Here is a 57671-nt window from a genome sequence, read left to right on the forward strand (position 1 = left end):
AATTATGATGCAGAGCTTATAAAGCGAGGAGTAAAACAAGAAAATATTCACCACTACGGATTTGCGTTTAGAGGTAAAGAGGTGCTGATAGACGGACGATAGATATTTTTAGATAAAACTTATAAATATTGAAGGATATTAAGGGGGATGTCATTATGGCATCCCTTTTAATATCCTTCTTAACATTATATAACTAAACAAGGCAGTTATGACCTCGGCAATCCAAAAAGCGTGCCATACTCCGTAAACACCAAAAATTCTGCTGAGTATGAATGCGGCAGGGATTATTATTATCGTGTATCTTAAAAGTGATATGATAAGTGATTCTATACCCTTTCCAAGACCTTCTAATGCACCTGATGCCGTGACGGATAATGTTGATACGATAAAACCCGGACATATGATGCGAAGTGCCGTGGCACCTGCCTGTATGGTGGCTGTGTTTATTGAAAAAAGACCGATAAGTCTGTCCGGCAGTATCAGGCATATGACAGTGCCAAATATCATTATAAGACTGTTTAGCATAAGTGATGTGCGGTATATCTTACTTACCCTTTCTTTCTCTCCGGCACCATAGTTATAACCTATTATAGGACGCATACCCTGTATAAGTCCGTTGGCAGGCAGGTAGAGAAATGTCTGTAATTTATAGTAGATTCCAAGTATGACAACATACATACCTGAAAATGTACTGAGTATTGCATTTAGTGCAGAGGTGAGCAATGATGGCAGAGCCAGATTCAGGGTTGCAGGGATGCCTATTGCATATAATTTTTTTATTACAGATTTGTCAATATGCGTTTCTTTTATGTTAAATTTTATGCCGATATCGTATCTGGCATAAATAAATATATAGATAAGAAGTGTTGCAAGCTGTCCGGATATGGTAGCAATGGCGGCACCTGATATGCCGAGTGGTCTTATAGGACCGAGTCCGAAAATGAAAATCGGATCAAGTATTATATTGACGATGCAACCTGACATAAGGCTTATCATGGTAAATGTCATTTTTCCGACTGCCTGAAATACTTTTTCAAATGTCAGGCTTATACATAGTATTGTTGAGAAAGCGAACACTATGCGTGAATATTTGAGACCGAGATTTATAATGTTTGTATCAGATGTAAACATTCTTAAAAATGCCGGCATTATAAAAATGCATATACAGGTCATTATGATTCCGTGTATTATTGCAAGGAGCATACCGAGTGAAGCACTGTTGCAGGCTTTTTCTCTGCTTTTTGCTCCGAGGAAAAATGAAATGGCAGCATTGATGCCGACACCAAAACCTATGGCGATCGAATTTACAAAATTTTGTATTGGGAATACAAGGGAAAGTGCTGTCATAGCATCCTCGCTTATTTTTGCCACAAAAAAGCTGTCAACAATGTTGTAAAGTGAATTGACAAGCATTGAAATGACCATAGGAAGTGACATAGACAAAATAAGCGGTAAAATTGGTGTTGTTTTCATAAAATCATTGTTGTTCATTTGTATCTCCTTTAAAATCAGATAATATTTATATTGTTATTGTCATAGTGTAGTGAATCGATGACATTCGGTTAAATGAGTTGTTTAAATTTTTATCTGCGTTATTTAGCTGAAAATCAATGATGCAATACACTGTGAAGTGGAACATTTTGGCAATAAAAAAACGCACTCAAAAAAGCGCGTGGTGAAAAGATGATAAATTCAGGAAAAATCCACAAAAAATTTTCAGTAAATATAAGCGGACATATGTAATCAGGTGCAATAAAGATATGAAGTGCAGCGGTTATGCCTGTTTATATCAAAGCCGTATATGTTTAAATGTGAAAATACAGCAACGGAAATAATATTACTGGAAATTTGATGTGAAGTCAAGAATATAATTAAATTAACTTCTTGCAACAATGAATTATTCTCTTAAAAGGATGCTTTACATTCTAATACCTCAATGCTAAAATATATCTACAGATTTACGGAGGAATGCGTATAGATTGAACAGGAGGGTGTATATGGCAAGAGTCGTAGGTATTGGCAAACAAAGTTTTGAGGATATAAGGAAAAAAGATTGTTTTTATATAGACAAGACAGATTTTATAAAAGATTGGTGGGAATCTGCTGATGATGTGACACTTATCACCCGTCCGCGCCGTTTTGGAAAAACATTAAATATGGATATGTTAAAATGTTTTTTCTCAAATCAATATGAGGGCAGAAAAGAGCTGTTTGAGGAACTTGATATTTGGAAAGACGAGGAGTATAGGGAGTTACAGGGGACATATCCAGTGATATTTTTGAGTTTTGCGGATATTAAGGCGGATAATTTTAAAGATACAAAAAACGATTTGGTATCAGTGATAAACGATGCCTATAAACAACATTCATATCTGCTTAAAAGTGATAAATTAACAGAAGCAGAAAAAAATATGTATGAGCAACTGGACAATTATGCAAACAATGCAGACATAAATAAAAAAATATCAAATGAAATTGTTTGTAGAGCAATAAAAACTTTGGCTGGAATGTTGTATAAATATTATGGAAAAAAAGTGATAATAATTCTTGATGAATACGACACACCAATGCAGGAAGCATATATGAATGGATATTGGGATGAACTTGTAGCACTTACGAGAAGTCTTTTTAATTCGACATTTAAGACAAATCCTTATCTTGAACGTGGGATAATGACAGGAATAACCCGTGTATCAAAAGAAAGCATTTTTTCTGATTTAAATAATCTTAAAGTGGTAACAACTACAAGTAGGGAATACGCAACAAGTTTTGGATTTACGGAAAAAGAAGTTTTTGATGCTCTTGATGAAGTAAATATGTCAAATGAAAAGGCAGCGGTGAAGGAATGGTATGATGGCTTTACATATGGAGATGTCAAAGATATATATAATCCGTGGTCTATAATTAATTATTTACAGACAGGAAAAATAGATTCATACTGGACAGATTCGAGTTCAAATGGAATTGTAAACAAACTGATAAAAACAGGGACACCGGATGTTAAAGAAGCAATGGCAGTTCTTATTTCGGGTGGTGTAATAGAAAAAAAGATTGATGAACAAATTGTATTTGATCAATTAGATAAAAATGAGGATGTAATATGGAGCCTTTTGCTTGCAAGTGGGTATTTATGTATAGAGTCATATAAGGAAGTCGGCAGGCTGAAAAGAAAAATATATGGTTTGAAATTAACCAACCTTGAAGTAGAGAGAATGTTTGAGGTAATGATAGAACAATGGTTTGGGGAAGAAAAGTTTAATTACAATAATTTTGTAAAATCACTTCTCAATGGTGACATTGAAAGTATGAACGAATACATGAACAGAGTTACAAGAGGAGTAATAAGTTATTTTGATACAGGAAAAACCCCGTCTGATGAAGAACCGGAAAGGTTAGCCTCATGCTACGACTGTAGGGGAGTAGCTAATGGCTCAAGTTTGAACTGTTGTTCAAACTTGTATGCGATGACTGAAAAGTCATCGCATTTTTACCATGGTTTAGTATTAGGACTGATGGTCGACCAGGTAGACAATTACATTCTAAGTTCAAACAGGGAGAGTGGTTTCGGAAGATATGATATAATGCTCGAACCAATAGATAAAAATAATGAAAAACTACCTGGCATTGTGATAGAGTTTAAGGTATTTAACCAAAAGAAGGAAGATACATTAGAGGAAACGGTAGAAAATGCATTAAGACAGATAAAAGAAAAAGATTATGATGCAGAGCTTATCAAAAGAGGTGTGAAAGAGGAAAACATATATCATTATGGTTTTGCGTTTAAAGGTAAGGAAGTATTAATAGATGGTAGGTAGAGATATTTACAGAGTTTAATTTGCAAGATATAAACAGGAGGGTGCATATGGCAAAAAAAGTTGTAGCAATAGGGAAACAGGCATTTGATTCGGTTATAGAAAATGATTGTTTTTATATAGATAAGACATCTTTTATAAAAGAGTGGTGGGAAAATAAGGATGATGTTACCCTTATAACCCGCCCACGCCGATTTGAAAAACATTAAATATGAGTATGCTTGAATGTTTTTTCTCAAATAAATATAAGGATAGAGGGGATTTATTCGAGGGGCTTGATATATGGAAAGATGAAAAATATCGCAAATTGCAGGGGACATATCCGTTGATATTTCTTAGTTTTGCAAAAATAAAACAGAATACTTATGAGGGTGCTGTAAAACAGATAAAAAATGAACTTATAAATTTATATAATGAAAAGTGATTTGTATAATGAAAATGAAAAATTACAATACAAATCAATTCGTGTAGGCATGGATGATGAAACAGCTCAAGAGGCCTTAAATAATCTTTCAAACTATCTCAGCCGTTATTATGGCAAAAAAGTAATTATTCTTCTTGATGAATACGACACACCTATGCAGGAAGCATATGTAAATGGATACTGGGAGAAACTTGTAGGATTCACAAGAAGCCTTTTTAATGCAACCTTTAAAACAAATCCATATCTTGAAAGAGCGATAATGACTGGTATTACAACAGCTGAATATTCAGCTGTTAGGAAGTTTGCTATGCAAACTTCTAATGGCTCGGCTAAAGCCGAGACTATGTCTAAGGAAAGTATTTTCTCAGATTTAAATAATCTTGAAATAGTCACGACATTGTCCACAAAATATGAGACTTCATTTGGTTTTACAGAAGAAGTATTTAATGCACTTGATGAACAGGGATTACCGGATGAAAAGTCGGATGTGAAAAAATGGTACGATGGTTTTATTTTTGGAAAACAAAAAGATATTTATAATCCGTGGTCGATAATCAACTTTTTAGATAAAAAAGAATATAACACTTACTGGGCAGACTCAAGTTCAAATGGACTTATAAATAATCTCGTTAAAAAAGGAAGTCCCTGTATAAAGATGATGATGGAAACTCTTCTTAAAGAAGAAACAATAGATGTACAAATAAATGAGCAGATAGTATTTTCAGAGCTTGATTATTCAGAAGATGCAGTGTGGAGTCTTATGCTTGCAAGCGGTTATCTTAAGGTAGTAGCGGCAGAACCACTTGTTGGAAACCGCAGAAAAGCACGCAAATACACGCTTGCACTAACAAACTTGGAAATACGATTTATGTTTGAGGATATGATACTCAGATGGTTCAGTCACGCAAAAATGGAAACAAATGAGTTTATAAGAGCACTTATAAACGGGGATATAGAGAGTATGAATGCTTACATGAATAAAGTGACTTTGAAAACAATTAGCTACTTTGATACCGGAAATATTCCATCTGATGAAGAACCAGAAAGATTTTTCCACGGCTTCGTACTTGGACTTATGGTAGACCAGACAGAAAACTATATTATAAACTCAAACCGTGAAAGCGGTTTCGGAAGGTATGACATAATGCTTGAACCTATAGAAAAAACAAATGACAAATATCCGGGAATAGTGATAGAATTTAAAGTAATAAATCCCAGAAAAGAAAACTCACTTGAAGAAACAGTTGAAGCGGCATTAAAGCAGATAGATGAAAAAAACTATGATGCAGAGCTTATCAAAAGAGGTGTGAAAGAGGAAAATATACAACACTATGGATTTGCGTTCAGAGGTAAGGAAGTGTTGATAGATGGACGATAGAGTATTAAATTAAAAAATGCTTGCAGACCCTGTTTCCACATCGGAAATTCAGAGGATGAAACAGGGATATGAATTGCTGCATACGCGGCTTGCTACGTTTGCACACAGTTCGGTAACGATAAATGAAAGTGACACTTTGTCTTTATCAAAGGCGAGGACAGACGGGATTTCGGAGGGTATATCAAAAGGAATCTCACTTACACAGAGTAAGACGAACTCAAAGGGCAGATATTTTGGCGGAAGTGCAAGTGCAGGTGTAAGTTTTGTTGTTTCCGCAAATGTGGGATTTAATGCAGGAGTAAACAGCAGCACTGCAAATACAACGGGAAAGACAAACACGACAACAGAGACAAATCAGAGAAGCAGGTCAGTTACCGATACGGTTTCATCTTCAAAAACAGCGGGAAAGAGTTTGCAATTAACATATGAAAACCGCTCTGTTAAGGCACTTTTGGATAAAATCGATATTCCGGCTGAGTCAAAGGCTGCATTTATCAGATATACAAAAGCCGTGACAAAGGATGAAGTTCAAAAATTGAGAGGTCAGGTAGTGTATAGCCTGTTCAATTATGAAATAGCATTCGGACTTGCAAAAGGAAAAGAAAACAATATAAGCAGTTGGTATGATTGCATAAAGGAGATGCTTGAACCTGATATTATGCTTCTTAGTGAAAATGACCAGCAGAAAATAATTGCTTTATTGACAAAAGAACAGGCACGGATTGATGGCACAGCCGAGATAGTGGATTTATTTGAACGGCTGATGGATCACATATAAAGGAGTGTGGTTGTATGGATTTTTTTTGTGGATTAAGTGAGATTTCAGAAACTAAAGGTATGAAATCAGGTGAGATTAGCAAAAAGGCAAGCGAAAAGTTTGACAGGCTTATGGGTGATGATAATTTAAGTGAAGTATCTGCGGAGCAGCAGGAGGATATAATACCCGAAGAACCCGATTATTCTGAAAAGAGAGAACAAACTCTGTTTATGAGTTTAATGGAAATACATATGAGACTGACGAAAACGGTCAGACATATAAGAAAAACGGCGAAATTCTTCCCGATATTGAATATACGGCAAATGGAAATGTATATAAAACGGATGGCAACGGAAATAAAATATCGTGTGACTCAAATCCTGAATATACGGAGGAGGGTTCTAGGAATATGAAAGAGCAAAAAGAGTCGGGCGGTGAAGAACGCAGAGAGGACGATGACGGCGGACACATTATTGCGAGAATTCTCAGCGGTTCAGAGGGTGAAGAAAATCTTGTGCCGATGCGGAGAACGATTAACCGTGGCGATTACAAGAGAATGGAAAATGAGATTGCTAAGGCATTACAGGAGGGCAAAGGGGTCAGCGTACACATAAAAATTGAATACAACGGTGAGTCAGGCAGACCGACAAAAATCAGGGAAGAATATATTGTTGATGGCAAAAAGACGGTATGTGAGTTTGATAATGTTGAGGGTTCTACGGATTTATCAGAGCCGTTGTCAGATAAGATAAGTGACGAGGATTATGACAGATTAAAACAAACTTTAATGGATGTCAGTGAATATCGTATTCAAAAAGAGTGGAAAAAGAAACATATAGACGGATGAGAATACAGGAATCTATAAATATCACCCTGCAAAGGATGCCATTATGGCATCCTTTTAAACATCCTCAAAACCATAATATAACTAAACGATGCAGTTATCACCTCTGCAATCCAAAACGAGTTCAATACACCGTAAACACCGGTGTACTTGAACTTTGCAGGGTTCACGATCCAAGAGTTGTAAGACTTGTTGCCGTATATGCGGCCGTGCTCAGCTTTGTTCCTAAATTTGCCGCCATAATAAGCACTATGCCCGTTGCTATCGTCGGCGGTGTAAGTTTTATTTTTTATAGTTTGTCTGTAGTGGACAAACACTTTTTGACATTTATGTTTACTATGGACATACAGATAAATCTAAAATAATGGTATTATAAAGCTGTGCAAAACAAAAAGTTGTCCTTGCAGATTTATATTATGAAGTTGTAGTGTAAAGATGATATTTATTTCATTTGTTTTGTAAGTGACAATCAGTAACAGTGATGTTTTTAAAGACATAGTTGATTTAAAGTATTTTGTTTAAGCAGATAAAAAGAAATGAGGGATGCATATGAATCATTTTGTTGTTGCAATAGGAAGAGAGTTTGGAGCTCAGGGCTGTGATATTGCTGAAAAGCTTGCCGAAAAACTTGGAGTTAAACTTTATGACAGACAGCTTGTCGAGGAAGCTGCAAAGAAACTTGAGATGGATGAGCATACCGTTCAGAAAGCAGATGAGGTATCTGCAAAAGATATTGAGGGTTTAAAAACTACATACGGCGTCGGCAATTTTTATCTCTCAACCCAGGTGCTTGATGCACAGGCTGATATAATTGAGAGAGTTGCACAGAATGAGTCGTGCATCATAATGGGAAGATGTGCTGATTATATTTTGAAAGACAGGGACGACTGTCTGAAGATATATATCTATGCTCCGTTTGATGTAAGAACTAAGCATATTGCGGAGAAATATGATATGTCGATGTTTTCGGCAAAGAGACTTGTAAGGCAGATGGATGAAAAGCGTGATACATATTATAAATATGTCACGGGAAACAGGAGAGGTGAGCATGACGGAAAAGATGCAATGTTCGACAGCAGTATAATGGGAGTTGACGGAACTGTCGATATGCTTCTTAAAATGATAAATAAAAAGTTCGGATGATTTTAATATTTGATAAAAGATTAATTTGATATAATACTAATACATAGGTAATAAAAGATTAATTTGATATAATACATAAGTAATAGTGTTATAAACAGACAGCAGATTACTAATTTCTGACTGACTAAAAATAAATATAGTATATAGCGTGTCAAAGGCGACAAAACATAAAATATGTTTGCCGCTTATTTTTTTGCAGGATTTGTGTCTGGGCACACTTGGCACAAAACTTATGTGCGAAAGGCAAAACCTTTTGCACTATGCACAAAAAAATGTGTGCAGAAACGGGGGCTAATATGATAAAACGATGGAAAAAATTAAATCTTACAGTACAGATAATGATAGGGCTTGCAATTGGTGTGATACTTGGATTTATAATTCCTAAAAGCTGGACAGGAGTTATCAAGGCATCGCAGACTATAGGAACGATTTATATGAATGCTTTGAAAATGATGATATATCCTTTGGTATTCTGTTCTCTTGTATGTGGAATAAGGAGCATGGGAAGCGTGTCAGCAACGGGCAGGATAGCAGGCAGAGCGATGGTATTCTTCTTATCGACAACCTGTCTTGCCTGTGTCTTTGGTATATTTGTTCCGCAGATGCTCGGTATCGGAAAAAATGCAAAGCTGCAGCTTGCAAGTGCGGATGTAGATGTGAATAATGTGTCAAACATACTAGATACAATAACTAACCTTATTCCGTCTAATCCGTTTGCCTCGTTTGTAAACGGTGATATGCTGTCAATCCTGGTGTTTGCGGTTATCATAGGTTTTGCGATACTTGCATTACAGGAAAAAGCCCAGCCTTTGATGGATCTTATAACATCTGTCAATGAAGTTTCAATGAAAATATTGTTTGAGGTTATGAAATTTACTCCGCTTGGTGTTCTTTGTACGATAATGCCGGTTCTTGCTACTACCGGTGCAGATACGGTTGTTTCAATAGGAACGGCACTTCTTACGACATATGCGATAATAATAATATACGCCGTGGTGGTCTATGGCATCATAGTGGGAGTTATAGCAAAAATGCCTTTAAAGACATTTGTAAAATCGGTAAGTCCTGCTGCACTTAATGCATTTGGTACCTGTTCAAGCTCTGCGACTATTCCGATAAGCATGAGATGTGCAGAGGAGGGAATGGGTGTATCAAAGGAGATAACAAGTATAGTGCTCCCCCTTGGTGCAACTGTAAATATGGATGCAATATCAATACTTATGTCGGTTATGATAACATTTTTCGCAAATGCCTGTGGGGTTCACCTTACTTTACTTAATATGGTCGTGATAGTATTGGCAAATGTGCTTTTGTCAATAGGTACACCGGGTATTCCAAACGGTCAGGTTGCATCATTTGCAGCACTTATCCAGATAGCAGGCATCCCGGCAGGTGTTATGGGAATATTCATAAGTATAAGCACACTTTCAGATATGATAGTCACTATGGTAGATGTGTTAGGTGATATGGCATGCTGTGCTACTCTTAAAAGATTTCTCGGAAGTGAAAGTGCAAATCGTGATGTATCTTCTCTAAATACTGCTATGATGGAGCATGGAGTGGTTAATGTAAAAGAGGGATTATACAGGGAATAAGCAGGTATATTTGTATATTTACAAAAATTTTAACAGTTCATTGTGAAGCTGTTTTGCCCTCGCATACCATGTGTGTTCACGATTTGCAAAGTTAAATGCGTTTTTCTGAATTCTCTCCAGTTTATCAGTATCATTTAATGCATTTTCAAATATCTCAGGCAGTTTATCAAGCTGCTTGAGGTCATAAAATATAATATTTTCATCAGGTGTGAGTATCTCATCAAGGTATTTGCTGTGGTCTGTTATGCAGACTGCTCCGTTGCACATAGAGTTAAATATCCTGTCGTGGGCACCATCTTTAAACCATGGCATGACATTTAATGAAAGTCTGCTGTCGGCGAGTGCTTCAAGACATCCAAAGGAAAGCTCATCAGGATTCATGTCGAGATTTTCGGGATGTTTACACCTGAGGTTATCGTAACCTTTGCCGACACAGTGTATCTTAAAGCCGGCATCGGCAAGAGTTTTAATCACTTCACCTCTGAAATAACATCTGACATATGTATCGATGAAAATCATGTTTGGAATAGCTGTTTTTACTTCCTCATGTGTGATTCCGGGAATAGCTTTTTTTAAGTGTTCTTCCATTGTCAGATCATCCGGTTTGTCGGGATTGGTGATAAGATCATGTATTATCTCAAGATAAAACATTGCATATTCGTCACCGAGTCTGTTTATTGCATCGTCAAAGACTTCCGGTGGTGTGTAATTACCGGTAAAACATATGTCATATTTTCTGTCAGCCATCTTCTTGTAATCTCCGTTTGGGGAGAGTGAGGTGCCGCCTAGTGGAAGAAAAGTTCCACTCATAAGTTCCGGATAAAATCTTTTCATATATCTGTCATGGTATCTGTCGATGGATACTTCATAAAAAATATCTGGATGTATATCGAAAAGTTCGGGATAAAAATATGGATGGTCAACGGCTATGTTGACGCATGGGATTTTGCGTTCATCCCAGATAGAGACTCCATTCATGTTAAAAAGTGAAGTCTCATAATGAATACCGTCAAAGTTAAAAGTGACAAGTATCGTGTCATAAGCTGTTGCAAAATCGTAAAGTTTTTCTGCACTTTCTTCTTCTGTTGTCTGGTCGAAAAGAAAAGTCTTGTATCCTAAGGCTTCAAAGCCTTTTTTTAATTGCAATGAAAAAAATTCAAGGGTTTCGGTTCCGCCTGTCATAAGCACTATTTTATGTCTCATTTCATTCTCCATTCCTGCATAAATATATAAAATTATAGCATACATTTTGTGGATTGTATATCATAAAGAAAAAATTCAATAATAATGGGTAACAGTTCAGCTTTCCGTTTATTACATTCATAAACCTGCCATGATAACAGTTATAGATTATGTACTGATAAGTAAATTTTATAAGATTGCAGCCTGTTTCATGCCGATGGGTGAATAGTAACTTTTACTTGCCCTAAAAGGTGCTATATATTATAATTAGTTCACATTAAGAAAAACCGGGTTACAAAATATTGCCGCTCCCGCTTATGGTGTGAACGGTTATCGCAAAGGCTGATTTCATGTCTGCGGTGTGAATGGCAGTTTGCAAAGTATGTACTCTGTGAGTTCTTCGTTCAGAAGATTTCGTGAGTACATAAGTACGGAAAGGAGAAAGAATCTATGATTAGAAAGAACAGAAAGAGTATTTGTTATGTAATGACGCTGGCTTTGTGTGTGACATTGGGAAGCAGTTATGTACGGGCTGAGGATACAGAGGCACAGGGGATAAATGTGGCATATCATACACAGGATGAGATAAGAGCATTTTGTGCAGAAAATGCTGCGGGCTTAAATGATGCACTTACATTTGCAGAAAATCCTGTTGTCAGTGGAGATTATTCTGCCGGAAAGCTATCTGACAAGACATTAAACAGTGCTATCAATATGTTTAATCAGGTGAGATATATAGCGGGGATTTCATACGATGTGCAATTAGACGATACATACAACAGCCTTACACAGACGGCAGCACTTGTAAATTATGTAAATGGTGAACTCAGCCACTATCCGTCAAAACCTGCTGATATGGACGAAGATTTATATAATCTTGGAGCAAAGGGAGCAGGAGAGAGTAATATTGCATGGGCTTCATGGAAAAATGCCGGTATGAACCAGAGTTTGGTAAACGGCTGGCTTGATGATGGAGATGATTACAATATCGACAGATTAGGGCACAGAAGATGGGTGTTAAATCCAAATATGAAATATACCGGTTTTGGAGCAGTGACTGGAACTAATGGAACATACAGTGCGATGTATTCTTTTGATATGAAAAATACAAAAGCGGGTGAGTACGGAGTTGCATGGCCGGCACAGAATATGCCTGTAGAATATTTTGGTACGGATTTTCCGTGGTCTGTATCTATGGGAAAAAATGTAGATATTACTTCTGTTAAGGTAAAACTTACAAGGGAAAGTGACGGCAAGGTATGGAACTTTTCAAGTGAAGAAGCAGACGGTTATTTCAATGTAAATAATGCAGGTTACGGTCAGAAAGGATGCATTATATTCAGACCTGATACCAGTATAAAATATACAGCAGGTGATGTGTTTGATGTAGACATAACAGGTCTTGGCAGTGATGTAAGTTACACGGTTAATTTCTTTAGTCTTGAAGACGGTCAGGCTGTGACAGCAAAACCTACGGTAAAGCCTACAGAGACACCGACGGTAAAGCCTACAGTAAAGCCTACAGAAACATCAACGGCAGTACCGACAAAAGAGCCTGAAATCACAGAGAAACCTGAGGAGACAGAGGAACCAGAAATTACGGACGAACCTGAGGAGACGGAAGAACCGGAAGAGGAGCCTGAGGAGACAGAAGCTCCAACTGCAAGACCAACAGTGACACCGACAGCAAAGCCGGTGACAAAGCCTGCAAAAGTTAAGATAAAAAAGTGGAAGATAAATAAAAATAAGGTCACTGTTTACTTTGGAAAAGTAAAAAATGCATCGGGTTATCAGGTGAGATATTCGACGAGCGTAAAATATAATAAAGACTTAAGCAGCAAAGCCGTATCTTGCAAATCAACGAAAACTATGGTTAGATTGAAGAAGTCAAGGAAAAAACATTTTATACAGATGAGGGCATATACTAAGAAAAACGGAAAGAAAGTATATGGCAGTTGGGGGAATACGATTAAAATATATAAAAATATAAAATAATGCAAGGGTCAAAAGCATATGAAATAAGGCATATGCAAAATGGCACATGGAAATGGAGGGAATTATGAATTTTACAAAAATGCATGGTTGTGGCAATGATTATGTCTATGTTGACTGCACAAAGGGGATGATAGAAAATCCGGGTGAGGTTTCAAAAAAAGTCAGTCACAGACATTTTGGGATAGGTTCTGACGGTCTGATACTTATATGTTCATCTGATGTTGCAGATTTTAGAATGGCTATGTATAATGCTGACGGTTCAGAGGGGGCAATGTGTGGCAACGGTATCAGATGTGTTGCGAAATATGTTTATGATAAAGGACTTACCGACAAGAAAAATCTTTCTATCGAAACAAAAAGCGGAATAAAAAGACTTGAGCTTACAGTGGAGGATGGAAAGGTTTCACTCGTAAAAGTAAATATGGGAGCACCTATCCTTGAGTCAAAAGATATTCCCGTTGCGGTTGATACGGATAAATGTATAGATGCGGATATAAATGTTGACGGAAAAGTCTATAAGATAACCTGCGTCTCAATGGGAAATCCTCATGCAGTTACTTTTATAGATGAGGATGTAAATAAATTCCCACTTGATAAGATAGGTCCTAAGTTTGAAAATCATCCTATGTTCCCTGATAGGGTGAATACGGAGTTTGTCCAGGTGTTAAACAGACATGAAGTAAATATGCGTGTCTGGGAGCGTGGCTCAGGTGAGACACTTGCCTGTGGTACGGGAACTTGTGCGACAGTCGTTGCCTGCGTTTTAAATAGTCTTACCGAAGATGAGATAACGGTTCATCTGCTCGGTGGTGATATATTGGTAAAATATGACAGAGATAACGATACAGTCTGGATGACCGGACCTGCGGCTATTGCATTTGAGGGAACGATAGAGATATAACAAAGATTAAACTTATGGCACTGCTTTGTAACAGCGTCTTAAAAAATTTATTATATTTGTTTTGATAAAAAACGGAATGGAGAACATAAATGAAACTTTTAGAACTGATAAAAGATTTAGATTTTGAGTGTGTTCAGGGAAGCACTGACATTGATATTACTACACTTGTATATGATTCACGAAAGGTTGAGGATGGAAGTGTTTTTGTGTGTATAAGTGGTGCGGTAAGGGACGGACACGATTTTGCGAAAGATGTTGTTAAGGCAGGAGCAAAGGCTCTTATCGTTGAAAAGAATGTAGATGTGCCTGACGATGTGACTGTTATTAAAGTTGCTGATACAAGACTCGGTCTTGCTGTTTCATCAGCGGCATATTTTGGAAATCCTGCAAATGAACTTACAACTATCGGAATTACGGGAACAAAGGGGAAAACCACTTCAACTTATATGGTTCGTTCCATATTGGAGGAATCAGGCATCAAAACAGGACTTATCGGAACTATCGAGAGTATTATCGGTGATGAGGTCATTCCATCTGCAAATACCACACCTGAGTCATATGTAGTTCAGCAGTATTTCAGAAAGATGGTTGATGCAGGCTGTAAATGTGTCGTTATGGAAGTTTCTTCACAGGCACTTATGCTAAACAGAGTAGGCGGCTTTGTATTTGATTACGGAATATTTACAAATCTTGAGCCGGACCACATCGGACCAAATGAACATAAGGACCTTGATGATTATATCCACTGTAAGAGCCTGCTTTTCAGACAATGCAAACAGGGTATCTTCAATGCGGATGACAGCCATCTTGAAAAGATACTTGAGGGTCATACCTGTAAAGTTGAGACATACGGTTTTTCTGAAAATGCAGATATAAAGGCATCTGATGTTCATCTTATGGATAAAGGTGGAACGCTCGGAGTTGCATATCATATGAGCGGTCTTATGGATATGGATGTTGAGATAGACATACCGGGCAAGTTCAGTGTTTACAATTCAATGACCGCAATCTCAATATGCAGACACTTCGGTGTAAAGAAAGAAGTTATACTCGACTCGCTTTCAAAAGTCAGAGTTAAAGGCAGGGTTGAGATAATACCTGTATCACCTAAGTTTACGATAATGATAGATTACGCTCACAACGCAATGAGCCTTAACAGTCTGCTCACGACACTTAAAGAGTATTCGCCAAAAAGACTGGTATGTCTGTTTGGATGTGGTGGAAACCGTTCGAGAGAGCGTCGTTTTGAGATGGGTGAGGTTTCTTCAAAACTTGCAGATTTCACGATTGTTACATCTGACAATCCGAGAAATGAAGAACCACAGGCTATCATTGATGATATAGTTACAGGGGTAAAGAAAGCGGATGGTAAATTTATAACCATCATCGACAGGGCAGATGCGATAAGATATGCCATTGAAAACGCAAAAAAGGGTGATGTTATTGTGCTCGCAGGAAAAGGACATGAGGATTATCAGGAGATAAAAGGAAAGAAATATCATATGGACGAGAGAGAACTTGTCGCTGATGTAGTAAAAGATGGTAATTTTATCAGATAACTGAGCCAAAGGAGCAGGACTTCCTAAATGGCAGTTAAAGAAGATACAAAAGGCTGAAGGCGGGAAATTTTTAAAGTTGAAAGTTTATGGGAGTCCTGGACGATAAAAAATTAAAAAGAAAAATTAGGGGAAAGAAATGATATTTGCTGATGTAATAATAGATATATCAGTCAAGAGTCTTGACAGACCATTTCAATATATAGTTCCTGAGGAGATGGAGTTTGATGTTGATATAGGTTCGGTCGTAAAAATCCCGTTCGGCATGGGAAATCGAACTATGACAGGATATGTCGTTGGTCTTTCGGGCGAAGCGAAGTTTGATATATCAAAAACGAAAAGCATACTTGAAATAATAAAGCAGGGAGTGGTCGTGGAATCACACCTGCTTTCCCTTGCTTATTGGATAAAGGAAAATTACGGCTCAACGATGAATGATGCCATAAAGTCTGTTATGCCTGTTAAAAGGGAGATAAAAGAGCAGATAAAGAGAGTTATATATCCTGCTGTCAGCATGGATAAGATGAGGGAAAAAAGAGACGAGTTTGAAAAAAAGCATAATAAGGCAAGAGTAAGACTTCTCGATGAATTTCTTAAGCTGGATAAGACGGCTTATAATGCGGGACTTGATTATTCTTATGCCACAAAGAAACTAAGCCTTACGGCGAGCGTTATAGAGGGACTTAGGAAACTGGATATAATAACGGTCGATGCCATACAGCAATACAGAAATCCTATTGGAAATATTGATGAAAGACCGGAGGTGCGTCCTGTTTTAAACAGAGAGCAGAAACACACGGTAGATTCGATATTAAATGATTATATAAGAGATGTAAGAGGAACATACCTTATTCACGGGATAACAGGAAGCGGCAAGACAGAAGTGTATATGAATATTGTTGAAAAGGTAATCTGCCTCGGAAAGCAGGTTATAGTGCTTATACCGGAAATCTCACTCACATTTCAGATGGTAAACCGTTTTTATAAAAGATTTGGAAACAGAATATCAGTCATGCATTCAAGACTTTCGGCGGGGGAGAGGTTTGACCAGTACACAAGGGCAAAAAACGGCGAGATAGATGTTATGATAGGACCGAGGTCGGCACTTTTCACACCGTTTCAAAATCTCGGACTTATCGTTATCGACGAGGAGCATGATTCAAGCTATCAGAGTGAGATGCCGCCAAAGTACCATGCAAGAGAGGTTGCGATACAGAGGGCTAAAATGGTCGGTGCAAGCGTTGTTTTAGGCTCGGCAACACCATCGGTTGACTCATATTATAAGGCAATGCAGGGAGAATACAGATTATTTGAACTAAACGAGAGAGCAGGCAATGCAGTTTATCCGTCAGTGTATATAGAAGATTTAAGGGAGGAATTAAAAGCAAAAAATTATTCAATATTCAGCAGAAGACTTGATGAACTTATGCGTGACAGACTGGAGAAAAAAGAACAGATAATGCTTTTCTTAAACAGGAGAGGATTTGCGGGGTTCGTTTCGTGCAGGCAATGTGGCGAGGTTCTTGGCTGTCCACACTGTTCGGTCGCATTAAAACCGCATTCTGTAAATGGGAGAGTTTCCTATCTGATGTGTCATTACTGCGGTTACAAAATTCAGATGCCGGATAAATGTCCATCTTGCGGTTCGCTTTACATAAGCAGTTTCGGGATTGGTACGCAACAGGTTGAGCAGATGGTTAAAAAAAGATTTCCACAGGCAGATGTACTTCGTATGGATGCTGATACGACAACGGGAAAAAATGCTCATGAAAATATTTTAAAAGAATATTCAAAAGGTGGTGCGGACATACTTATCGGAACACAGATGATAGTAAAAGGACATGATTTTGCAAATGTTACGCTTGTGGGAATACTTGCAGCAGACCTTTCATTAAATTCGGGTGATTACCGTGCAGCAGAAAAGACTTTTCAGCTTACAACACAGGCGTGTGGTCGTGCAGGCAGGGCAGATAAGCCCGGAGAAGTTGTTATACAGACATATCAGCCTGAGCACTACAGTATCGTCTATGCAGCGAAAAATGACTATAAAAATTTCTATGAACAGGAAATTGTTACAAGACAAATGTTGCAATATCCGCCGATTTCAAATATACTAGGAGTGTTGGTGCTTTCAGAAAATGAAAGAAATTCGGATAATCTGGCACAGATACTCGCCGATAAGATGAAACTCTATCAGGATGTAACAGTGCTTGGACCTGCACCTGCGGCACTTTCAAAGGTGAAAGATGTCTACAGGCGTATGATATATGGAAAGTGTGCAGATTATGGGATATTGTGTTCTATAAAAAACAGTTTCGAGGAATTTATGCATGAAACTGAGTCGTTTAGGGACTGCAGGCTTAATTTTGAATTTAATCTTATATAACACATAATAAAAACGGAGGAAATATTACTATGGCAATAAGAAATATCAGGACGATCGGTGACGAAATACTTACAATGAACGCAAGACCTGTAAAGGAGATGACACCGAGGATAAAGACACTTATCGAGGATATGCTCGATACAATGTATGATGCACAGGGGGTAGGGCTTGCAGCACCTCAGGTCGGTGTGTTAAAGCAGATTGTTGTTATTGATGTGACTGAGGATGGCAGTCAGCCTATTGTACTTATCAATCCACAGATAGTAAAACTGTCAGGTACACAGACAGGACAGGAGGGATGCCTTAGTGTGCCGGGCAAGGCAGGAATAGTTACAAGGGCAAATTATGCTAAGGTAAGAGCCTTGAATGCGGATATGGTAGAGATAGAGGTAGAGGGCGAGGAACTTTTGGCAAGAGCACTCCAGCATGAGATAGACCATTTATCAGGTGTACTTTATGTATCAAAGGTAGAGGGCGAGCTTATGAATGCATCTGCCGGGGAAGAGTAAGTATAAGCCTGTTGCAAAATACAGTTTGTTACAATTCAAAGATAGATATTAAACTAAAATGCAATAATGTACTCTCGAAATTTTTCGTTCAGGAGATTTCGAGAGTACATAATATGCGAGAGGAGGAAAAGTATGAATATAGTTTTTATGGGAACACCGGATTTTGCGGTAGGGACTCTGGAAACACTTATAAACAGTGAGCATGATGTGACTGCTGTAGTAACTCAGCCGGATAAGCCAAAAGGACGCGGTGGGAAAATGATGTTTACTCCCGTGAAGGAGGCAGCAGTCAAAGCCGGTATTGAAGTATATCAGCCGCAGAAAGTAAAAGATGCGGAATTTATCGGAGTATTAAAAAAATTAAATCCTGATGTTATAGTAGTAGTGGCATTCGGACAGATACTACCAAAGGAGATACTTGAACTTCCAAAATACGGCTGCATTAATGTTCATGCGTCATTACTTCCGAAACTCAGAGGTGCAGCACCAATCCAGTGGTCTGTTATAGATGGAGACGAGGAGAGCGGTGTTACTATTATGCAGATGGATGAGGGACTTGACACAGGAGATATGCTTCTTGTAAAAAAATATAAGCTTGACAGGAAAGAGACAGGCGGAAGTCTTTTTGACAAGCTGGCTTCATTTGGAGGACCCATGATACTCGAAGTCTTAAAACAGGCAGAAGAGGGAAAATTAAATCCGGTCAAACAGGATGAGTCAAAACAGACTTATGCAAAAATGTTAAGCAAGGCGACAGGTGAGATTGATTTTTCAAAAACAGCGGTTGAGATAGAGAGACTTATAAGAGGATTAAATCCATGGCCTAGTGCATTTACCCATATTCATGGAAAAATGTTGAAGATATGGGAGGCAGATGTATTAGACGATGAAGAAGTTAAAGCATTTGATATTACAAAGACAGATTGCGGAAATATCGCATATGTGGATAAAAATAGGATGCTTATAAGCACGGGAAAAGGTTATCTTGATGTGAAAGAGCTTCAGCTTGAGGGCAAAAAGCGAATGAATATAGCTGCTTTTCTTCGTGGATATAAAGTTGAAAAAGGGGAAACTCTAAATGGCTGATGAAGTAAATTTGAGAAATCTTGCACTTGATGTTATAGTATCTGTAATGGATAAGGGGGCTTATTCAGACAAAGCTATACACGCTGCACTTGAAAAACATCCGGGACTTGAAAAGAGAGACAGAGCATTTTTTACGAGACTTTGTCAGGGAACCATAGAATATGCGGTTTCCTCAGATTATATTATAAATCTGTTTTCAAAGACAAAAGTAAAAAAAATGAAACCTGTTATCAGAGAAATACTAAGAATGGGAGTTTACCAGATAATGCATATGGATAGTGTTCCTGACAGTGCAGTGTGCAACGAAGCGGTAAAGCTTGCCAATAAAAGAAAATTTACAAATCTCAAAGGTTTTGTAAATGGTGTTTTAAGAAATATTTCAAGAGAAAAAGATAAGATAAAATTTCCTGACAAAAAGGACGGATTTTGTGCTTATGCCTCAGTCAGATACTCAATGCCTGAGTGGATAGTAAATTATTTGTGTGAGGAGTACGGCGAGGATGAGACAGAAAGGATTTTTGAGGGATTTCTTAAAGCAGACAGAGGCGTGAGTGTAAGATGCAATGTCTCAAAAGCAGAACCGCAGGAAGTGTATGATATGTTAAAAAAACAGGGCATCAGTGTTAAAAAGAGTGAACTTTTTGATTACGCTTTCTCGATAGATGATTTTGACAGACTGCAGGATGTTGAGGCACTTAAGAAAGGTTATATACAGGTGCAGGATTTCAGCTCGATACTTGCAGGGCATATCCCTGAGATAAAAGGCGGGGAAAATATTATTGATATATGTGCCGCACCCGGAGGAAAGACGCTTCATATTGCCGACAGATTAAATGACAGGAAACTAAATGGCGGAGGAAAGATAATTTCCTGTGACCTTACTGATGCAAAGACGGCACTTATAAAAGAAAATGTTGAAAGAAACGGTTTTGAAAATGTTTCTGTTGTTAAAAATGATGCACTCGTATTTAAAAAAGAGTGGGAGGATACGGCAGATATTGTAATCGCTGACCTGCCTTGTTCAGGGCTTGGAGTTATCGGAAAAAAATGTGATATAAAATATAAGACCTCGATAGGAGATATAAATGCATTGTCAGAGATACAGAGGGAAATATTAAAAAATGTAAGCCGTTATTTAAAAAAAGGTGGACAGCTTCTTTACAGTACATGTACAATAGCAATGGAAGAGAATGAAGATAATGTCAGGTGGATGCTTGAAAATCTTCCTTTTAAGAAAGTGGATATAAGAAAAAGAGTTCCAAAAAAAATCAGAAATTATATGAAAGACGATGGATATATACAGATATTACCTGATATGACAGAGTCAGACGGTTTTTTTATAGCGGCATTTATAAAACAATAGGATGGTGATATATTGACTGAAGATAAGATTGACATTAAGAGCCTGAATTTTACTGAATTGCAAAAACTTTTAGAGGAGATGGGCGAGAAGAAGTTTAGAGCAAAACAATTATATGAATGGATTCATAAAAGACTTGTTTTAAGTTTTGATGAAATGACCAATCTCTCAAAGGATATGAGAAAAAAACTTGATGAAAGCTGTACGATAGAAGGTGCAAGAATAATAAAAAAACAGGTGTCATCTGACGGAACAGCAAAATTTCTCATGAGACTTTCAGACGGAAACACGGTTGAGAGCGTTCTTATGAAATATAAGCATGGAAACAGTGTATGTATTTCAACTCAGGTCGGATGCCGTATGGGATGCAGATTTTGTGCATCTACGGTGGGGGGACTTATAAGAAGCCTTAAGACTTCTGAAATGCTTGACCAGATTTATGAAATTCAGCGGACAACCGGAGAGAGAGTTTCTAATATTATATTGATGGGGATAGGAGAACCACTTGACAACTATGATAATGTTGTTAAATTTATCAGGATGATATCTGATGAAAATGGTCTTAACATCAGTCAGAGAAACATCACCTTATCTACCTGCGGTCTTGTTGACAGATTAAAAAAACTTGTCGATGAAAAACTGACTATAACGATAGCTATTTCCCTTCATGCTCCTAATGATGAATTAAGACGTGAAATGATGCCTATAGCCAACAGATATTCGATACATGAGATAATTGATGCGTGCCGCTATTATGTTGACATGACAGGAAGAAGAATTACCTTTGAATACAGTATGGTAGAAGGAAAAAATGACAGCAGGGAATGTGCGATGCAGCTTGTAGAACTCGTAAGAGGGCTTAACTGTCACATAAATCTCATACCGTTAAATCCGGTTGAGGGAAGAATGGGACAGCGTTCTAAAGGAGCAGACATACAGAATTTTAAATTGCTACTTGAAAAAAATCACACAAATGTTACTATAAGAAGAGAGATGGGCAGGGATATTGATGCCGCCTGCGGTCAGCTTAGAAATAAAGAACGAGGAACTTGCAAATCCCAATAAAATCAGGGGTTTGCAAGTCTTTTTATTTGCTTTTAAATATAATCCTAAAAATGAAAATATTCGAACAAACATATGCTTGACAAAGCAGATTTGCTGTGATACAGTGTGATTAGTGATGAGACAAGACGCATACAAGACGCATACCGATGATAAAACAAGACGCACAATTATTGATACGAGGTGATTATATGGCAGGAAGACGCAGCAATGGCGAAGGCAGCATAAGCTATGATAAAAGAAGAAACCGCTATAGAGTAAAAGTAACAGTTGGTTGGGAATTAAATGAAGAAACAGGTCGCACTAAACAAATTGTAAAAAGTCTTGGCTCTAATTTTAAAACAAAGGGAGAAGCAAGTCGAGCATTGGCTGAATATTTGGAATCAAATTTTAATCTTGATGAAAAAGATATCACTTTTGCAGAACTATATGAAAAATGGTTTAAAGATAGAATAGAAGATAAATCTTCTATGGGATATCGTGTTAAAGGTGCTTATAAATATTGTTCAATACTCTATAATAAAAAATTTAGAGATTTGAGTATATTAGATATGAAAAAGTGCATAAATGAAGGAAGTACAATTGTTACTCGTGGAAAATATAGGGGTGAAACAAGAACTACCTCACCACAAATAAAACAAACAATTAAATATATTTTTAACAATATGTACGCATATGCAATTGAAGGTAGGATTATAAATCACAACTATGCCAAAGACTTTACTTTAGAAAAAAGTGTATTTACCCAGCAAGCTATGGAACATAAAAGTAAAATTCCATTTTCTGAAGACAATATAAATAAATTATGGCAAAGTATTGAGTTTGTTCCTTTTGCAGATATGGTTTTGTTTGGGTGTTATAGTGGTTGGCGACCTGGCGAATTAATAAAATTGAAGATAGAAGATGTAGACTTGGATAATGAATGTATCACTGGTGGTATAAAAACAATTAATGGGAAAAATCGTACTGTGCCAATTCATCCGTTAGTTAAAGATATTGTAATAAAATATTATAACGAAGCAAAAGAAGCAGGTAGCGAATATTTATTTAATGATGTTACAAAAAAACAAGGTATTGGATTAAGTAGAGATCAATATTTAAGTAGATTTAATAAAATCATGGAAATATTAAAATTTAATAAAATATATACACCACATTGTACCCGACACACTTTTATTACAAAAGCTAAAAATGTAGGTATGAACGAATATATTTTAAAGAGAATTGTTGGTCACAAAATTAATGATTTAACAGAAAAAGTTTACACACATAGGACATTAGATGATTTAAAACAAGAAATGTTAAAAATAAAATCGTAAAAAATAGGGAATAGAAGAGTAATTAAACTCAACTATTCCCTATTTTAAGAATGAAGAAGATATGAAAAATCTTCTTGGTAAATACACTCTCTTTATGGGGTAGAGATTTTTGTAATTATGTATTTACAAAATTATAATATACAATAATTTGTATAATGTCAATATTTAGTTGCCTTTTTAGGCAATAAAAAAGAGCAAAACCAGCATTTTGTTCACCAAGAATTGTTTCGCAATTCTCGTTAGTGTCCCACTACTTTAAAAGCATTTTTCTATGCTAAAAAAGAAGCCTAAGCTTCAATGTGCTGTTCGATGTATTTTTTTACTTTTTCTCTTAATTTTGTCGGAACTTCATCAATACGATTTAAATCGTATGCAATTCTCTCAGACCAAAATTTCGCCATCTCGTCCACCCCCTTTCTATTCACTATAAATAACCTCTGACATCTCGGCAATGGCATCATTCTGAGTAGTCTGCCCTGCTTCGACTGCCGCAAGTCTCACCTCGATATTGCTTAGCTGACGGATGTTAAATGACGCTTCAAAAACACTCTTTTCCTCTGAATACAGATATGACACTGTTTCAAAAGTATAATTTTTGTACTCGCCTATGATTTCGCCAGTATCGTCTTTTATGTACCTAAATGCTGCCAGATTTTCGTCAGTCAGTTTCTTGCGAAAGTTTTCAATATCTTCTACTGAAGAAAAATCTGCTGTGATTTTTGTTGCTGTGCTGCTTTCGGTAACGGTAAGTTCTGTGTTGTCTTTCAATTTAATTTTCATAATAGTCATTCCTTTCCTGCCTTATTTTTTCACTAATCTTAATATTCTCTTTTTGGAATAAATGTACATGATTGCATCTGAACTTCTCCACCATGTACTAGTGAAATTTTTAGCCATTTACTTCCTGTTAATTTCGTTACATATATAGGCAATTCTAAAAACTCCCATTCACCTTTTTTGGTTGCGTTGTATGTTACTCCAGCAATCATGCCGTAATTACCTTCGTTTATTGTATCGCCATTATTAGTATCAGTTAATCCAATCCAACCTCTTAAAAATGTCGTCCCATTATATGAATCACTGTTTATAGCAATCCTAACAAGCATTATATCGTAATTTGTTAGGTCTATAGTTGATTCATTTCCGCTAAAACAATTAACATATCCATCATTATGACTCTCTAACCAAAAAGCTCCGAATCCGTCATCAAATACTCCAGTAGATGGTGTGTTAGTGCCTCCAGTACTCCCAGTAAGTGTAAACGTCTGTTTCATATGCTTTATTAAAGAACACCATAAACTGCAACGACCTGCTTGATACATTGACCTGTTTTCATTACCAATAATATTCGCATATGCACCATAATAATATATATCCTTTTTATAACTTGGCATTGTTCCTGTAACCTTTTTACCCTGAACATATGCGGTTTCTCCATAGATAATGTGCGATTTATCTGTATAAGTAGTATCTGTACGAACTTTCGCTATATTGCTACTCATGGTTGCAAAGGAGGCGTCTGACGCTGTGCTAACTCCTGCATTAGTGATGGCAGACGCAATAGCACTTTTCCCATCACTGACAGATTTTTTTAATTCTGTTATTTTTTTATCAAGGACTTCCCCCTGCCTTGCATCGAGTGCAAATCCTGCCTTGTTTGTAACCAAATTGTTACTAAGTCTTGCTCTAATTCCAAAGCCTGAAGTTTTCTCGACTAATTCTATACCTTCACCACTTCTGATATCCAAGCAACTCGATTTACCAGTTGCGTCAACAATGCTACACGTGCCATCCATAATATCGGTAATTTGTATTCGACTATAAGCATTTTGATTAACTTCCGCTTCTGGTTCAATGCCATCTATTTTAGTTTTAATATCAGCCACATCTCCACTTACGCTACCAGTATCACCAGTATAACGAACAAAATCATTATACGTAGCATTGACATTGGTTGTGACCATTGGCTTGAATATGATGTCATTAACTGTTTGACCGTTCATAACAAATACATAAAGGAAATCACCAGCTTCGTCAGTGCTATAGTACATAACACCATTGCCCACATCAGCAGTACTGTCCATTATGATCTCACCATAATTTATTCCGTAAGTATTTAAACCAGCCCCACTAGGACTACCACAAATTTTTAATTTTTTGTTTATCCTCTTAATAGACCCAAGTGGCAACGTAACAGTACTTGTAGCAGTACCTTTTACAGTATAAGTGCCATCACCATTTTCAGTACAAGTTATTCCATTTTCTGTTGTTGTATGCAAAGTAGGTTTAAGCAAGTTTACCATTGTGTCTGATTTCTTAGCGTACGTACCCTGAATGTTATTACCTTTTTCATCACCAACTGCTTTTTCAACTGCCAAGTTATCATTTAATTCAGCTACACCACCCGCAACACCTTTCTCAGCTTGAGTTATGAAATTACTGCCTACTATCTCTTGTGCTTTGTCTGCATAATTTTTAGCCTGTTCAGAGTAGTATTTTGAGTTGTCAGTATCTTCACCGTCACGAGTTGATGTTCCTCCAACTGCCCAGCTCTCAGATTTCTTAGCAGATTCTTCTGCATTGTTTGTCGATTGCATTACTGCATTTTTATGGTCTATAACTGATTGTTCTAATCTAGTGACTTCATCAAAAGATTTTTTAGCGTTAGCTTCTGATTGAGCTGCATTAGTAGCACTTGACGATGCTTCTGTTGCTTTAGTAGATGCCACTTCAGCTTTTTCATTTGCTATTGTAGCAGATTTAGAAGACTGAATAGCAGAGTTTGCACTGTCAACAGCCGATGAAGATGATTCTTGTGCTTTTGTTGTAGCAATATCAGCTTGTTCTTTAGTTGTTTCGAGGTACTGTTTCGACTGCGCAGCATTTTCATCAGTAATATTTTTATTTGCTTCAGCATCCTTTGCAGCTTTCTCGGCACGATTAACATAATCTGTAATAGCTTGTAAAATTAAAACTGGGGTAGAAGCAGTAATTTCTTTTGTATTTTTGACAATAAAAGGAAATGCGGATTTCTTTTGTTTATTATTTGTGTCTACGAGTGATAATATGAAAGATATGTTGCCAGAGACCGATAACATTTCTTTTGTTAATGGGAAAGTAACACTATGTCTATCATCATTAATGATTATATTATCGTAAACAATTAATTCACCAAATTCAGTAGCACCCTGCAAAATCACTTTGGTACTTGAATCAATATTATAAATTGTATTTTTATCATATAATGTTGCAATAACGAATTCTGCATCATAATCTCCCTGCATCGCATGAATATATTCGAAATTATTAGGTTGTGACATATTTAAATTTATTTTATGTTCAATTTTTTGCACAAAATCACCTCTTAATTATTTTTCTTTTTCTGTTTTATTAGTTCGTCTATTATATTGTTCTAAAGCAATATTATATTGTTGATTTTCAAGCTCAGTACATTGTATTAATATATCTTTTAAAATTAAATTCAGAATACTCATAGGAATATCCGATTTGTTTTTATTGATTACACTAATTATTTGCTGTTTAAATTCATTCATTGCAATTATAATCGGTTTATTTTCCATATTAAATTTTCCTCCATATTAAAAGGACTCCCTAATCAGAGAGTCCTAATTTTTCATAAATTTTATTTAATTTGTTTTCAAGTTCTGTATTTTGTTTTTTGAGATTCTGAATATATGCCACGATAGGCGCAATAAAATCATCATATCTTAATGAGTAATCATAATTTTCATCTGCACCATCAAAATTGTCTGGATCATTATCTATATTTTTAGGCGTCTTTACAAGTCCTGCAAAATCCGTTAATTTAAGCCCCATATCTATTAGTAACTTTTCTACATCTTGTGCTATAAAGCCTGTATGCGTCTTATTATACGAGTTATCTTTAAAGCTGTAGCTAGATGGTGTAAGCCCATCAATAAATTTTTCTGCAAGCTCTCCATCAATTTTCTTTATATCCTTTTTTAATTTACGATCAGACGGTGTAGTCACATACATTGTATATATATTTGCAAATCTAATATCACTTTTGCCCAATGTTACTGTACTGTCTTTTGATGGATATATAGTCAAGGCATCATTAGTTTGTGTTAAACGTAGATAAGAATAATCTATATTACTATAAATATCTAGTTCCCATGTGTCGTTTAGGTTACTTGATATATGAAAATTACCTATATTAATATTACCTGACATATTAATATCTTTAATAGGATAAGCCTGTTCACCTAAAGTCAACGAAGAATTTGATATCATTGTTACATTAGTATCTTGCCATCGAAATCCAAATTCGGCAGGATATCCACTACAACTAAAATTTAATGCGTTTGAATAATTATTTTGATCGGAATTAGCATTTAATAAACCTGAATCAATTTTTACATAACCTCCTAAATTAATTCTTCCATTTGCTATATCTACTGAGCGACCATTTGCACTACTTGATATTGTACTACCAGATATTGTACTACCAGATATTGTGCCTGTAAACTCACCGTTTATAGCGTATATTGTACCTTTAAAATATCCATCCCCATTGCGTTTAATATAAAACACATCTTGATTGTTTGCTTGTACATCAATTACTTTATCATTTTGTGCATCATAGTTTTGTAAAGGGTCAATTTGTACAGAACATCCATTTTTGACAATATAAAGATAACCAGAAGAAATTTTGGGAGAGTACACATAGTTATTATTAATTTTTGTTACACCTGCGACTGATAGTTGCGTATTGACTTCTGATTTGAAAGAATCAATATTATCACTATTACTTTTTATAGAACGTGTAATATTATTTAAATCATTTTTTAATCCATCAACATTAGACTCATCTATTGGAGTTTTCCATGTAATACTCCCTCCATCAAGAATAATACCATCGCCATCAATAACAATATTATTTCCTTTATCACTAATTGTTAGATTTTCGCCCGCAATTACATTACCTACAATCACATCAGCAATAAGTCCATATCTCCAAGAACCGTTGTAATAAATATTTCCTAATGCAGTTTTAACAGTTTCCCAATTATTATCTGTAAATCCAATAACATTATTTACAATTCTTAATTGTTTATCTTCATAAGCATTAAGATCTTCATTCCACTTGCGACCTAACAACCCTTGATTATCAATAGTTAATGAAATATTTTCAGCTTTGTTTAACATATCATTGACAGCAGCTAAACCTTCGTGCCTTAATTTTCCAACAACACTTGTAAGATTTTTATTATTTTTATCTGTTTGTTTTGTGATAAATTGAAATGATGATGCCATAGATTTTGCATTATTAATAACATTTTGATAATCTTTGATAACAGAATTTCCAACTAATGCATCAGAAAGCGTGATTGGTAAGTTTTCAATATCATCATTGAATTTAAATGTCATTTGAATAATACGAATCTTAATAGGAATATCATCAATTGACAATCTTATAAAATTACCGAGGGCAAATTTTTCATAAATCTTATCATAGTCAAAATTTTTATCAAGTAGAAGATTACCCAAAGAAACTGTACAAGAGTATTGTAATTGACATGCTTTTGCAATTTCTTCTTTCGCATCTAAAATGAATTCGTCTATATCAGCTAATAAGTCAGTGTCATTATCCGACATATCAGAAGTAAAATTATCATTTTTGTAAGTATCTTCTCTTTTGAATGATAATAATTCAAGATATAGTTCATCACCTAAAAAAGTTTTTAAATCGCAATCATTATTGATTTTTGTAATTCTTTGTTGTGTCGCATTCAATTTAGTTTCATAGTCAGCAATTACGTTTTGACGATTAGCAATGATATTATTGATGTATGTAGAAAAATCGTTATATTTTGTTAAGAGTGAATGAAGTATGTCAACATCTGAGATTGTACCATCCGAACGAGTATATTTTGAACTAGAAATATTAGGATTTAATTGATTTATTATCACAGAAGCTGTATTATATGCATCATAATAGGATTGTAAAGATGTGAGATTAAGAGAATTAAAATAATTTTTATAATAATCGGCATCGCTTAAATGATTATTTACACTATCTTTATAATCACTATCATGCTTGATAATGCCAGATATTTTTGATTTTGCCAATGCAGATTCTAATTGCATTTTAAGATATAAATAATAATCATTAGAATAATGATTATTTGTGTCAAGAGTATTATTATATCCTTTTTTTACAGGTAAAGTCCATGCTCCTGATGTAGCATAATCCAAATCATTTCCTTTATTATCTGTATGATTATATTTATATACATATAAATTACCTGTCCAACTTGATATGATATTATAATTTCCGTCCTTTATTGTTTTGCAGGATGTTTTATCATTACCATTTGTATCTTTTTCAAATTTTACGCCATAGTCATGTGACAAAAGTAATTTTGCATAATTTAATATACTTTTAGAAACCGTTGATAATACAGTTGTTTTATTTGCAATACAAGCATAAGTTATTGTAGATTGAATGACATTTAAAGCTTGAGTTGCTGATGTGATATTGCTAGTTATTTCTGGAAACATATTATCTTTATAATAAGATATTTGATTTGTATATTCATTAAAATTATTCCATAGATTATTGAATTCATTTTGATAACTTTCAACAAGTTTTGTATAAGCTGTATATTTTTCTCTTAGTTCATCAGACATATCATTCAACATCTCGTTAGAAAATGTCCAAATATAATTTGTGCCGCCTATCAGACGTTGACCAATCATTTCAGTCATAGTATCGTCACCAGCTACAAGCTTAAAACAGTTTTTTACACTATCTTTATCACTAGTTAATGTTATTTCTGTAGCAAGATTTTCAGTGTCAACATAGACAGAAGAATTATAACCATATCCTTGTTCAATATTATTGAATGGTCTACCTTTTGTTTTACAATCCTGACACTCAGTTCCAATGATATGATGTGAGCCACAAGTCATACAATGATCTTTTAAATCATAAGCACTAATACTTCGCTTAAACTTATTAAAGATAAAAATACATCCAAACGTTTCAGAAACATCACCTGTTAAAAAATCATAGATTGCACTATCACTACAAGATAATTCTCTATTCATTCCACATAAACTATCATCAACATGGTCTATAGTATAATGTGGAGCATAAGAGAGTATACGATGCAACAATGAATGTGCTGTATCATTTTCATTATAGAATAAAGTAGGTTTAACATCAGCTAGGACAGGAGTAACAGTAGAAGTATAGTCCTCTTCAGTATTTATTTCTAAAGTACAATTGCTTTGTCCTAATTCAACTGCACATAAATCTTGTCCATGTATTTTCTTAATCGTAGAATCCGTATCTGTAATAGGTGCTTCAATTTCAAAAATGCCAAAACCTTCAACACTTACTAATGCTGTTTCCTTAATATATTTCCATAAGGAATTTTTTCTATTATTAATATACTTGTGAGTAACAAATGAAATTTCGTTGGGTTCGTTAAAAGATGTAACAATTTCAAGTTCTGTAATATCTTCAATCTGACCTATTTTTTTTAATCGTCTGTTTAATATGTATATATTAGGAATATTTATAGAATTATCAAGATTTTTATTATAATGAAAAGAAAGATTGCTATCTTTAAAAACATTTGGCATAAATTACATCACCACCTTTCGTACTGTGCGATAAGTCAGATGTACATTAGCGTTACAACCAGAAACAGTGATAATGTTTTGTCGCATATTATCCATATTTATGAGTCGTATAGGCTTATAATTATAGTCATCTGCGATTGTTTTTTCATGTGTTGAATTATTAGTGTAAATTTGTTTAGTTAAACCACTAACGATGATATTTTCACCTGATTTACAGTTATTTATTCGCATATTTGAATAAGTTCCCATTGAATAAATTGATTCTAAGTTGTTGTTAATTTCCAAATTTCCAGCAGAGAAAATGTTGATTTCAAACTCATCAGGAATAATATATCCTAAGTCATCAGAATCATTATAAAGATTAAAAGGTGTATTTGTTACTATATCTGCGGTCTGAATATCTGAATACCCCCAAGGGGCATCGCAAGTTAGCGTGAGAGTAGCACCAACAATTTTTCCACCAATTTTATACCATTGCAAAGCAACCTGAGCATTATAATAAACGTCCTCGTATCCATCAAACATAAATCGAAATAACTTATATCCGTCAGATCTCACTAACCATGAATGGATAAAAGCTTGTTCCCTTGTAGATATTTCTCCAACTTCATGAGGGCATTTAAATTTCATGATTTGAACAGTGAAAGAGTATTGTGTCTCGTATTTACGACCTACATAGTTCCAATGTTGTCCATTTATTGCCTTTGATGTATTGAAGGTAACTTCGCCAGCAGCAGTAACTTCATTATCATCGTTATTACCAAAACTGACAATTCTCCAATTCACATCTGTTAATTTAGTTCCGTTAAATTCAAAATCTGTTGCCACCATTAGCAAAGTCCCTCCTTGTTTTGCTTTTATTTATTTTTGAAGAATTTTCTTTTAGAGTTCCTAATTTCCCCCATGAACCTCTCCATTTCTTTCTCATAACCTTCCCTGACATCCTCAAGTTCATCAATCAACTTATGATATTTTTCTTTTAACTCTATAATCTCGTCTAAATTGTCCTGAGTTTCTTTTATATATTCATCTGAGATTTCCTGTGCTTTCTTAGCAATCTCTTTTGTATCACGATCTTTAAGCATGTTATTCTCTCTGCGTAAGCGTTCAACTTCGGCAGTTAAAATCTCTATTTTTCTATCTTTACTAAACATTGATTTCTCCTTTTTTCTTAATTTTTTTGCATAGAAAAACAGCCTAGCGATTATCTCACTAGACTGCCTTTGTTGGTAATAGTATTTAATTTGATTTTTTAAAAAAGCGTTTAAAATACTTATTATTTTCCAGCCATATTCTGACTTTAGATTTTTCAATTATACCATAAAATAATTCTATACGCTTTGCGTCTGCTAATCTTATTGCAATTCTACACGGTGTTTCTGTTTTTACTAAACTATATTTTCTATCTTTTTCTTCAACAACATAGTCTTCAAGACAAAACCACGAATCATTACCTTTCTCCTCATACATAAATAGTTTACCTGTATATGTACAATCATCACATATAATTCTAAGAGTAGTTCCTCTTTTATATTCTACAATATCACTCCATATATCATCATGTATTGATTTATTGTTTATTTTCAAAACAATCTTCATTAATATTTTGCTTTCTGAAATAATGATACAAAATAGTGATAATATTATTGCTATTATAATCAGAATAAGTGCTCTTTTACTCCATCCAAAACCAATTTTAACAAATACAAATGTATGAAACCATGTACATATCGCTTTTAACAGATAGCTTATTGCTACGCTCCCCAATATAATATTTGTTCCTAATTTTCTTGAGGTAAAATATAAAAATATTGTAATAAAAATATATCCAGGAACAAAATATTCAAAAATAATTGGTAACTGTTCCAATAATAGTTTTATATTTATTGTGCTCAATCCTCCTTTTTCTTCTCTGTTTGTTCTTCAATAATTTTTATAATCTTTTCAGGATCAGGTGCATTTTTAACATTTGAACTTTTCGTAAAAAATCCTCGTATCGGTTTTCCATTTTTATAAAAAATCCCATCTTTTTCACCAGTAAAATTATTATCCATAACATTCTCCTCCAATCATCAATATATCAATAATAATATCTGCTATTATATACCAATATTTGACAATTATCAATGAAGAACATATGAATCAAATAATAATCATAATAAACTTTAATATCAGGAGAGCAGCACCGCCACCCTCCATAAAACTAATACTTCATCATACCAAGCTTATTCCCTTTTTTCATCTGACCGATTGTTACATCACGCATAAGATTTTGTAATGATGTATCTTGCTTAATGGCTTCTTTCATTGAAGCTGGGTCAGTTACATTAGGAAATTCCATCGTATATGAAATATCACCAACATTTACTGAATTTCCAACATTTTGAACTTGCATATTAGTAGCCATATCTGGTATTTTAGGCATATATTCTGACATACTCGGTAAGTAATCAGCTATATTTACAAGTTCTGGAAGGTTTTTCGTCCATTTTTCCCAAAGATTATTCTGTCTTACAGTAAGAACTCTTTCTTTAGCTTGTACAGTAATCCAACCATCGTCACCATTGTCTGTAGCAACCTTGTTTAACTGACCTACAACGCCACCTGTTGAAAAACCAAGATGCGGATATTCTTTTTTAAGTTTTTGATATACTTCATCATTTTCACCATATCCATCACCACCAATAAGCCCGATAGCTTTTGCAAACATATCTATATATTTTTGACCATGATTACCTGTGCCTGATTTAACAACAACACCATAATCAGCAGATAACTTCTTATTTAAAGCACTCTTAGAAGTCTCGCCTGGTTTGATTTTACGAAGCGGTTTATTTGTATCATTAGCACTTCCTGTGAGATTGTTTAATATCTTTTTAAGATACTTAGTCTCATTTTCTTTACTCTGTCTTTCAGCTTCAGCTTTAGCCTGTTCAGCATAAGCATTTGTTTCACCTGGGGCAGCAACTTTATCTTCCTCAGCTTTAATTATATCACTTGTTGATGGTGTCTTAATTGAAGTAGTAAATCCACTTAATAATGTCTCAATGTCAGTTGAAAAATCCATATCCTGCAATTTTTCAAAAAGTGCATCTCTAAATTCCTGTGCAAGTTTCGGCTGTTTATCCAATGATGAATAAAGCATCTCCTTTGTAAGACCCTTTGGAATCTCTACACCCAACTTTTTAGCAAGATCCATTAAAGCTGAATCCTCAATAACATTACCAGTTTTATCATATACTAACTGATTTATTTTATCAGTGCTAAGTCTGTTATACCACATATTGCCGTTTTGGTCTTTTCCTTCAACACCATGAATCTGATGCGTAGTTTCATTTGCGTTTTCATCGGCAATTTCTTTAAGTATATCTGTTAATGTCTTTTTAGTTTCGGTGTTCTTTGAATCTTCATTATTGGATTTGTTATCATCAGGTGCAGGAGGGTTATATTCCTCATTCTTCTTATCCTCATCATAATGTTTATTCGCATTGTCAACAGCATTGCTATCTTTGTTATCAACGGAAGAGAAATCACCTTTTTCCATGTCATTTTTAAGAATAGCACTAAGGTCAATATCCCATTTATTTGCAAGTGATTCTAATACTTTAAGAACATCCTGTGTATTTCCTTTTGCACCTTCAATAAGTTTCCTGATAAGGTCATCAACATCTTTAAGCTGTTCTTCTACAAACTTCTCATAATCATTTTGCATCTCATTGAGTATATCTTTTTGATCATTGATATACTGTTCATACTGAGTTTCATCTAAATCTTCTTTGGCTTTCTTTAAGTCAATATTAAGTTTCTGGATTTTCTGTCTTGCTTCCTCGGTATCATTACCTTGAAGTGCAGCAATTCTTTTCTTTATACTATCTATATTCTCTGTCTTTTCTTTGATAGATTTCTCATAATCATGAAGATTCTTTGCAGCGTCAAGTGCATCTGTATATTTTGATATTAAATCAGATAATGCATCTTTTTGTGCATTGTAGCCTTCTTCAATAAGAGATTTAATAGCATCTGTTTCAGAATAATAATTCTTGATTGACTCTCTCTGCTGTGATACAAGTTCTTTACGCTTTGTATAATACTCATCGTAACCAATTTCATGTTTAGCATATGAGGCATCAAGTTCTGCAATAGCTTCATTATATTTGTTATTCAAAGCTATATCATTACTCATTTTTGTCAAACTAAGTCCAAGCCTAGATTTGCCTGCGTCAGTCATATTTCCGTTATCGTCATAAGCATCCTTATAACTAAGAATATCCTGATAAAACTCAGCTTCATCGTTTAAGTCACTAATTGCAGTACGAGCGTGTTCTTTAAGTTCTGCGTTAGTTTCACGAACCTTTTGTAAGAACTGCTCCTGAGAGAGAGTAGAAGCATCAATATTCTTTTCAACACTGGATATAGCATCGACCATCTCATAATAAGAATCTGTACCTACCTGGATTGTTCCGTTATCCAAACCTTCCTGCAATTTATTCTTCAATGCTGTCAAGTCATCAGTATTCTTTGTGATTGTTTCACCACTGATTTGTGCAAGTTTTTCATAATAACTAGCATTAGCTTTATATCCCTTTGCTTCAAGAATAGAGATTACATTTTCAATATGGTCTGATTTTGCTTCAATATCAGAAATACTTCTTTCAAAACCAGTTTGAATATTTGTAAACTGTGTCTTAAAGTTTTCAGCCTTATTGGTTTTATTCTCTTCAACAGACTTATTATAATCAGCTTGGTTATTTTGTAAAGCTTTGACATAACTGTTATATTTAACAGCTTCCTTGTATTGCTTGGAATCTTTACCATAGATACCTTTTATTGCACTAAGTTGGTCTTTTGTAAGAAGTTTACCCGCTGTTACTTTTATCTTAGAATTTTTATTTATCCAAAGTGCAGAACTTTTTACATTCTGTTTATCCTTCTTTAAAGCAGACTTCTTTTCAGATAATTGATCGTCAAGATTATCGTTTATCTTGTCAAGGATTTTATTTTTACCATTAACAGATGTTCCATTTGATAATTTTGCCTGTAAAATATCGTATGTGGTTGAAAGCTTTTCAATTTTTGCTGTTGCTTTATCCCATGGGAGAGAAGCAAGTGACTGTGCATATTCATACAGCTTAGATTCAGCATTGAAAATACTTGTGTTAAAGTTATCAATCTGAGCTTTTGTAGTAGCGTCAAAATCAGCAAGAGCAGATTTTCTCTGAGATTTAGAAACTCCACTTTTCTTTAAGCTGTTATTGAGTTGCTTTCGTGCAGATTTTCTTTCCTTATCATATGCTTTTTTCTCAGCAATATATTTATTGATTTCAGATGATGAACTTGTAAGAAGATTCTTATATGTAGAAGCACTACCTGTTTCACCATTGTTATACAATGAATTAACTGCTTTTTGAACGGATAACTGTGCTTCAAGCTTTGATGTTGTAGCTTCAATCTTTGAGATGAGAGTATCGTAATGTGAAGTAATATTATCAAGCTTTTGTTTATTAAGTTCTACAATAGATGTAATATTTTCCTGAACTGCTTTCTTTGCTTCTTGAGCTTTATCATAATATGTTTGATAATTTTCAATAAAAGTTTTCAGCTTTTCATTTTTAATAGATTTTATAGCATCTTTTGTAAGAGAACCATTTTTAATCAGCTTAATATATTTATTTACTTCTGATTGCCTTAATCCCTTTTTTCCTTTTGTTGCATTTTTGGCTAATTTATCAGCATATGCTTGATATTTATTCGCAGCTTTTTTCTGTGCATTGACAAGGTTAGTAGTATTTTTGAGAGCTGTATCTAACTGGCTATTCTTTGCCTTAACAGTAAACAAAGCTTCTATTTTTGCTTTTGCATAATCAATAGTCTTTGTAAGTTTATTGATGCGTCTTTCTATAAAATCAAAGATTTGAGCTGTGGGTTTGGTTTTGTCTTTGGATTTAGATTTATTAGATGAATCTTTACTGCTATTATTTTTATTGCCTAAACTTACTGTTGGATTTACTTTTGTAGTGTTTGTCTTGAGCTTATTTTTGGCTTTATTAACTTCTTTTTTAGCATCTCCTACAAGTTTAGACATTGAAGATGTATCCATATAATGATAACCAAGCTTTGCAGCAGTATCATTATCACCATGCTGAATTGCCTTTAATGCCTTTAAAGCGTTTAATGCTTTATTTGCACCTTCAATAGCTTCAACATAAGATAATAAATTAGAAACATCACCATCGAAATTTAATGCATGATTATTAACCATTTCTTTATTTACTGCAAGATTAAATAACGCAGCACTTACCTTGTTAGCACCACCTTGCTCATCAATGAAATTTTTAAGGTTTTTGGTACTAGCCTTTGATAATTCTTCGCCTTCTTTTTTTGCATATGCTTTCTGTTCAGCGAGATACTGCATTTTATTTGCAAGAACTTGAGTTGTAACTTCATGAGCATTAGTAACACCCATTTCAGTTAATTGAGCTTCATAATAATCTTGAGTTTCTTTTGTTAAACCTGATAAGAAATCATGACTATTTACATATGCAGACGCAAGCTTATTCTGAGCTTTTGCTAAACTTGAAAGAGATTGAGCACTATCACCAGCAATTTCTTTATAGTTTTCCCACGCTTTAATATTCTCTTTATCCCATTCTTTAATACCTAATGTATCATACATAGATGAGAGAGTGCTTGCACTAACAGTGTTGTATTTAGAATCTTTTTTCTCATCATAAGCAGAAGTAATAGAAGAGATACCTGAACGCATTGTGGATAACTGCTTAGAATTGTCAACTAATTTGTTGATTTTGTTGATAACTTTGTCGATATCTTTTTCAGATAATCCAAGTTTTGTTAAAAAATCTGAAGAACCTTCTACTTTTAAAAATGTCTCTTTTGTAAGATTACCTGCTTCTGCAAGTTCAAGAAGACTATTCTTAGTGCTATCGTCTAATTCTCCCCATGCAGAATTAAATGATTGGGAGATATTTTTCTGTTTAGAAGCCTCTTTCTTTACCTGTTTAATTTTTTTGAGAAGTTCATCCCATGAGAGAAGCGATACATTAGGAATTGTATAAGCAATTTCTAAATCTTTCTTACTTAATTTATTAACCTTTGCTTTTCCAAATTTATTAACTAACTCTTGATATGCTTTTGGCTGTACTAATCCGAGTTTTTGAAGAAGTTTTATTAAATTCTCAATACTCATATTGTAAGTATTAGCATAATTTATTAATTCACCATAACCCTGTATTTGGCTATCTGTTGCTGTTTTGGCGTTAAAATGAAGAAGGTCTTGTGTAGATAACCCTTTTAGTTTTGACAAAGCATCGTTTACATTGGTTTTTAAATTATCTGTATTTGCTTTAAAATCAACTGAAAAACTCCAACTACTAACTTCTTTTTGTATAGTAGGATATAAGTTTTTAAAATATTCAGCAACATCAAAGTCATCATTTTTTGTTGCTGTTTTTGTTGCATTATCTAATGCGTTAGAAAATTCTTCCGATGCTTGTTTGATTGAATTTTTATTACCAGATATTTTTGCTTCATTATATTTTTTAGCAGTATCTTTAAGAGTATTATATTGTTCTTTATAATTATCACCAGTTTGATTTAATACTTTTTCATAAAGAATACTTTGCTGATATAACTTATCGTTTTTATCAATTAAAGTTTTTATAGAAGAAATTTCATCATTTAATGTGCTAGAAAAATCAGTGTCAGATAAATCGTATTTACTTGTAAGATTTTTTAAATCATTGAGTTGAGATTGAACATCATGAGCAGAACCCAAAATAGTAAAACCATCTTTAGTTTTCGCAAAACCTGATGCTTCAATCATGTCATCAATTTTTGAATTTGTAGTTAATGGAATAGTAACTTGCTGACCTTCCATTTCTTCAATCATAGATTTAAGTTTAGTTTTTGCTTGATCAATTCCTTCGTTAATATCGTTACCCATAACAACATTAAATAACGCTTTATGACCGTCTATAAAGCTTTGGAAGAAGTTGCCAACTTTATCACCTAAATCTTCCTCATTATACTTGTCTTTTGCCTCTTCGTATTTTGCTCGTTTTAATTCATCTAAAGCTGATGTTTGACCATTTATAGATTCTGTTACAATATCAATAACATTAGCTTCATCTCCATATTTTTCGATGATTTCATCTTGGATTGTCATCAACTGTTCACGAGCATCTGCAACGTCATCTATAGAAGATGAAGAATCATTTATAACATCTTTTAACTTATCTATTTTATCTTTATAAGAATCAATATCGGTAGTTGAACTATTTAACTCTTCGCCTAGCTCTTTTGCCTTATTTAATAAATCGTTTTCTTTATTGATTAAAGAAACAATACCAGATATTAAAGAAGTAACAGCAAAAGCAATACCCATGTTTACAATCATATTACCTGCCGTAGAAAGAGCTTTCATACCAAGCTCGGCAGCTTTAGAGGCTTTTGTCAATCCATCAATAGCAATTTTTCCACCATTTGCATTTGCTTGTAATATTTTTACTTTATCTGATGCATTGATAAGAGTGTCATTACATGCTTTTTGGGCAATTGTCGCATCATTAATTTGTGCTGGATATTTTGAAACAATATTTTTTAATCTATCAAATTCTGCATTATAGTTCTTTATCGCTTCAAGATCGGAGTTCGGTAATATTTCTGACAAGCTAAAAGTTTGAGGAGAAAAGAAATTTCCGTTAAACATATTTTTAATTCCATCATTAATATGATTCCCTATTTTTCCGTCAATATCAGTTGTTGTCTTGAATATCGTGCTATGATATGATAAAATAAATTTAGTTTGAAATAATTTATTTTATGGAGAAAAATTTTATGGAAAATTATAAATCATATAAATGTCCTAAATGTCAAATTATAAAACATATTGATGTAAATGAAAATTTTGACTTCAAATGTAAATGTTGTGGTGGACAAATGCAATATATGGGGGTTGTTAGAAAAAATTCAACAGAGTCATATAAAAAGGAAGTTTATTATGCATATAAGCCTGTTTTAAATAATCCACAACAAGCATACACACCTAAATGCCCAATATGCGGAAGTGCTAATCTGTCTAAAATCTCCACTGTAACGAAAGCAACCAAAATTGGATTATTTGGAATCTTTGGAGCAGGAGATATAGGCAAGACTTGGAAATGTAAAAATTGTGGTAGTAGGTTTTGATTTGTTAATATTTCACAAACTAACATTCTCTGTAGCCATATGGAATATTATAGTATATAATTATTCTTATAATACGAAAGAGGGAGAATGTTGTGAACGAAAAAGAAATTAAACTCACCAATGGCACAATTTTAAAGCTTATTGAATATTCAGACGAACAAATGAAAAAGTTGTCTGAAATGATGAATTCGCCAGAATATCAGAATTTTGCAGCTAATCAGATACAAGAACAACTTTACAAAAATCTTAGTTTTGATAAGAAACCAGAACAACCTAAAAACCTCATGGTGGTACAACAAGAAAAACTCAATACTCTTGTTGAGCAATTGGAATTAAAACTCACATCTATTCAGTATGAAAATATGAAATTAAATGCACAAATAGAAACCTTGAATAAAACCATTGATTCTGATAATGAAAAACTCGATGAATTAAAAACTACAAACATTAATTTAAAAGCTGTTAATAAAACTCTTTTAGATAATAATAAACATTATTGGATATATTCAACAATTATAACAATTATAGGTGCTCTTGTAGGATTTCTATTAGGGAAGTATTTTACATAAAATTAAATCAATAGTTAATCCTATTATACTGCCTACTAAAGCAGGATTAAATCTGTAAATACCTTTCATTCCTGGCATAACAATCACGACCTTTCTGATATTTAATTTAGGAACATCGGTTATATTGGTTACGGCTTTGTTTGTTTATATATTCTATCGTAAGTTTCGATGTGCTTGTTGTGTTCAGTTTTCATGTGGGGATTATTCTCACAGAAAGTTAAAAAGACATGGCATTGTAATAACTGTGAATATGAGTGGTAAACACAAATTCCGACTATACCTGTATAACAATTAGTGGTAAAATATTCCATATACTAATGCAGAGGAGGGGTTGATAAAAATGATAGCACAGATTCTTAATCCAAAAGGATGCAACCCAAATGATATTCAAAGAACAATTCATACCGAAAATGATATTACTAGAATTGTCTCTAAATATCCAAATGGGTTTGTCCTTACTGTTGAACAAGATGTAGATGGAAACTTTACAATAATTCCAAGTGGAGAAGTTATTGATTTAGGAAATGGAGTTTTCCAGATTCCAGATTAAAAGTTATTCCTATATCATCTATAGTAATAGTATCACTATTGCCACTGTGAATTACGATATTATTTGATGATTCATCAGTGGTAATATTATTTTTTGAATTTTCGTTCATATTTTCACCTCGCTTTTAATTAGATAAATCGGTTACATTGCTACAATTTGGTCTGTTTCCACGGAAAGGACACATCTGGCAAACCGTTGGAACTGATACAGCATGTACAACAGTTGAATTTTCTTTTAATGGTTGTATCGAAACCTGAGATAGAAGCTACGAAACGTCAGATAGGTTTCGTAGGTCAGGTTGAGGAATAAGTTTTGTTAAATCAATATTCGTATTTATCACCTCAAATTAGAAGAGTAGAGGAATTGTCGAAAGGCAGGTCTTTTATTTTGTGTTAGATCGTGGTGGAAGAGTAGATGTGAATACATTTACTCTTTATTTTTACATAGCAAAGTAGCCATGCACGTATGCATGGCTACCTAATTGAACTGTACATTATATTGAACTCAGTTGCACGTATGCAATTTGTTCGTATTGAGTATTTCTTTTAAGGGTGAAAATAAATATAAAGGGCAGGAGATTAAGTCCTGCTCTTTATCATCATAAAAATTATAAAATATATTTCTTAGTATTAAACTCCAACTTTCCTCATATTAGTTACCTCCTTATCTGCTTATTAAAATAATATCATATGTAATAATTTTTGTCAATGCTATTCTGTGTCGCTCACAGTAAACACAAACCCACTGTGTTTATCGAGCCATAATGTAGATATAATATCTATTGACGTTTTATCATCTGCTTCTGTAACATTATAAAATTCTTCCGAATCAAAAATAAAATATTCTTTAATATGTAATCCATCATAACATTTTAATGTAAATGTAATACCATCCGTAGGAGTTAAAGTGTTCCAATGAAAATTAGTCCAATGATTATAACCTTTTTCTATTACAGTTTTCTTTATCGTTAAATATGGATATTTATATAACTCTTCTGGTATTTCGTATGAATATGTTTTTACATTTATTGGCGAAATATCTTCATCTGTAGGTGTTATATCTTTTTCACTTATTTCTTTTACTCCTTCTGGAGAAATAATATATGATTTTTCTACATTACAATCTTCTTTTTCAAAAGTTGTAATTAATGGAAAATATTTATCTTCTATCTTATATACTCTATATGTTAAAGTTACAAATGTTTGTACTATTCCATCTAGTTTTCTTATTTCTGCATTAACGACCAAATTTGTTTTAAAATTTGTATGAAAAATTTCCATAGTTTCATCAATTTTTCGTTGAAAATACATTTGAATATCCGAGCATTGTTCTAATTGATTTCCAGATGGAGTCAAAACCATTTCAAGAGCTTTTTTCTTTTCTTTGTCTTCTAAACCTTTTAAAAAATTTTTTGACACAATTATATCTTTTAAAATAGAAGAGACAAAATCCATAAAATCATTTGAATTTTTTGAAAAATCAAAAATTGACCCAATTAATAAAGCTATACCTATGGTATTTGACAAATTTACTATAATCATTTTTATTATACAATCATTAATGCTTAAATCTATAATAACAGAAATAAGAATAGTAATAAAGCCAATAACAAAAAATTTGTTAAAAAATCTACGAAAAAATTTCATAATGTCATGTCCTCCCGATCATCACTATTTAATGTTTCCATTATATACCAATAATCGACAGAATACTATTCAGAACATATATTCTATAATCCGATGAAACATACGATTTAAGCATAATAGAAGAGTAATCGCAGGACTACTCTTTTAATTGTGATCATATTATATTGATATTACAATGAGTGAAGCATATTTCTCCAATAAGTGAATCTCGCTTTAACACTTTCACTAGATGATGTGCCGTTTGATAAACTTGCCTTATATTCCTCATTAGAATCATATCCATCAAGAAACTCCTTAACCTTCGTTGCAAACTTATCATACCCCTTTTTGTCCTTTAGTACTCTATATGACGAATAGCACAAAAATGGAAGTGTGGTTTTAGGAATCTTAGCATCAACTGGAAGAATATTATCTAGCTTTACAACACTTTCTGTAATCAGGCTAATCTTGTTCTGGTTAATGTTATCGTTGTAATACTCAATAAATGCTATTTTTGCTTTCTTAGAAAATGAACTAAAATCATAATCCTTACTTGCCTCGCAGAGCATTAATGTTTCCAATACCACAGATTGATCCACTGAACTTTTTAACTGTGCAGGAGTTAATCTAGCTTCAAAAAATGGAAGGGCAGATATGCTTGCTATAACATCACCTAATTCATCAGAATACAACGGTGTGAATTGTTGTGTAGCATTTAATGCTTTACCACCATTTAACCGAGAGAACATTTCTCTGACATCCTTTTCAGTATACTCAGTAATTTCGTGAATTTGAATCTGAGCAGAATCTAATTCATCTTTAACTTCATCATCGAGTTTAGAATATTTCTTACCAGCAATTTCATAAAGATTACCATTAATTTCTACTGATTCTAAGTTTTTTGATAAGCGTAACTTATCATCAAAAAAGTCTCGAATTGTACTTAATCTCTGTACACCATCAATAACATATTGAATTCCACAATCGTTAATTGTATAGATTGGATTCACTAAATATTCACGCAACAATGAATCAATCAGTAATGATTTTCGTTGTGTTGACCATTGATCTTCTAGTCGCTGTAATTTATGCTTTAAAACGATAGCATCTTTTTTCAATCTGTTGTTAAGCGTTTTAGCAGATAAACTCTTACTTGATACTTTCATATTTACCTCCTTAAATTAGTGAAATTTTACATTTTCTGATTTTTACAATATATCAAAATTTGCAAAAAGTCAATAAGGAAAGCGTTATATTTTTTCTGTTTTTGTATACTAAATTATTCGTAAAACAGATGTTCTGACTGTTATTTTATAACAAATATGATAATATATAAATATATTATTTGACAAAGAGATGAATATAATGAATCAATTAACTGAAAGCCAAATAGAACAAACAATAGATGAAGCATTCTCAAAAATTATGTACAATCAAGAAGATATAGCTTCTCAATTTGCAAACAATTATGAAAGATATGAAGAAGCATTAAAAGAACTACTTCTTAATAGCTGAAAGTGTAACTTCACTTATTTTATTTTTTAAAGAAATATCTTCTTTTATATCTTGTAAACTTGTTAAACATTCACTCGAATGTCGTAAAAATAAATATTCGTATAATAAGTTTAATAATTCATCCGTAAATATTGGATTTATTGTACGAATATTTTTCTTTATTGTTTCTAAATTATCCATGTTATCAATCCTTTCAAAAATAAGAAAAGTTTATTCACATTTTCATTATATATAAGGTATGTCATCACGACATTCACTTTTATTATATTATTCTCTGTTTATTGTGTGTTTCTTTCAAACTTACGGTACACACGAACCCTACTGTTGTCCTATTAACAATGTGCTATTTAATAGGATGAGAGTAGTAACACTCTTTTACGCTTTTATATCTCAGTCACGAGAACAGTACGATAACTGTGCGTGGAGTCCCTTTTACAAGCTATTTTGTAATAACTCAAAATCGTTTAGACTCTCTGAACACCTCCATTATAATATTCTCTTATTATAATAGAATCCGTTGCTGATAGCCGATTTAGCTTTACATATAATGTAACGCATGATACTTAGGGCTTGCACCCATATCTAAATAACCTGCATTTCTGCATTTGACTTTTTTTGTTGTCACCAACATCCTTTTCGGAATACATTCACGCTCACTGTTTCCAGTCACGTTGTAGTGTGTTATTTTATATATACGGTATTTTTATTCTTTCTTTCCAGCACTGTGAGATAGCAACTCACAATTACGATTTAGTTTATACAACGCCTATAGATTGACTAACTCTATACTTCCCATCTCTTGAATACATTTCTTGAGATAGGTGGGCATATTCAAAACAATTTAATATGATTTGAAATATTATGCACTTACATAACATTTACCGACATTGTTTCTTGCAGATAAAACCGCTGTAACTCCTAATGCAGCAGTTTTGAGTAAACCAAGATTACTCGTTACAGTTCCAATTCCTTCAGACAATTTAGTTAAAGCATCAATAAGGAAACCTAGATCACTTCTCTTCATTATATTTTGAATTGTACCAGTCCAAGTTTCCTGAAGGGCGTTTAGCTTATATTCAAGCGATGATTTTATAGTGTCCATCTCTTTATCTGCACTACCAGCACTTTCATCCATTGCTTCGATAGCTGCACGAACTTGATCGAAGTTCTGGATGATGGCAGCACCTGCATTAGCCCTGTTTTTACCAAAAAGTTTCTGAAGAAGCTCTGTCTGATTCTTTTCGGAAATTTGATCCCATTCATCAGCTATTTCACCAAGATACTGAACCATTGATTTATAGTGTTCTTGAGAAGCATCTGTAAATAACGATATTCCTTGTGCATTCTTTGTAGTTTTAGTTAAATCTGCGACTTCACCAGTTACATTAACTAAATCGTCAGATAGCTGGTTTGTCTCCTCATCATAGCCCCTGATACGCATTGAAAGAGTACGTAATGCAGTTCCCATTGACTCAGAATCTTGCAAAATTTCCATACCACCTGTGAATAAGGCTGCCGTATCAGTGAAGGACTGCCCCATAGCAGACATAGCAGCAGCAGAACGCTTCAAACCTTCAACTACATCTTGATTGTTTTCGGCAAATTTGTTGCCGAGTACATTTACTTTATCCATAATTTCTGTTTCAACATCATTTGGATCAATGTCGAAGGCTTTCATTATAGATACAAGACCTTCCTGGGCTTCATCTGTTGACATACCAGGAGAAATAGAAGCAAACTGAGAACTAAGTTTTGCCATAGTCTCACTTTGTTCTTTTGTAGAATATCCCAAACGTGACCACGCACTTGCTTGATCAATGATTGCTTGTGTTGTTACACCCATCTGTTTCGCAATATCATTTGAATCATAATAAAAATTCTCTAATTCAGATGAACTCATAGTAGTTGTCTTTTTTAAGTCAACTAATGCTGTATCAAGCTCAACAAGGGTAGAACCTACTTTCTTTGCAGCATTAATCATTCCATAGAATCCAACATACATACTAAGAAAACTTTGCATTTGACCAATGAAACCATATGTAGACTTAGTTTTAAAAATATCCCAAAGAGATTTACCAGCTCTACCAGCAGCAATTTCAGCATTTTCAATTCTAATCATCTCTTCTGTGATTTTTCTTAAATTGATACTTGGATCGCCAGATTTTAATTGTACTAACAATGTATTAAGACCAGCCCTGGCTTCCGCAGAATATTTTGTATTCTCTGCCAAATCTTTATTAATTCTCTGAATAGCTTTTTCAATGCCGATTTCAGTTGTACCTTTTTCAGCAGCCGAAAGTTTCTTAAATTCTGTGGCTGCTTTTTCACAGTCTTGTGTTAATTTGTTGATTTCCGCTTGCTGATTTTTCGTAAGTTCAGTAATACCTTGCAATGAGACTTTATAATTTTTAAGTACTTCATTTGCACTCTCTAATTTTGCAAGTTTTGTATTGTATTCTGTGCTTGGATGAAAGTCAGATGGATATATTTGTGCCTGAGTAATGATTTTTTGGTATTTATCAATGGAATTTTGTAAAGAATTCAACTCTGAATTTAAAACATTTTTTAAAGAATCCTTTAATCTATTAACTGATTCAGCAGAGCCTAACGAAGCTTGATCAAATTTATTCATTACCTCAAGCCATTTGTTCCATGTGTCAATATCGCCACTATGAGGATTAACCATAGAAGATAAAACTTGTCTTGCATCATATGCCTCCTTTTTTAACTTCTCAATTTCCTCAATTTGTCCTGCGATTTCATATGACTTCTTGCCAGTACCTTTATCAGAGGCTCTAAGATTATTTAACTTTGTAACTGCATCTATATAATCTTGAATTGCTTTTACATTTTTATCCCATTCTGATTTAATAGATTTATCAGCATTAGATGCAATCTTATTATTACTTAGTTTGTTTTGTATTTCTGCCAATTTTTTAGCATTCTTCGTAGCGTCACCATATGCATTGCTTATATTCTCTATTTGTTTACCGCCCATATTGCTCATGTTTTTATTAACATTGAGAATATTCTGACTCAATTCAGAAAGTGACTTATCAATGTTCTGGATAGAAGAGAGTAGTGTCTTCGTACCAGAATCATCTACTTTACCAAAAGCTTTACTTAAACTCTGTACTTCGGATACAATACTTGATAACTCTTTTGATAAATTCTCAAACTGTTTAAAATCACCTGTTCCTTTACCAAGAGAGTCAAGCATCTTTTCGAGATTAGAAATTACACTAGATAATTTCTTTTCATCGACATTCAATTTGATTTTATATTCTTTGCCCTCAACAGTGTCTAATCTGTCTTGGACTTGTTTCATATCTGAAAGTAGTTTTGCTACATTAGATTTAATTTCTACATCATATTGATATGTACCTGGCATTTTCTACCTCACTTTCTCAAAATTTGATCTATTCTGTTATTTATAATTTTGTCTAAGCGACCACCAAATCCACTTTCGATATCTCGCTCTACATACATACATGGAGGTAATGATTGATGCATCATCCATTTTCCATGACCATGTTCTCCATCCATAAACATATAGTCGAAAGCTGTACTTGGCTGTAAACTTTGACCAAACCAACCGACATATGAATCCATTGCGCCTGAATCAACCGAAAAACGAAGAACATTTCCTTTACCTCTTGTTCTTGTAGAATCGAGAATTTTCATGAAATTATATGTTCTTTTATACGACTGTGGAGTGTAGTCGTTATACCAATCTATCAATGAATACCTAACAGATTCTTTTAGAAGTTCATTTGCTTGTGGTGCGACTTCTTCTGCAATATGATTTTCAATTCTGTCTAACTTCTTTTTAAAATCTGCATATATGTTTTTTTCCATTTCATCACCTCCAAATTTTCACTATAATTTCACTATTTTTACACTAAAATAGAAGAGCAGTATAACCACTCTCCATAAGAAAAGCCCTGTACGCTTTGACACGTATAGAGCCTGTTTGTAACTGTTTAAAATATCCTGCACTCGTGTTATAATATAAAAGGATATGATTCCGATTGTAGGTATACGCATTGCAATTGATTATAGTAATCATATTTAGTGTTCCCATTACTGGTTGTAATGGCACTATGCGCCCTGTACGAAGGAGGAGCAAATAATGAATATTTATGAGTTCATTATTGGTGTCCTGATTCTGTTATGCGGGATCTTGTGTTTATTGATCGTACTTGCCAAGTGCGACAACATTAAGCAACTTGATCTCCAAATTAACATCCATGACGGCATCAAGTTTAAAAGTCTCTTCTATAAGAAACAATAGAAGTGCAGGAATGAAAGGAAAATGAGAAAGTCCACGGCAAACCAGTCGTGGCTTTTTCGATTTATAACATGAAATTTGAATTTCCTGCTTTACAAATATCTTCTTGGGATAGACTGTTCGTTGTTATTTTCATCAGGAACGCACAAGCCTGTAATTTCTACAACCCCATCTTCTCCAATCTCCACTTTAGTAAAAACAACATCTTTAAATTTTTCTTTTTCTGATTTATCCAATCTTTTATAAATATCTTCTGGAACAATCGCAAATTTTACTTTATGCATTTATTCTATACCTCCTTAAATTCACCCTTCTTAGCAAACTCAACAATCTTATCCAAATCTTCCTTTGGAATTTCATCAAGTTTCTTACTTACAACATCAACAAGTGGTGTAAGAGTAGCTTCACCAAGAGCCTTAAATCTTTCCACTTGCTCTGTGATAAAGCTGTGGATCTCGTATTTATTCTGTAAAACATCCGATTTCTTAATTGATAACAAATGTTTAAACTCTGCAATTTCCTCATATGGAATAAGTGGAGCAGTAACATCATTGCCAATAAGAAGAATATCAAACAGTCCAGATTTCTTTAACTCATCATATTCCTCAAAGAATCCATCAGTCTCAACAGTAAGATTTGTGTAGTTCTCAATAAAAATTCTTGTCATTAACAAATATCTAGCAGAAGAGTTTACTTTTATGTTTCCTGTCTCTTTATCAATCATAGTTACTTTCAGTAAATTAGCAATAAGCGCATCCTTCTTAACAAATGGTACATAAGGTGTAATTTCAAGATTGCTCTTAATGAAATCATCCTTGAGTTTCTGATTAGCAATGTTGTTATACTTTTTACAAAATTCTTTAACTGTCATATTCTTTTTTCTCCTTTTAATCATTTATTTGTGAGAATTTATTGCATTCTCCATTATTTATTTCACTCTGAATTCGACCTTCAATTGCTTTTTTTAATAGACTACAATTTCGCTTGTATCTTTTACATCCGATGCAGTGAGATTTAAATTCATCTAACTGTGAAGCATTATTAAAAACTCCAATGTAGTCAACTGGATAGATAGTCAATTCAATTCTAGGATTCTCTGAATCATAATAAATTCTCTGTGGTCTAAATAAAGCCACATTGTCATCTTTCCAAATTAATTGTGTTTCGGTAATAGTGTCATCTAAACACTTTTCATAGTTCGCACAATCCTTGTCAATTCTGTCAAAATAAAAAACAGCATCTATATTGAAATGCTGTGTACTATTTACTTCCAAATCCCAATTTTGTAATTTAACTTGTTCTTCAATTATTTTCTTAAATTTCTTTTTATAATCTTTTGCTTCCTTCGTTTCATATACCATAGCCATAGGTTTACCATTTTTCATTATAGTTCTGACTGAAGTATAATGATTGACCGAAGGTGGGAGAGGAGAAGTAAGTTTTAAAATATTTCCCATTATTCCTCCAATAACAAAAGAGCAGCTTCCGAAGAAACCGCTCTTTCTTGTTGATAATATTGAATTTAGTTTAGTTTACATTTTGTAAGAACACGGTAGTAATATCCATTTTGCTCCTTGATGTTTTTTCAACTTTTGTGTTACAAACTCATGAACACTTTCTAAATCATTGCAATTAAAATCCTCCAAAATTCGATATTCAAGAGGATTGTTTTCATCAATGCATACCACTTTGAAAAAATTTCGTTCTTTTTTCATATTATCACTCCTTACATTATATTTTTATACAAAATAATTCATACAAATCTACATGTAAAGCTTTTGATAAAGCAATTGCATTACTTAATAAAATATCATGAGTATTATCGTTTTCAATTTTATCAAGATTAGCAACTGATATACCTGTTTTTCGTGACAACTCTCTTAATGACATATTTTGTTTCATTCGATAAAACCATACTTTATTTTCCATAATATATAGTATTTGTAGAATTTTTATGTATATGCATATTATAATGCAAGTAGTGTTTCATGTGTGAAACATTTATTATACGAAAATATTTATATAATAATTATTACTTTATTGCTCTTTTTAACTTATTATATGTGGCTTTCCCATAAATTCCGTCTGAAGCAATTTTTTGTTTTTTCTGAAATTTTACAACGGCTTTATAGGTAGCGTCACCATAGACACCATCAATAGTTAATCCTGTTTTAATAGCCTTGTTTAAACATTTTTGTAAAGCTTTAACAGCAGCACCACTAACCCCTTTTTTTAATATAGGTTTTGGAGCAGATAATTTTATAGACGCAGAACTTGTTGAAGCAGTAGAAGATGAAGTATTATTATCATAAGAAGGTTTACCATAACCAAGGATTTTTTCATATCCAATAGGATAACTCTTATATGTTACACCACCACCATTATCAACGACTGTCGAACCACCTGATGTGTTTCCTTCTATTGTATAAACTCGTCCACCCTCAACCTTATATACAAGAGCGATGTGATTTGCTCCATCATGACGAGAACCTATAAAGAAAATAATATATCCCTTTTTTGGAGTGATTTTACCACCTACATATTTATTTGCTTTAATAAATTGTTTTCTAAAAGTCTCACAACTTGCAGAAAAATTTCCACATAAAAGTTTTTTTGCTTTTGTTTTTCCAAATGCTTTATTAAAAATCCAGCTTATGAAAATCGCACACCAAAAAACTCCGTTCATGCCAAACCACTTACCATATTTTGTGTAATTGTTTGAACCTGCATTCTTCGTCTTGCTACTAAGCCAAGCATTTGTTTTCTTTTCTAGGTAGCCAACTTCTTTTTTTGCTACTTCAATTACTTTATTTGCTGTATTAGCCATTTTTATCACCTCATTTTAAAAAACTATTTTCTTGTAATGATTTAGTATATAATTCTTTAATATAGTTATAAGCCAAATCCACTTTCCCATTTTTTAAATCTTTTTCTTTAATAATTGTTTCATAAGTCTGATATAAATCTATAACATGATCGAATTCTTCTTGAGTATGTTTTCTTTCATTCATACATGAATTTGCAAAATCTAAAATAGTTGATCTCATATCATTAATTTCCATTTTGTCAACTCTATCAGAAACTTGATTTAATTGTTCTGAAATTTCACCCAACTGTGTTTTTATATTGCCGTTAATTCTATCACCAGCCCAATGTAACAATGAACTTAATGGATTTATTTTAATTGGAACAATTTCTATACAAGTTGTTATAAAAACAATTAAAAAAGCACAATAACTTGTATTGTGCTGAACTAAATCAATTATGGATTTTATTATCATTTCCATTCATATGACCATCCTTCCTTTATTTTTTAGGATTTTCATACAAGAGAGCAGTAGTAGAATCTCCAATGCCTCTAGTTGTAGGATCGGTGATTGCATTAAATAATGAAACAACTGCCATTACAACGACATATGGATTACTAACAGCCTGTACAAATGTTTCCCATACTTTTGTCCAAGTGGTTAAATCACTTGCCTGTAAGCCAAAGTATGTAAGGATAGGAATTACAACAGAAATAATAACCTGTGCAATAAATAAAATATTCTCTTTGTTAAAACGAACTTTCCAGTTAATTTTGTTCATAAATTTTCTCCTTTAAAGCATTTTTATATTCTATCCATTTTTGAAAAACTTCCTTGGTATCTTCTTTTGTGAAAATAAAAACAAGTATTTTTCTATCTGTTTTATCATCATAACTTGGATATATATCTATAGGATAAACATGATGATCATTATAAAATATGACTTGTTCAATTTTTACAATTCGAACAACCTCTTTTGAAGTATAATTTCTTGAATGTATATTTGTCTTTATATTCAATTTTCTTTTTAATTCCTCCCTATATCAAATAGCGTAAAAAATAGGGAATATAACATCGAATAGAGTTATATTCCCTAAATAATAATCACTATTCAACATTACTTTTTGTTTCTTTTTTAACATCAGCAATAATATCTTTTTTAACAGCCTTATCATCTGTCTTTGTATCTTCATGAATACTTTTCTTTATTGATTTCTTTGTCTGATTTTTTGTATTTATAATAGAAGTGATTGCTTTTTTATAGCTATCACCAAAACTATCTTTATCAGACAAATCAAATTTATTCAACTGTTCTTTTGCTTCATCTATTGAAATTCTTTTATCTTCATAATTTGAAGTAATATTGTATACAGATTTGCATCTTTCACTACAGAATGTAAACATCCATAACGGAAGATTTTCATATTTTCGACATTTATTACAATATTCATATTGTTTTCCACAGACTACGCATATTCTCATTTTTGCATCCATCCACTCAGTTCTCCTTAATTAATAAGAGGGCAGTATTTTCATACCACCCATATTATGAATCGTAAGTAAATTATACAGCTTCATCTTCATCAATAAAGTAAACTTCGAAAAGCACCTTATCAGCAGAACATGTATCAGCAAGAATAGCACCTTTGAAATCCATCGTCTGAGAATCACCACCTTGAAGTGCAAGAGTAAACTCTGGACTTGGAATAAATGATGGAATACGCACGATACAAGCTTTAAAGTTTTCTTTGTCACATGGATCAATTGCAAGAGCCTTAAAATAAAGTTCATGTGCTTTTGGGAACTTATCAGCAGAGTTTACAATCTTTGTACCTGATTTAACTTCCTTAGTATACTTAACAACATATTCAACCTCATTCTTATCTGTTGGTGGTGTAAGAATATCACTTGCTGGTTTAACAGACTCAGGTGGGGCACTCACTTCATCAGTATGTTTAATAATAAATTCTGTTTCAGAAGCTGTTCCTGTACCGAGTTTATATTCCTGTCCCATTGCTCCATTGTAAAGGGCGTTTACAGCAACAGTGCCTTCAACATAACCTGTAATATCAAGTGTTTCACCTGCCTTTACAGTTGTAATATAAGGCATTTTAATTGTGTGAGAAGCCGTTGCGATTTCTGCATCTGTAGCAGAAAGAGTTTCAATAACTGCCAAGTTTACGAATGTGTTTGTACCATTAACTTCCGCAGTTTTACCATTATATTTACGATATACAAGATTACCGTCTTTATCTTTAATATCAGAGCTATCAGCAGTTACCTCGATACTCATTTCTGAGAGCTGAGTTAAAGCATATAATGGTGTACCGTTTGCTCTTGCACCATAACCAAACTGAAGACGGTCAATGATTATATCACCTAATTTAAATCCCATGTTATTTTCCTCCTTAAAATAAATTTTTGTATTAAAAAAAGAGCAATAAAAGATTGCTCAAATTTGTTATGTGTATCTATATTTCTCTCATAAAATTAAACTGATCATCTGGAACTTTAGATAAATCAGCAAATCCACAATATCGACCATGCAATATAGCGTTCGTTGCTTCATAAATTTGAAGTCTTTTTACTGAATCCATAAATTCACAAATTCCAACATTGCGTAATTCCTGCAATTTATATTTAAAACCAGGATGATTAACACATGCAGAAATGAGTGATAACAAAATTGAATTGTTATTATTTTTAGGTTTCTGTAAAGCGTTTAATCTATCTTCGTCAACCATCCACTTTCTTGCTGTTTTACCTTTTGCTTTTTCAACCTTGGGATGTATATTTAACATTGTTCGAATATATTCTGCTATTTGCATATAATCATTTTCAGAAAGAGTAATATTTAAGTTATCATTTCTCAAACAAAACTCAGTTTCAGTATCTGAAGATTTTTTGATTTCATATAATTTAAAATCAAAAATATTTATATCTTTAAATAATAATTTTGCTGGTTCTGTATTGAAATTTGGAACAGAAGATAAGAACGAAAAAACTTCAATATCTTTTACTATACACCAATTTTTAATTCCCATATCCCATAAAGGTACTCGTATAGAAGTTGAATTATATAAGATAGGAGATAAAGATTGATAAAAATTGTTTTCTCCAATTCTTAAAATATCTCCAATAGTAGGTTCTGATATTTTTATACCAGCGACTTCATAATCCTCGCCAAAATACATTTTTAGTGAATCAAATTCATATTTTGATTTATTTACCTTTTTTTGTGCATCGGTTATAACAGCAGCTTGGAGTCCATCCAATATATCAGTATTTTGTTGTGCCATAATATCACCGCCTCAACTGATAGTTCATCATCTGTGACTGTCCACCATAAGGTGTCTGAACTTTACTGTTTAAATCTGTGAGTTGGAATGTGAGATAACGAGCTACGTAATTATTATCAACTGTTTGTTCATAATTTTCTGCAAGATGAGCTTGCATACCAAAGATATTAGACCATGCAAACCGTTCTCTAATAATAGAACCAATAAGATCGTGTCTTGGAATACCAGTAAGTTTATCCATACGATCATCACCATGAACAAAAATTGCAAAATTAATCAACGTTTCTTTTAATCCTGGCTGATACCTAACCGTATCTCTAAACCCTACTTGATAACATACATAACATTTAACCGTTGTCTGTGTATCTGGAATAAATAAAAATGGACGAATAAGAGAATCACTACCAAAATATCTATCCCATTCTCCGAGTGGTTCATATTGCTTGGTGTCTTCATTCCATTCCCAGTTGATATTTCCATGTTTGTCAAACAATTCCAATTCTAACTCTTTATCATTGAGCGCATATAATAGATATGGATTTGATAATAAAGCATTTTTGATTTTTTGTTTGTATAGAATTACATCATCATCAGGAGTAGTTCTATATGCACGAAGCTTATTTAACAAATCATTTTTTGTAACTATTTTTTCTTTCATATAATACCTCATTATAAAATTATCATATTAAAATCCTCCTTTATTCAGTTAATTCCAACGGCAAAATTTCAGATTTAATCGGCAAGTTATCCTTAACAATTTCACACTTAACAGACAGTATTTTGCCGATAGTAGAAGTATCATTAGGAAACTTTACTTTCTTTTGGTTGTACTCTGTACCAGCTCGCCATGTAACTTTATCAGTCCAATCTTCATCATCTATACTGCAAGTCCATGTAAAGGTTGCATCTGAATATTCAGTTGTAATATCTTCGTTGGAATCGTTGAATAGATTTACTGTAAGATTTTTATAAGAGCCACCAACTTTAATTGTTGAAGTGGATGCTGAAATTTTTGCTGTGATAGAAGATGGGGGAGTAGTTGGTGTGGATGGATCTGTTGGGGCAATTTCTGAATCGAAATATGAAGCCCACATACCAATAATATGACCATTTTCGTCCTTTTCGATATAATCTCGATTATCAGACCATACAGTTTGATAGATTGTAAGTTTCTGAATACCAATAGGCTGAATATTCTCAATTTTTGTACAAGCCCATATTAGAGGGTGCTCAGTAGGAGCACTTACAACAATTCTCATTGTAGTATCTTCACTATTGGTATACCAGAATTTCTCTGTAAGTTTATTTAGCGGTAGCCAGATTTTATTCTGATTATCTGTTCTTGTAAACACACGATCCGTGTACTGCCCAATCGTGTAAGACGATTGCATTCTTAAAACAGACCACATTCTACGCTTAATTCTATCTTTACCATTTGTCTCAATCCAACACAATTCATAGTCGCATGGAAGAACGAGATACTTTGGAAATTGATTTGCTCTTTCTTCTCGACAGATTAACCATTTGTGATAAACATTCCTGTCATCTGGTAAATCGAGGTAGCAACCCACAGGAAATGTATTTCCATAAGTTGATTTATAGTCAGTCTCAAAATAATACAACTCATCATTTTCTGTAAATCGAATAGGTTGAGATGGCTTGAATTGCACATAATAATCAACTTGGTCTTTATCCATAGATTGATATGACTTAACAATAAATTTAACATCTATGCGAGTTTTAGTTGTGTCCTCATATGTCATACCCTCGGCTAATCGTGGTTGGTCATCGTGGAAGAAGTCATAAATGTATGCTACTTTACTTTGGATGTCATTATCCCAAGTCTGTTCCATTGCATAATCAGACTGTTCCTTATAAATTTGACCAATCGTTTTAGCACCGTTGTTCTTGGCGTTTGCGACACACCTAGCTGTTTGTAGACTCGGCATCGCAACCCACCTCCTCAAACATCTGCTTAATATATCCGTGAGAATCTAAGATTGCCCTACGGAATTTTTTGTAACTGAAATGGTCGCTCTTAAAATTATCCATAGCACCTTGTAAGGTTGCCATAAGAGTTACCATAAGTCCATTGTTGTTAAATAAGGTTTTTGTGCCACCTAATTTAAACATAACATTCTCAAAGAAGACGAGAAATGCTTCGTCATCTTCAAATATTTTCTCTTCAATTGTCTTGTCTTTATAGAGCAGTAGTTTGTGAATATCAGCATGCATTGCACGAACTGCTTCATTGATTTGCTTGTCTGTGAAGTCACCATATATGTATTGCATATATATTAGAACTCCGTTGACGAATATGGTTTAAAAGCAAAACCATAATCACGAATAAGTTTCTGCTGTTCAATTTTCATTTCTTTCAGCAATGCCTTATTCAATGAATAATCGTCTTTCAATTTTTTCTCTTCTTTTCCACCGAAAAACCTCACAGTATTTCCCAATGATTTAACTTTTGGTTCAAGCCATTTGATAGCCATACCTTTGCTAAATAGTTCTATAACAAATTCTTCATCAGAATACTCATCAACAGAAGTTGTTAATTCAAATTCAAACTGCTGAATTTCATCATCAAGTTTTAATGTGGAAAATAATTTACGAATAAATGGACTAGAGATAGCAGAGTGTAATCGCTCTGTTAATATTTCATACAAATCAGACTCTTCTAAAGACAATTCTTTGACATCATCAATTAACCCAAAGTATCTGTCAAATACTTTTTCGTAGGAGATATTCATATAACACCTCCAATATATTACTCAGCAAGCAACTTCAAATCAGTACCGCATTCCTCATCAATAATCTTGATTTTATTCATACTGTCAAAAGTTCCTTCTGAAATCATTTCAGAA

The 57671-nt window shown here is 33.6% G+C and carries 52 protein-coding genes and 1 pseudogene (1 of these 53 running past the window's edge); 22 read left to right on the plus strand and 31 right to left on the minus strand.

The genetic code is table 11. From position 1 onward, the window contains the following. Window positions 1-153: 153 nt before the first annotated feature. Window positions 154-1491, minus strand: a complete 1338-nt coding sequence (locus tag DWZ63_RS10045; RefSeq protein ID WP_118499751.1) for an MATE family efflux transporter — start codon at window positions 1489-1491, stop codon at window positions 154-156. A 506-nt stretch (window positions 1492-1997) separates the two neighbouring features. Between DWZ63_RS10045 and DWZ63_RS10050 the strand changes: the two genes are divergently transcribed. The 9 genes and pseudogenes from DWZ63_RS10050 (at window position 1998) to DWZ63_RS10085 (ending at window position 9953) form a co-directional block, all read left to right on the plus strand. Beyond that, entirely contained in the window at window positions 1998-3815 is a 1818-nt protein-coding gene (locus DWZ63_RS10050; RefSeq protein WP_118499752.1) for an AAA family ATPase, read from the plus strand. Window positions 3816-3862: 47 nt separating this feature from the next. Continuing rightward, window positions 3863-4236 (plus strand): annotated as a pseudogene (locus tag DWZ63_RS16220) (AAA family ATPase). Between the two features lies 1 nt (window position 4237). After that, window positions 4238-5614, plus strand: coding sequence for an AAA family ATPase (locus tag DWZ63_RS10055; protein ID WP_055943198.1), 1377 nt, complete (start codon window positions 4238-4240; stop codon window positions 5612-5614). A gap of 55 nt (window positions 5615-5669) precedes the next feature. Next, complete coding sequence (locus tag DWZ63_RS10060; protein WP_147353218.1) at window positions 5670-6392, plus strand: hypothetical protein; 723 nt, start codon at window positions 5670-5672, stop codon at window positions 6390-6392. Between the two features lie 14 nt (window positions 6393-6406). Continuing rightward, window positions 6407-6784 carry a hypothetical protein gene (locus DWZ63_RS10065; RefSeq protein ID WP_118499753.1) on the plus strand — a complete coding sequence of 126 codons (378 nt, stop codon included), beginning with the start codon at window positions 6407-6409 and terminating at the stop codon, window positions 6782-6784. Next, window positions 6733-7218 (plus strand): DNA/RNA non-specific endonuclease, encoded by a 486-nt coding sequence (locus tag DWZ63_RS10070; RefSeq protein ID WP_243020594.1) that lies wholly within the window; start codon window positions 6733-6735, stop codon window positions 7216-7218. Before DWZ63_RS10065 ends, DWZ63_RS10070 begins: the two co-directional genes overlap by 52 nt. Beyond that, window positions 7215-7580 carry a solute carrier family 23 protein gene (locus DWZ63_RS16225; RefSeq protein ID WP_118499755.1) on the plus strand — a complete coding sequence of 122 codons (366 nt, stop codon included), beginning with the start codon at window positions 7215-7217 and terminating at the stop codon, window positions 7578-7580. The genes DWZ63_RS10070 and DWZ63_RS16225 overlap by 4 nt, the downstream gene beginning before the upstream one ends. Before the next feature lie 184 nt (window positions 7581-7764). Then, on the plus strand, window positions 7765-8358 hold the full coding sequence (locus tag DWZ63_RS10080; protein ID WP_182431487.1) for a cytidylate kinase-like family protein: 594 nt from the start codon (window positions 7765-7767) through the stop codon (window positions 8356-8358). A 296-nt stretch (window positions 8359-8654) separates the two neighbouring features. Next, window positions 8655-9953: a dicarboxylate/amino acid:cation symporter gene (locus tag DWZ63_RS10085; protein WP_118499757.1), complete on the plus strand. Its 1299-nt coding sequence runs from the start codon at window positions 8655-8657 to the stop codon at window positions 9951-9953. An 18-nt stretch (window positions 9954-9971) separates the two neighbouring features. On the opposite strand, the gene DWZ63_RS10090 is transcribed toward DWZ63_RS10085, so the two are convergent. Beyond that, window positions 9972-11156 (minus strand): glycosyltransferase, encoded by a 1185-nt coding sequence (locus DWZ63_RS10090; protein ID WP_182431488.1) that lies wholly within the window; start codon window positions 11154-11156, stop codon window positions 9972-9974. 429 nt (window positions 11157-11585) lie between these two features. Between DWZ63_RS10090 and DWZ63_RS10095 the strand changes: the two genes are divergently transcribed. The 9 genes from DWZ63_RS10095 (at window position 11586) to DWZ63_RS10135 (ending at window position 23309) form a co-directional block, all read left to right on the plus strand. Further along, the gene (locus tag DWZ63_RS10095; protein WP_118499759.1) at window positions 11586-13130 is read left to right on the plus strand and encodes a CAP domain-containing protein; all 1545 of its coding nucleotides are present in this window, start codon (window positions 11586-11588) and stop codon (window positions 13128-13130) included. 64 nt (window positions 13131-13194) lie between these two features. Continuing rightward, on the plus strand, window positions 13195-14031 hold the full coding sequence (dapF, locus tag DWZ63_RS10100; protein WP_118499760.1) for a diaminopimelate epimerase: 837 nt from the start codon (window positions 13195-13197) through the stop codon (window positions 14029-14031). Window positions 14032-14120: 89 nt separating this feature from the next. Continuing rightward, window positions 14121-15590 (plus strand): UDP-N-acetylmuramoyl-L-alanyl-D-glutamate--2,6-diaminopimelate ligase, encoded by a 1470-nt coding sequence (locus DWZ63_RS10105; protein ID WP_118499761.1) that lies wholly within the window; start codon window positions 14121-14123, stop codon window positions 15588-15590. 136 nt (window positions 15591-15726) lie between these two features. Then, window positions 15727-17973, plus strand: a complete 2247-nt coding sequence (priA, locus tag DWZ63_RS10110) for a primosomal protein N' (RefSeq protein WP_118499762.1) — start codon at window positions 15727-15729, stop codon at window positions 17971-17973. A 29-nt stretch (window positions 17974-18002) separates the two neighbouring features. After that, window positions 18003-18482: a peptide deformylase gene (gene def, locus DWZ63_RS10115; protein ID WP_022013152.1), complete on the plus strand. Its 480-nt coding sequence runs from the start codon at window positions 18003-18005 to the stop codon at window positions 18480-18482. Window positions 18483-18614: 132 nt separating this feature from the next. Next, window positions 18615-19568, plus strand: coding sequence for a methionyl-tRNA formyltransferase (fmt, locus tag DWZ63_RS10120; protein WP_118499763.1), 954 nt, complete (start codon window positions 18615-18617; stop codon window positions 19566-19568). Next, window positions 19561-20931, plus strand: a complete 1371-nt coding sequence (gene rsmB / locus DWZ63_RS10125; protein ID WP_118499764.1) for a 16S rRNA (cytosine(967)-C(5))-methyltransferase RsmB — start codon at window positions 19561-19563, stop codon at window positions 20929-20931. Before fmt ends, rsmB begins: the two co-directional genes overlap by 8 nt. Window positions 20932-20943: 12 nt before the next feature. Then, window positions 20944-21993 (plus strand): 23S rRNA (adenine(2503)-C(2))-methyltransferase RlmN, encoded by a 1050-nt coding sequence (rlmN, locus tag DWZ63_RS10130; protein ID WP_118499765.1) that lies wholly within the window; start codon window positions 20944-20946, stop codon window positions 21991-21993. Window positions 21994-22181: 188 nt separating this feature from the next. Beyond that, window positions 22182-23309 carry a site-specific integrase gene (locus DWZ63_RS10135; RefSeq protein ID WP_118499766.1) on the plus strand — a complete coding sequence of 376 codons (1128 nt, stop codon included), beginning with the start codon at window positions 22182-22184 and terminating at the stop codon, window positions 23307-23309. Window positions 23310-23726: 417 nt separating this feature from the next. Here the strand turns inward: DWZ63_RS10135 and DWZ63_RS10140 are convergent, their stop codons facing one another. From DWZ63_RS10140 to DWZ63_RS10175, 9 genes are all read right to left on the minus strand, one after another. After that, window positions 23727-24098, minus strand: coding sequence for a hypothetical protein (locus tag DWZ63_RS10140; RefSeq protein WP_118499767.1), 372 nt, complete (start codon window positions 24096-24098; stop codon window positions 23727-23729). Between the two features lie 29 nt (window positions 24099-24127). Then, on the minus strand, window positions 24128-26662 hold the full coding sequence (locus DWZ63_RS10145) for a hypothetical protein (protein WP_118499768.1): 2535 nt from the start codon (window positions 26660-26662) through the stop codon (window positions 24128-24130). 15 nt (window positions 26663-26677) lie between these two features. Continuing rightward, the gene (locus tag DWZ63_RS10150; RefSeq protein ID WP_118499769.1) at window positions 26678-26890 is read right to left on the minus strand and encodes a hypothetical protein; all 213 of its coding nucleotides are present in this window, start codon (window positions 26888-26890) and stop codon (window positions 26678-26680) included. A 31-nt stretch (window positions 26891-26921) separates the two neighbouring features. Next, window positions 26922-30944 carry a tail fiber domain-containing protein gene (locus DWZ63_RS10155; protein ID WP_118499770.1) on the minus strand — a complete coding sequence of 1341 codons (4023 nt, stop codon included), beginning with the start codon at window positions 30942-30944 and terminating at the stop codon, window positions 26922-26924. Window positions 30945-30947: 3 nt separating this feature from the next. Continuing rightward, a complete protein-coding gene (locus DWZ63_RS10160; RefSeq protein WP_118499771.1) occupies window positions 30948-31775 on the minus strand; it encodes a phage tail domain-containing protein in 828 nt (275 codons plus the stop codon). Window positions 31776-31801: 26 nt separating this feature from the next. After that, window positions 31802-32098, minus strand: coding sequence for a hypothetical protein (locus DWZ63_RS10165; RefSeq protein WP_118499772.1), 297 nt, complete (start codon window positions 32096-32098; stop codon window positions 31802-31804). An 85-nt stretch (window positions 32099-32183) separates the two neighbouring features. Further along, the gene (locus DWZ63_RS10170; protein WP_118499773.1) at window positions 32184-32840 is read right to left on the minus strand and encodes a hypothetical protein; all 657 of its coding nucleotides are present in this window, start codon (window positions 32838-32840) and stop codon (window positions 32184-32186) included. After that, window positions 32837-32998: a hypothetical protein gene (locus tag DWZ63_RS15720; RefSeq protein WP_182431489.1), complete on the minus strand. Its 162-nt coding sequence runs from the start codon at window positions 32996-32998 to the stop codon at window positions 32837-32839. Before DWZ63_RS15720 ends, DWZ63_RS10170 begins: the two co-directional genes overlap by 4 nt. A 149-nt stretch (window positions 32999-33147) precedes the next feature. Next, window positions 33148-39669 (minus strand): hypothetical protein, encoded by a 6522-nt coding sequence (locus DWZ63_RS10175; protein ID WP_118499774.1) that lies wholly within the window; start codon window positions 39667-39669, stop codon window positions 33148-33150. Between the two features lie 128 nt (window positions 39670-39797). On the opposite strand from DWZ63_RS10175, the gene DWZ63_RS10180 reads away from it, so the two are divergent. From DWZ63_RS10180 to DWZ63_RS10190, 3 genes are all read left to right on the plus strand, one after another. Further along, a complete protein-coding gene (locus tag DWZ63_RS10180) occupies window positions 39798-40148 on the plus strand; it encodes a hypothetical protein (RefSeq protein ID WP_118499775.1) in 351 nt (116 codons plus the stop codon). 92 nt (window positions 40149-40240) lie between these two features. Then, a complete protein-coding gene (locus DWZ63_RS10185) occupies window positions 40241-40717 on the plus strand; it encodes a hypothetical protein (protein ID WP_118499776.1) in 477 nt (158 codons plus the stop codon). A gap of 340 nt (window positions 40718-41057) precedes the next feature. Next, entirely contained in the window at window positions 41058-41267 is a 210-nt protein-coding gene (locus tag DWZ63_RS10190) for a hypothetical protein (protein WP_118499777.1), read from the plus strand. Window positions 41268-41977: 710 nt separating this feature from the next. On the opposite strand, the gene DWZ63_RS10195 is transcribed toward DWZ63_RS10190, so the two are convergent. Next, on the minus strand, window positions 41978-42913 hold the full coding sequence (locus DWZ63_RS10195) for a hypothetical protein (RefSeq protein ID WP_118499778.1): 936 nt from the start codon (window positions 42911-42913) through the stop codon (window positions 41978-41980). Between the two features lie 170 nt (window positions 42914-43083). Continuing rightward, the gene (locus tag DWZ63_RS10200) at window positions 43084-44058 is read right to left on the minus strand and encodes a DUF262 domain-containing protein (protein ID WP_118499779.1); all 975 of its coding nucleotides are present in this window, start codon (window positions 44056-44058) and stop codon (window positions 43084-43086) included. 199 nt (window positions 44059-44257) lie between these two features. On the opposite strand from DWZ63_RS10200, the gene DWZ63_RS15725 reads away from it, so the two are divergent. Next, the gene (locus tag DWZ63_RS15725) at window positions 44258-44407 is read left to right on the plus strand and encodes a hypothetical protein (protein ID WP_182431490.1); all 150 of its coding nucleotides are present in this window, start codon (window positions 44258-44260) and stop codon (window positions 44405-44407) included. Between the two features lie 859 nt (window positions 44408-45266). Here DWZ63_RS15725 and DWZ63_RS10205 read toward each other — a convergent pair. The 18 genes from DWZ63_RS10205 to DWZ63_RS10295 all read right to left on the minus strand — a co-directional run. Further along, window positions 45267-47798, minus strand: coding sequence for a phage tail tape measure protein (locus DWZ63_RS10205; RefSeq protein WP_118499780.1), 2532 nt, complete (start codon window positions 47796-47798; stop codon window positions 45267-45269). A gap of 8 nt (window positions 47799-47806) precedes the next feature. Continuing rightward, the gene (locus DWZ63_RS10210) at window positions 47807-48265 is read right to left on the minus strand and encodes a hypothetical protein (RefSeq protein ID WP_118499781.1); all 459 of its coding nucleotides are present in this window, start codon (window positions 48263-48265) and stop codon (window positions 47807-47809) included. Between the two features lie 525 nt (window positions 48266-48790). Then, a complete protein-coding gene (locus DWZ63_RS10215) occupies window positions 48791-48982 on the minus strand; it encodes a hypothetical protein (protein WP_118499782.1) in 192 nt (63 codons plus the stop codon). A 5-nt stretch (window positions 48983-48987) separates the two neighbouring features. Further along, on the minus strand, window positions 48988-49569 hold the full coding sequence (locus DWZ63_RS10220; protein ID WP_147353220.1) for a hypothetical protein: 582 nt from the start codon (window positions 49567-49569) through the stop codon (window positions 48988-48990). Window positions 49570-49585: 16 nt separating this feature from the next. Continuing rightward, on the minus strand, window positions 49586-50155 hold the full coding sequence (locus tag DWZ63_RS10225; RefSeq protein WP_118499784.1) for a RusA family crossover junction endodeoxyribonuclease: 570 nt from the start codon (window positions 50153-50155) through the stop codon (window positions 49586-49588). Window positions 50156-50230: 75 nt separating this feature from the next. Then, complete coding sequence (locus DWZ63_RS10230) at window positions 50231-50413, minus strand: hypothetical protein (RefSeq protein ID WP_118499785.1); 183 nt, start codon at window positions 50411-50413, stop codon at window positions 50231-50233. Window positions 50414-50730: 317 nt separating this feature from the next. Further along, a complete protein-coding gene (locus DWZ63_RS10240) occupies window positions 50731-51525 on the minus strand; it encodes a peptidoglycan-binding protein (RefSeq protein WP_118499787.1) in 795 nt (264 codons plus the stop codon). Between the two features lie 10 nt (window positions 51526-51535). Further along, window positions 51536-51985 carry a hypothetical protein gene (locus tag DWZ63_RS10245; RefSeq protein ID WP_118499788.1) on the minus strand — a complete coding sequence of 150 codons (450 nt, stop codon included), beginning with the start codon at window positions 51983-51985 and terminating at the stop codon, window positions 51536-51538. Between the two features lie 19 nt (window positions 51986-52004). Next, window positions 52005-52286 (minus strand): phage holin, encoded by a 282-nt coding sequence (locus DWZ63_RS10250; RefSeq protein ID WP_118499789.1) that lies wholly within the window; start codon window positions 52284-52286, stop codon window positions 52005-52007. Beyond that, on the minus strand, window positions 52273-52524 hold the full coding sequence (locus DWZ63_RS10255) for a hypothetical protein (protein WP_118499790.1): 252 nt from the start codon (window positions 52522-52524) through the stop codon (window positions 52273-52275). Before DWZ63_RS10255 ends, DWZ63_RS10250 begins: the two co-directional genes overlap by 14 nt. An 88-nt stretch (window positions 52525-52612) precedes the next feature. After that, a complete protein-coding gene (locus tag DWZ63_RS10260) occupies window positions 52613-52999 on the minus strand; it encodes a hypothetical protein (RefSeq protein ID WP_118499791.1) in 387 nt (128 codons plus the stop codon). Window positions 53000-53069: 70 nt separating this feature from the next. Then, a complete protein-coding gene (locus DWZ63_RS10265) occupies window positions 53070-53900 on the minus strand; it encodes a hypothetical protein (protein WP_118499792.1) in 831 nt (276 codons plus the stop codon). Window positions 53901-53976: 76 nt separating this feature from the next. Then, the gene (locus tag DWZ63_RS10270) at window positions 53977-54804 is read right to left on the minus strand and encodes a hypothetical protein (RefSeq protein WP_118499793.1); all 828 of its coding nucleotides are present in this window, start codon (window positions 54802-54804) and stop codon (window positions 53977-53979) included. A 4-nt stretch (window positions 54805-54808) separates the two neighbouring features. Then, window positions 54809-55462, minus strand: coding sequence for a hypothetical protein (locus tag DWZ63_RS10275; RefSeq protein ID WP_118499794.1), 654 nt, complete (start codon window positions 55460-55462; stop codon window positions 54809-54811). Window positions 55463-55502: 40 nt separating this feature from the next. Next, on the minus strand, window positions 55503-56753 hold the full coding sequence (locus tag DWZ63_RS10280; protein WP_118499795.1) for a hypothetical protein: 1251 nt from the start codon (window positions 56751-56753) through the stop codon (window positions 55503-55505). Next, entirely contained in the window at window positions 56731-57096 is a 366-nt protein-coding gene (locus DWZ63_RS10285) for a hypothetical protein (RefSeq protein ID WP_118499796.1), read from the minus strand. The genes DWZ63_RS10280 and DWZ63_RS10285 overlap by 23 nt, the downstream gene beginning before the upstream one ends. Window positions 57097-57101: 5 nt before the next feature. Beyond that, window positions 57102-57557 (minus strand): hypothetical protein, encoded by a 456-nt coding sequence (locus DWZ63_RS10290; protein ID WP_118499797.1) that lies wholly within the window; start codon window positions 57555-57557, stop codon window positions 57102-57104. A 17-nt stretch (window positions 57558-57574) separates the two neighbouring features. Beyond that, window positions 57575-57671 carry the 3' portion of a hypothetical protein gene (locus tag DWZ63_RS10295; RefSeq protein WP_118499798.1) on the minus strand. The gene runs 473 nt beyond the window's last position, so 97 of the gene's 570 nt are visible here — the last part of the coding sequence; the start codon falls outside the window, past its right edge; its stop codon occupies window positions 57575-57577.

The organism is Clostridium sp. AF34-13, from assembly GCF_003477845.1.
Taxonomy (GTDB): Bacteria; Bacillota; Clostridia; order Lachnospirales; family Lachnospiraceae; genus Butyribacter; species Butyribacter intestini.

Bases quoted from the DNA above. Each gene is read 5' to 3' on its own strand.
- DWZ63_RS10045 (WP_118499751.1), bottom strand. From the start codon at position 1,491: ATGAACAACAATGATTTTATGAAAACAACACCAATTTTACCGCTTATT.
- DWZ63_RS10050 (WP_118499752.1), top strand. From the start codon at position 1,998: ATGGCAAGAGTCGTAGGTATTGGCAAACAAAGTTTTGAGGATATAAGG.
- DWZ63_RS10060 (WP_147353218.1), top strand. From the start codon at position 5,670: ATGAAACAGGGATATGAATTGCTGCATACGCGGCTTGCTACGTTTGCA.
- DWZ63_RS10065 (WP_118499753.1), top strand. From the start codon at position 6,407: ATGGATTTTTTTTGTGGATTAAGTGAGATTTCAGAAACTAAAGGTATG.
- DWZ63_RS16225 (WP_118499755.1), top strand. From the start codon at position 7,215: ATGAGAATACAGGAATCTATAAATATCACCCTGCAAAGGATGCCATTA.
- DWZ63_RS10080 (WP_182431487.1), top strand. From the start codon at position 7,765: ATGAATCATTTTGTTGTTGCAATAGGAAGAGAGTTTGGAGCTCAGGGC.
- DWZ63_RS10085 (WP_118499757.1), top strand. From the start codon at position 8,655: ATGATAAAACGATGGAAAAAATTAAATCTTACAGTACAGATAATGATA.
- DWZ63_RS10090 (WP_182431488.1), bottom strand. From the start codon at position 11,156: ATGAGACATAAAATAGTGCTTATGACAGGCGGAACCGAAACCCTTGAA.
- DWZ63_RS10095 (WP_118499759.1), top strand. From the start codon at position 11,586: ATGATTAGAAAGAACAGAAAGAGTATTTGTTATGTAATGACGCTGGCT.
- dapF (WP_118499760.1), top strand. From the start codon at position 13,195: ATGAATTTTACAAAAATGCATGGTTGTGGCAATGATTATGTCTATGTT.
- DWZ63_RS10105 (WP_118499761.1), top strand. From the start codon at position 14,121: ATGAAACTTTTAGAACTGATAAAAGATTTAGATTTTGAGTGTGTTCAG.
- priA (WP_118499762.1), top strand. From the start codon at position 15,727: ATGATATTTGCTGATGTAATAATAGATATATCAGTCAAGAGTCTTGAC.
- def (WP_022013152.1), top strand. From the start codon at position 18,003: ATGGCAATAAGAAATATCAGGACGATCGGTGACGAAATACTTACAATG.
- fmt (WP_118499763.1), top strand. From the start codon at position 18,615: ATGAATATAGTTTTTATGGGAACACCGGATTTTGCGGTAGGGACTCTG.
- rsmB (WP_118499764.1), top strand. From the start codon at position 19,561: ATGGCTGATGAAGTAAATTTGAGAAATCTTGCACTTGATGTTATAGTA.
- DWZ63_RS10135 (WP_118499766.1), top strand. From the start codon at position 22,182: ATGGCAGGAAGACGCAGCAATGGCGAAGGCAGCATAAGCTATGATAAA.
- DWZ63_RS10140 (WP_118499767.1), bottom strand. From the start codon at position 24,098: ATGACTATTATGAAAATTAAATTGAAAGACAACACAGAACTTACCGTT.
- DWZ63_RS10150 (WP_118499769.1), bottom strand. From the start codon at position 26,890: ATGGAAAATAAACCGATTATAATTGCAATGAATGAATTTAAACAGCAA.
- DWZ63_RS10155 (WP_118499770.1), bottom strand. From the start codon at position 30,944: ATGCCAAATGTTTTTAAAGATAGCAATCTTTCTTTTCATTATAATAAA.
- DWZ63_RS10160 (WP_118499771.1), bottom strand. From the start codon at position 31,775: ATGGTGGCAACAGATTTTGAATTTAACGGAACTAAATTAACAGATGTG.
- DWZ63_RS10165 (WP_118499772.1), bottom strand. From the start codon at position 32,098: ATGTTTAGTAAAGATAGAAAAATAGAGATTTTAACTGCCGAAGTTGAA.
- DWZ63_RS15720 (WP_182431489.1), bottom strand. From the start codon at position 32,998: ATGGATAATAATTTTACTGGTGAAAAAGATGGGATTTTTTATAAAAAT.
- DWZ63_RS10175 (WP_118499774.1), bottom strand. From the start codon at position 39,669: ATGTTTAACGGAAATTTCTTTTCTCCTCAAACTTTTAGCTTGTCAGAA.
- DWZ63_RS10180 (WP_118499775.1), top strand. From the start codon at position 39,798: ATGGAAAATTATAAATCATATAAATGTCCTAAATGTCAAATTATAAAA.
- DWZ63_RS10190 (WP_118499777.1), top strand. From the start codon at position 41,058: ATGATAGCACAGATTCTTAATCCAAAAGGATGCAACCCAAATGATATT.
- DWZ63_RS10195 (WP_118499778.1), bottom strand. From the start codon at position 42,913: ATGAAATTTTTTCGTAGATTTTTTAACAAATTTTTTGTTATTGGCTTT.
- DWZ63_RS10200 (WP_118499779.1), bottom strand. From the start codon at position 44,058: ATGAAAGTATCAAGTAAGAGTTTATCTGCTAAAACGCTTAACAACAGA.
- DWZ63_RS15725 (WP_182431490.1), top strand. From the start codon at position 44,258: ATGAATCAATTAACTGAAAGCCAAATAGAACAAACAATAGATGAAGCA.
- DWZ63_RS10205 (WP_118499780.1), bottom strand. From the start codon at position 47,798: ATGCCAGGTACATATCAATATGATGTAGAAATTAAATCTAATGTAGCA.
- DWZ63_RS10210 (WP_118499781.1), bottom strand. From the start codon at position 48,265: ATGGAAAAAAACATATATGCAGATTTTAAAAAGAAGTTAGACAGAATT.
- DWZ63_RS10215 (WP_118499782.1), bottom strand. From the start codon at position 48,982: ATGCATAAAGTAAAATTTGCGATTGTTCCAGAAGATATTTATAAAAGA.
- DWZ63_RS10220 (WP_147353220.1), bottom strand. From the start codon at position 49,569: ATGACAGTTAAAGAATTTTGTAAAAAGTATAACAACATTGCTAATCAG.
- DWZ63_RS10225 (WP_118499784.1), bottom strand. From the start codon at position 50,155: ATGGGAAATATTTTAAAACTTACTTCTCCTCTCCCACCTTCGGTCAAT.
- DWZ63_RS10230 (WP_118499785.1), bottom strand. From the start codon at position 50,413: ATGAAAAAAGAACGAAATTTTTTCAAAGTGGTATGCATTGATGAAAAC.
- DWZ63_RS10240 (WP_118499787.1), bottom strand. From the start codon at position 51,525: ATGGCTAATACAGCAAATAAAGTAATTGAAGTAGCAAAAAAAGAAGTT.
- DWZ63_RS10245 (WP_118499788.1), bottom strand. From the start codon at position 51,985: ATGGAAATGATAATAAAATCCATAATTGATTTAGTTCAGCACAATACA.
- DWZ63_RS10250 (WP_118499789.1), bottom strand. From the start codon at position 52,286: ATGAACAAAATTAACTGGAAAGTTCGTTTTAACAAAGAGAATATTTTA.
- DWZ63_RS10260 (WP_118499791.1), bottom strand. From the start codon at position 52,999: ATGGATGCAAAAATGAGAATATGCGTAGTCTGTGGAAAACAATATGAA.
- DWZ63_RS10265 (WP_118499792.1), bottom strand. From the start codon at position 53,900: ATGGGATTTAAATTAGGTGATATAATCATTGACCGTCTTCAGTTTGGT.
- DWZ63_RS10270 (WP_118499793.1), bottom strand. From the start codon at position 54,804: ATGGCACAACAAAATACTGATATATTGGATGGACTCCAAGCTGCTGTT.
- DWZ63_RS10275 (WP_118499794.1), bottom strand. From the start codon at position 55,462: ATGAAAGAAAAAATAGTTACAAAAAATGATTTGTTAAATAAGCTTCGT.
- DWZ63_RS10280 (WP_118499795.1), bottom strand. From the start codon at position 56,753: ATGCCGAGTCTACAAACAGCTAGGTGTGTCGCAAACGCCAAGAACAAC.
- DWZ63_RS10285 (WP_118499796.1), bottom strand. From the start codon at position 57,096: ATGCAATACATATATGGTGACTTCACAGACAAGCAAATCAATGAAGCA.
- DWZ63_RS10290 (WP_118499797.1), bottom strand. From the start codon at position 57,557: ATGAATATCTCCTACGAAAAAGTATTTGACAGATACTTTGGGTTAATT.